The sequence below is a fragment of the Shewanella sp. 0m-6 genome (assembly GCF_052977325.1).
Genome location: NZ_JBRIMD010000015.1, coordinates 1 through 57671 on the forward strand (window position 1 = coordinate 1; position 57671 = coordinate 57671).

Annotated in this window: 47 protein-coding genes, 1 other RNA gene and 1 pseudogene (1 of these 49 running past the window's edge); 19 read left to right on the forward strand and 30 right to left on the reverse strand. The window is 43.6% G+C overall.

The genetic code is table 11. From position 1 onward, the window contains the following. Positions 1-131: 131 nt before the first annotated feature. Positions 132-4013 carry a phosphoribosylformylglycinamidine synthase gene (gene purL, locus ACVBJC_RS12540; RefSeq protein ID WP_447161203.1) on the reverse strand — a complete coding sequence of 1294 codons (3882 nt, stop codon included), beginning with the start codon at positions 4011-4013 and terminating at the stop codon, positions 132-134. Positions 4014-4317: 304 nt separating this feature from the next. Between purL and mltF the strand changes: the two genes are divergently transcribed. Together mltF and ACVBJC_RS12550 are read left to right on the forward strand one after the other, a co-directional pair. Next, on the forward strand, positions 4318-5745 hold the full coding sequence (mltF, locus tag ACVBJC_RS12545) for a membrane-bound lytic murein transglycosylase MltF (RefSeq protein ID WP_447161201.1): 1428 nt from the start codon (positions 4318-4320) through the stop codon (positions 5743-5745). 379 nt (positions 5746-6124) lie between these two features. Next, on the forward strand, positions 6125-6262 hold the full coding sequence (locus ACVBJC_RS12550) for a hypothetical protein (RefSeq protein ID WP_447161200.1): 138 nt from the start codon (positions 6125-6127) through the stop codon (positions 6260-6262). On the opposite strand, the gene tadA is transcribed toward ACVBJC_RS12550, so the two are convergent. The 4 genes from tadA to guaB all read right to left on the reverse strand — a co-directional run bounded on the left by tadA (position 6252) and on the right by guaB (position 12309). Continuing rightward, positions 6252-6773 carry a tRNA adenosine(34) deaminase TadA gene (gene tadA / locus ACVBJC_RS12555; RefSeq protein ID WP_447161199.1) on the reverse strand — a complete coding sequence of 174 codons (522 nt, stop codon included), beginning with the start codon at positions 6771-6773 and terminating at the stop codon, positions 6252-6254. The two genes, ACVBJC_RS12550 and tadA, sit on opposite strands and share 11 nt — an antisense overlap. Positions 6774-7037: 264 nt before the next feature. Next, a complete protein-coding gene (locus ACVBJC_RS12560) occupies positions 7038-8975 on the reverse strand; it encodes an acyltransferase family protein (RefSeq protein ID WP_447161198.1) in 1938 nt (645 codons plus the stop codon). Positions 8976-9137: 162 nt separating this feature from the next. Further along, a complete protein-coding gene (gene guaA / locus ACVBJC_RS12565; RefSeq protein ID WP_447161197.1) occupies positions 9138-10715 on the reverse strand; it encodes a glutamine-hydrolyzing GMP synthase in 1578 nt (525 codons plus the stop codon). Positions 10716-10836: 121 nt separating this feature from the next. Then, the gene (gene guaB, locus ACVBJC_RS12570; protein ID WP_447161196.1) at positions 10837-12309 is read right to left on the reverse strand and encodes an IMP dehydrogenase; all 1473 of its coding nucleotides are present in this window, start codon (positions 12307-12309) and stop codon (positions 10837-10839) included. A gap of 120 nt (positions 12310-12429) precedes the next feature. On the opposite strand from guaB, the gene xseA reads away from it, so the two are divergent. Together xseA and ACVBJC_RS12580 are read left to right on the forward strand one after the other, a co-directional pair. Further along, entirely contained in the window at positions 12430-13767 is a 1338-nt protein-coding gene (gene xseA, locus ACVBJC_RS12575) for an exodeoxyribonuclease VII large subunit (protein WP_447161195.1), read from the forward strand. 561 nt (positions 13768-14328) lie between these two features. Beyond that, positions 14329-15222 carry a hypothetical protein gene (locus tag ACVBJC_RS12580; protein ID WP_447161194.1) on the forward strand — a complete coding sequence of 298 codons (894 nt, stop codon included), beginning with the start codon at positions 14329-14331 and terminating at the stop codon, positions 15220-15222. A 12-nt stretch (positions 15223-15234) separates the two neighbouring features. On the opposite strand, the gene ACVBJC_RS12585 is transcribed toward ACVBJC_RS12580, so the two are convergent. The 9 genes from ACVBJC_RS12585 to ACVBJC_RS12625 all read right to left on the reverse strand — a co-directional run bounded on the left by ACVBJC_RS12585 (position 15235) and on the right by ACVBJC_RS12625 (position 25539). Next, positions 15235-16221: a helix-turn-helix domain-containing protein gene (locus ACVBJC_RS12585; protein WP_447161193.1), complete on the reverse strand. Its 987-nt coding sequence runs from the start codon at positions 16219-16221 to the stop codon at positions 15235-15237. A gap of 432 nt (positions 16222-16653) precedes the next feature. Further along, complete coding sequence (der, locus tag ACVBJC_RS12590) at positions 16654-18126, reverse strand: ribosome biogenesis GTPase Der (protein ID WP_447161192.1); 1473 nt, start codon at positions 18124-18126, stop codon at positions 16654-16656. An 85-nt stretch (positions 18127-18211) separates the two neighbouring features. Next, positions 18212-19399: an outer membrane protein assembly factor BamB gene (bamB, locus tag ACVBJC_RS12595; RefSeq protein WP_447161191.1), complete on the reverse strand. Its 1188-nt coding sequence runs from the start codon at positions 19397-19399 to the stop codon at positions 18212-18214. Positions 19400-19410: 11 nt separating this feature from the next. Continuing rightward, positions 19411-20031, reverse strand: a complete 621-nt coding sequence (locus tag ACVBJC_RS12600) for a YfgM family protein (protein ID WP_447161190.1) — start codon at positions 20029-20031, stop codon at positions 19411-19413. Positions 20032-20045: 14 nt separating this feature from the next. Beyond that, a complete protein-coding gene (gene hisS, locus ACVBJC_RS12605) occupies positions 20046-21320 on the reverse strand; it encodes a histidine--tRNA ligase (RefSeq protein WP_447161189.1) in 1275 nt (424 codons plus the stop codon). 137 nt (positions 21321-21457) lie between these two features. Continuing rightward, positions 21458-22573, reverse strand: coding sequence for a flavodoxin-dependent (E)-4-hydroxy-3-methylbut-2-enyl-diphosphate synthase (gene ispG, locus ACVBJC_RS12610; protein ID WP_447161188.1), 1116 nt, complete (start codon positions 22571-22573; stop codon positions 21458-21460). A gap of 22 nt (positions 22574-22595) precedes the next feature. After that, positions 22596-23597: a RodZ domain-containing protein gene (locus tag ACVBJC_RS12615; protein ID WP_447161187.1), complete on the reverse strand. Its 1002-nt coding sequence runs from the start codon at positions 23595-23597 to the stop codon at positions 22596-22598. Further along, a complete protein-coding gene (gene pilW / locus ACVBJC_RS12620) occupies positions 23597-24385 on the reverse strand; it encodes a type IV pilus biogenesis/stability protein PilW (RefSeq protein ID WP_447161186.1) in 789 nt (262 codons plus the stop codon). Before pilW ends, ACVBJC_RS12615 begins: the two co-directional genes overlap by 1 nt. 32 nt (positions 24386-24417) lie before the next feature. Continuing rightward, positions 24418-25539 (reverse strand): bifunctional tRNA (adenosine(37)-C2)-methyltransferase TrmG/ribosomal RNA large subunit methyltransferase RlmN, encoded by a 1122-nt coding sequence (locus ACVBJC_RS12625; RefSeq protein ID WP_447161185.1) that lies wholly within the window; start codon positions 25537-25539, stop codon positions 24418-24420. Between the two features lie 159 nt (positions 25540-25698). On the opposite strand from ACVBJC_RS12625, the gene ACVBJC_RS12630 reads away from it, so the two are divergent. Both ACVBJC_RS12630 and ACVBJC_RS12635 read left to right on the forward strand, forming a co-directional pair. Further along, a complete protein-coding gene (locus ACVBJC_RS12630; RefSeq protein ID WP_447161184.1) occupies positions 25699-26772 on the forward strand; it encodes a CNNM domain-containing protein in 1074 nt (357 codons plus the stop codon). 199 nt (positions 26773-26971) lie between these two features. Then, positions 26972-28759: a bifunctional metallophosphatase/5'-nucleotidase gene (locus ACVBJC_RS12635; RefSeq protein ID WP_447161183.1), complete on the forward strand. Its 1788-nt coding sequence runs from the start codon at positions 26972-26974 to the stop codon at positions 28757-28759. A 99-nt stretch (positions 28760-28858) separates the two neighbouring features. On the opposite strand, the gene ACVBJC_RS12640 is transcribed toward ACVBJC_RS12635, so the two are convergent. The 3 genes from ACVBJC_RS12640 to ACVBJC_RS12650 all read right to left on the reverse strand — a co-directional run bounded on the left by ACVBJC_RS12640 (position 28859) and on the right by ACVBJC_RS12650 (position 30236). Beyond that, a complete protein-coding gene (locus ACVBJC_RS12640) occupies positions 28859-29359 on the reverse strand; it encodes a GNAT family N-acetyltransferase (protein WP_447161182.1) in 501 nt (166 codons plus the stop codon). Between the two features lie 165 nt (positions 29360-29524). Continuing rightward, entirely contained in the window at positions 29525-29827 is a 303-nt protein-coding gene (locus ACVBJC_RS12645) for an NrfJ (RefSeq protein WP_447161181.1), read from the reverse strand. Positions 29828-30002: 175 nt separating this feature from the next. After that, positions 30003-30236, reverse strand: a complete 234-nt coding sequence (locus tag ACVBJC_RS12650; protein ID WP_447161180.1) for a DUF3820 family protein — start codon at positions 30234-30236, stop codon at positions 30003-30005. A 593-nt stretch (positions 30237-30829) separates the two neighbouring features. On the opposite strand from ACVBJC_RS12650, the gene ACVBJC_RS12655 reads away from it, so the two are divergent. From ACVBJC_RS12655 to ACVBJC_RS12670, 4 genes are all read left to right on the forward strand, one after another. Then, complete coding sequence (locus tag ACVBJC_RS12655; RefSeq protein WP_447161179.1) at positions 30830-31573, forward strand: AAA family ATPase; 744 nt, start codon at positions 30830-30832, stop codon at positions 31571-31573. Further along, complete coding sequence (locus tag ACVBJC_RS12660; RefSeq protein ID WP_447161178.1) at positions 31533-31976, forward strand: CopG family transcriptional regulator; 444 nt, start codon at positions 31533-31535, stop codon at positions 31974-31976. Before ACVBJC_RS12655 ends, ACVBJC_RS12660 begins: the two co-directional genes overlap by 41 nt. Before the next feature lie 215 nt (positions 31977-32191). Next, positions 32192-33016 (forward strand): M90 family metallopeptidase, encoded by an 825-nt coding sequence (locus ACVBJC_RS12665; protein ID WP_447161177.1) that lies wholly within the window; start codon positions 32192-32194, stop codon positions 33014-33016. Positions 33017-33068: 52 nt separating this feature from the next. Then, positions 33069-33554, forward strand: coding sequence for a nuclear transport factor 2 family protein (locus ACVBJC_RS12670; RefSeq protein WP_447161176.1), 486 nt, complete (start codon positions 33069-33071; stop codon positions 33552-33554). 181 nt (positions 33555-33735) lie between these two features. On the opposite strand, the pseudogene ACVBJC_RS12675 reads toward ACVBJC_RS12670, so the two are convergent. The 5 genes and pseudogenes from ACVBJC_RS12675 to ACVBJC_RS12695 form a co-directional block, all read right to left on the reverse strand. After that, positions 33736-35212 (reverse strand): annotated as a pseudogene (locus ACVBJC_RS12675) (HDOD domain-containing protein). A 385-nt stretch (positions 35213-35597) separates the two neighbouring features. Next, entirely contained in the window at positions 35598-37238 is a 1641-nt protein-coding gene (aceB, locus tag ACVBJC_RS12680) for a malate synthase A (protein ID WP_447161175.1), read from the reverse strand. A 1280-nt stretch (positions 37239-38518) separates the two neighbouring features. After that, positions 38519-40015 (reverse strand): diguanylate cyclase, encoded by a 1497-nt coding sequence (locus ACVBJC_RS12685; RefSeq protein WP_447161174.1) that lies wholly within the window; start codon positions 40013-40015, stop codon positions 38519-38521. A gap of 301 nt (positions 40016-40316) precedes the next feature. Further along, entirely contained in the window at positions 40317-40529 is a 213-nt protein-coding gene (locus ACVBJC_RS12690) for a hypothetical protein (protein ID WP_447161173.1), read from the reverse strand. 278 nt (positions 40530-40807) lie between these two features. Further along, complete coding sequence (locus tag ACVBJC_RS12695; RefSeq protein ID WP_447161172.1) at positions 40808-41614, reverse strand: SAM-dependent methyltransferase; 807 nt, start codon at positions 41612-41614, stop codon at positions 40808-40810. A 466-nt stretch (positions 41615-42080) separates the two neighbouring features. Between ACVBJC_RS12695 and ACVBJC_RS12700 the strand changes: the two genes are divergently transcribed. Beyond that, positions 42081-42575 (forward strand): outer membrane protein assembly factor BamE, encoded by a 495-nt coding sequence (locus tag ACVBJC_RS12700; protein WP_447161171.1) that lies wholly within the window; start codon positions 42081-42083, stop codon positions 42573-42575. A 102-nt stretch (positions 42576-42677) separates the two neighbouring features. Here the strand turns inward: ACVBJC_RS12700 and ACVBJC_RS12705 are convergent, their stop codons facing one another. Then, entirely contained in the window at positions 42678-43010 is a 333-nt protein-coding gene (locus ACVBJC_RS12705; protein ID WP_447161170.1) for an RnfH family protein, read from the reverse strand. Then, a complete protein-coding gene (locus ACVBJC_RS12710; protein WP_447161169.1) occupies positions 43007-43438 on the reverse strand; it encodes an SRPBCC family protein in 432 nt (143 codons plus the stop codon). Before ACVBJC_RS12710 ends, ACVBJC_RS12705 begins: the two co-directional genes overlap by 4 nt. Before the next feature lie 193 nt (positions 43439-43631). Here ACVBJC_RS12710 and smpB point away from each other — a divergent pair, with 193 nt between their 5' ends. From smpB to ACVBJC_RS12740, 6 genes are all read left to right on the forward strand, one after another. Beyond that, on the forward strand, positions 43632-44126 hold the full coding sequence (smpB, locus tag ACVBJC_RS12715) for an SsrA-binding protein SmpB (RefSeq protein ID WP_012154535.1): 495 nt from the start codon (positions 43632-43634) through the stop codon (positions 44124-44126). A gap of 110 nt (positions 44127-44236) precedes the next feature. Then, positions 44237-44592: a transfer-messenger RNA gene (gene ssrA / locus ACVBJC_RS12720) on the forward strand. Positions 44593-44757: 165 nt separating this feature from the next. Continuing rightward, a complete protein-coding gene (locus ACVBJC_RS12725) occupies positions 44758-45948 on the forward strand; it encodes an integrase domain-containing protein (RefSeq protein WP_447161168.1) in 1191 nt (396 codons plus the stop codon). A 190-nt stretch (positions 45949-46138) separates the two neighbouring features. Beyond that, positions 46139-47680, forward strand: a complete 1542-nt coding sequence (locus ACVBJC_RS12730) for an N-6 DNA methylase (RefSeq protein ID WP_447161167.1) — start codon at positions 46139-46141, stop codon at positions 47678-47680. Further along, complete coding sequence (locus ACVBJC_RS12735; RefSeq protein ID WP_447161166.1) at positions 47670-48941, forward strand: restriction endonuclease subunit S; 1272 nt, start codon at positions 47670-47672, stop codon at positions 48939-48941. Before ACVBJC_RS12730 ends, ACVBJC_RS12735 begins: the two co-directional genes overlap by 11 nt. A gap of 83 nt (positions 48942-49024) precedes the next feature. After that, positions 49025-52747, forward strand: coding sequence for a type I restriction endonuclease subunit R (locus ACVBJC_RS12740; RefSeq protein ID WP_447161165.1), 3723 nt, complete (start codon positions 49025-49027; stop codon positions 52745-52747). 89 nt (positions 52748-52836) lie between these two features. Here ACVBJC_RS12740 and ACVBJC_RS12745 read toward each other — a convergent pair whose 3' ends face one another. Next, positions 52837-53403: a recombinase family protein gene (locus ACVBJC_RS12745; protein ID WP_447161164.1), complete on the reverse strand. Its 567-nt coding sequence runs from the start codon at positions 53401-53403 to the stop codon at positions 52837-52839. A 179-nt stretch (positions 53404-53582) separates the two neighbouring features. Next, positions 53583-54686 carry a tyrosine-type recombinase/integrase gene (locus tag ACVBJC_RS12750; RefSeq protein ID WP_447161163.1) on the reverse strand — a complete coding sequence of 368 codons (1104 nt, stop codon included), beginning with the start codon at positions 54684-54686 and terminating at the stop codon, positions 53583-53585. A 73-nt stretch (positions 54687-54759) separates the two neighbouring features. Between ACVBJC_RS12750 and ACVBJC_RS12755 the strand changes: the two genes are divergently transcribed. Beyond that, positions 54760-54987: a hypothetical protein gene (locus ACVBJC_RS12755; RefSeq protein WP_447161162.1), complete on the forward strand. Its 228-nt coding sequence runs from the start codon at positions 54760-54762 to the stop codon at positions 54985-54987. Positions 54988-55113: 126 nt separating this feature from the next. Here the strand turns inward: ACVBJC_RS12755 and ACVBJC_RS12760 are convergent, their stop codons facing one another. Further along, on the reverse strand, positions 55114-55578 hold the full coding sequence (locus tag ACVBJC_RS12760) for a hypothetical protein (protein WP_447161161.1): 465 nt from the start codon (positions 55576-55578) through the stop codon (positions 55114-55116). Positions 55579-55810: 232 nt separating this feature from the next. Here ACVBJC_RS12760 and ACVBJC_RS12765 point away from each other — a divergent pair, with 232 nt between their 5' ends. Next, on the forward strand, positions 55811-56062 hold the full coding sequence (locus ACVBJC_RS12765) for an ogr/Delta-like zinc finger family protein (protein WP_447161160.1): 252 nt from the start codon (positions 55811-55813) through the stop codon (positions 56060-56062). Here the strand turns inward: ACVBJC_RS12765 and ACVBJC_RS12770 are convergent. From ACVBJC_RS12770 to ACVBJC_RS12780, 3 genes are all read right to left on the reverse strand, one after another. Next, positions 56019-56198: a hypothetical protein gene (locus tag ACVBJC_RS12770; protein WP_447161159.1), complete on the reverse strand. Its 180-nt coding sequence runs from the start codon at positions 56196-56198 to the stop codon at positions 56019-56021. The genes ACVBJC_RS12765 and ACVBJC_RS12770 overlap by 44 nt on opposite strands. A gap of 197 nt (positions 56199-56395) precedes the next feature. Beyond that, positions 56396-57208 carry a hypothetical protein gene (locus ACVBJC_RS12775; protein ID WP_447161158.1) on the reverse strand — a complete coding sequence of 271 codons (813 nt, stop codon included), beginning with the start codon at positions 57206-57208 and terminating at the stop codon, positions 56396-56398. Positions 57209-57247: 39 nt separating this feature from the next. Continuing rightward, a protein-coding gene (locus ACVBJC_RS12780; protein WP_447161157.1) for a replication endonuclease crosses the window boundary here: on the reverse strand, positions 57248-57671 show its 3' end. 1028 nt of this gene lie beyond the right edge of the window; only the last 424 of its 1452 coding nucleotides appear in the window; its start codon lies beyond the right edge, outside the window; its stop codon occupies positions 57248-57250.

Here is a 57671-nt window from a genome sequence, read left to right on the forward strand (position 1 = left end):
TAAAAACACTCGGATTTTGCCATCTTATAAAGATCGGTCAACCGATCAATAAACTGCTAAATGATCGGCATTACCTAAATATTAGAGGCTTTCTTAGTATCAAATCAGTATTACATCAGCATTGATGCATATTACCCGACTGATTTTCTCACGTTGCGGAACATTCTCATCCAAGGGCTATCTTCGCCCCAAGACTCAGGATGCCATGAGTTAGCAACGGTTCTAAATACGCGCTCGGGATGCGGCATCATAATCGTTACTCGACCGTCAGTTGAGCTCAATGCAGTAATCGCATTTGGTGAGCCATTCGGGTTTTGTGGATACTGAGTTGCAATTTGCCCATTACCATCAACATAACGTAGTGCAATCGTACCCGACGCTTCTGCAGCCGCTAACGCTTCAGGCGATGCAAACTCAGCGCGCCCCTCACCATGTGACACAGCGATAGGCATGCGAGAGCCTTCCATACCTTGGAAGAACAAAGATGGACTCTTTTGCACTTCAACTAGGCTAAAGCGGGCTTCAAAACGCTCAGAGCGGTTACGCACAAAGTGTGGCCACAATTCAGTGCCAGGAATGATGTCTTTTAAGTTAGACAGCATCTGACAACCGTTACATACACCGAGTGAGAAACTGTCATTACGTTCAAAGAACTGGCTAAACTGCTCACGAGCACGCTCGTTAAACAGAATTGACTTAGCCCAGCCTTCCCCCGCGCCCAGTACGTCACCGTAAGAGAAACCGCCACACGCCACTAAGCCCTGGAACTCCTCTAAGCTAATGCGGCCGCTTAAGATGTCACTCATGTGAACGTCTGTCGCCTCGAAACCTGCGCGATCAAATGCCGCAGCCATTTCAATATGTGAGTTAACGCCCTGCTCACGCAAAATAGCCATCTTAGACGCTGCGCCTTTTAGGATAAATGGCGCGGCAACGTCTTCACTTGGGTCAAAACTTAAATCAACAGTTAGACCTAAATCGCTAGCGTCTTGCTTAAGCTCGAACTCTTCTTTAGCACACTCTGGGTTGTCACGTAACGCCTGCATGCGATAAGTGGTTTCAGCCCAAATAGTGCGTAGTGAAGTACGGGTTTCAGTTAGTACTTCACGCATCCCATCAAAGATTGCAATGCTGTCGCTATCGTTAAGCTCTGCAACTTTGTGGCAAGGTACGCCAGCCGCAGCAAACTTTTCAGTGATAATCGCAGCGTCTTGACGACGAACTTGAATAACCGCACCTAGCTCTTCGTTAAACAGACGTTCAACGTCAGTACCTGTTAGTGCACTCAAGTCAACATTTAGACCGGTGTGGCCGGCAAATGCCATCTCAACTAAGGTCGTGTAAAGACCGCCATCACTTCTGTCGTGGTACGCAATAATTGATTTATCGGCAATCATTGGCTGAATGGTTTCGAAGAAGCCTTTTAGGGTGGCAGAGTTATCAAGATCTGGCGCGATATCGCCCAGTTCACTGTAAACCTGAGCTAAACAAGAGCCACCTAAGCGATTCTGGCCAAGACCAAGGTCAAGCAGTAACAGGTCTGTTTCGCCTTTATCGGTGCGAAGCTCTGGCGTGACAGTGTTACGCACATCTTGCACCACACCAAATGCGGTGATAACCAGCGACATAGGAGAGGTCACGGTCTTTTGAACGCCGTTATCTTCCCATGCCGTTTTCATCGACATTGAGTCTTTACCCACTGGGATAGTCAAAGACAAATCAGGGCAAAGCTCTTCACCAATGGCTTTTACTGCTTGGTAAAGACCCGCGTCTTCACCTGGATGACCCGCTGGTGACATCCAGTTTGCAGACAGTTTAATGTGCTTAAACGAGCCAATATCAGTACCAGCAATGTTTAAGATTGATTCAGCAACTGCCATACGCGCTGATGCGCCAAAGTCCAGTAGTGCAAGCGGCGTGCGCTCACCCATAGACATCGCTTCACCTGTGTATGAGTCATAGCTTGATGCAGTAACCGCACAATCAGCCACTGGTACCTGCCAAGGGCCAACCATTTGGTCACGATTAACAAGGCCTGTTACCGTTCTATCACCGATAGTGATAAGGAAGGTTTTCTCGGCAATAGTAGGTAAACGCAGTAAACGGTGCGCCGCTTCTTGAACTTCAATCGCGCTTTGATCAAGCGCGGCAGAGTTAGCTTTAGCACTCACCACATCGCGGCTCATTTTAGGCGCTTTGCCTAATAGCACTTCTAGTGGCAAATCGATTGGGTGGTTTTCAAAGTGCTCATCGCTAAGGACAAGTTCTTTTTCTTCCGTCGCTACGCCAACAACTGCAAATGGAGCGCGCTCACGCTGACAAATTGCGCTGAACAGCTCAATGTTTTCAGGCGCAATTGACATCACGTAACGCTCTTGTGACTCGTTACACCAAATTTCTAATGGGCTCATGCCTGGCTCATCAGAGGGCACTTTACGTAGCTCAAACTTACCGCCACGTTCACCATCATTCACAAGCTCTGGGAATGCATTTGATAGGCCGCCCGCGCCCACATCGTGGATAAACTGAATCGGATTGTCATCACCCATCTGCCAGCAGCGGTCGATAACCTCTTGGCAACGGCGTTCCATCTCTGGGTTTTCACGTTGCACAGAAGCAAAGTCTAAGTCTTCACTCGACTGACCTGAAGTCATTGATGACGCCGCGCCGCCGCCCAAACCGATGTTCATCGCAGGGCCGCCAAGCACTACTAGCTTAGCGCCAACGGTGATCTCACCTTTTTGTACATGCTCTTCACGGATATTACCTAAACCACCCGCCAACATAATGGGCTTGTGGTAACCACGAACTTCAACACCGTTGTGGCTGTTAACTTCCTGCTCGTAAGTGCGGAAGTAACCCACTAGGGCTGGGCGACCAAATTCGTTATTAAACGCTGCGCCACCAAGTGGGCCCTCGGTCATAATATCAAGTGCGGTTACGATACGATCTGGCTTACCGTAATCAGCTTCCCATGGCTGAACAAAACCTGGGATCTTAAGGTTTGAAACACTAAAGCCTGTTAAACCGGCCTTTGGCTTAGAGCCTCGACCTGTCGCGCCTTCATCACGAATTTCACCGCCGCTGCCCGTTGCTGCACCAGGGTATGGGCTAATAGCTGTCGGGTGATTGTGGGTTTCAACTTTCATTAAGATGTGCATCGGCTCTGTGTGGTAGCCATAAACACCATCTTGTTTCGGGAAGAAGCGACCGGCTGTTGAGCCTGTCATTACCGCAGCGTTATCTTTATAAGCCGATAATACGTTTTCTGGGGTCTTCTCGAAGGTATTCTTAATCATCTTGAACAAAGACTTTGGCTGCACTTCACCATCGATTGTCCAATCTGCGTTAAAGATTTTATGACGACAATGCTCTGAGTTTGCTTGAGCAAACATCATTAGCTCGATGTCATTTGGGTTACGACCTAGGCGAGTAAAGTTCTCTACTAGATAGTCAATTTCATCATCGGCTAATGCCAAGCCTAGCTTAGTGTTAGCTTGCTCAAGTGCAACTCGACCTTCGCCAAGCACATCAACGCTGGTGAACTTTGCCGGCTCAGTGCGAGCAAACAATACGCTAGCGCTATCAAAATTTGGCAACATTACTTCAACCATACGGTCGTGTAATAGCGCCGTTAACGCTTTAGTTTGTTCGGTAGATAACTCGTCGGCCACAACATAATAGGCAATACCACGCTCTAGGCGCTTAACCTTATTCAGACCACAATTGTGGGCGATATCTGTTGCTTTTGATGACCAAGGAGAGATGGTACCGGGACGGGGGGTGACAAAGTGGAGATAGCCTTCTGGCGTGTGCGCTTCGATAGCGGGGCCGTAGGTTAAGATTTTTTCAAGCTGTTGACTTTCATTTTCATTTAACTGCTCGTTCAAATCAGCTAAATGGATAAACTCGGCATAGATTTGGCGCACTGGCAGTGCTGCCGATTCACAAGCTTGCATCAGCTTCTGTACTCTAAACGCCGAAAGTGCAGGGGCTCCGCGGATGATCTCCATCACGTCTTTTCACCTTATATATTATAATTGCAGGGTCAGATCTGGCGCTATTATAGGGAAATGTTTGTCACAAATCATCAGCAGTCGCTATAGAAAACAGTGTTTCCTGTACAGGAAAAAGCGCCTCGATTTTATTTGCTATTGAATGCGCTGATTTCCAGCAAAAAAACAATTTAGGTTCATACTGGATCTAACAGCAACAGCAAATATGCCATTTTTTTACGGCAACCAAGAATGTGTTATAATCGACGGCTATTTCTTTATATTCCTTATAATTTAAGTTAAGCGCTAACAAAAATAACCCATGAAAAGACTGTTACTTATTCTATGCTGTATCACCTTACTGGCTGCCTGCCAGAAGGTTGTCGTGGAACAAGAAAAGCCAGTCTTTGTCCCTGAACCGACTGAGTTAAATGTGGGTACCATATATGGTCCACAGATCTTCTTTACCTCTGGCCAGGGCGATTCTGGCTACGATTATGAGATGGCAGAGCGCTTTGCTAAGTATCTTAATCTCGAATTAAAGATGCAGCCCTACGCCACGATTAGTGAGCTATACGCTGCGATGCGAAGTGGTGAAATTGATATCATCGCCGCAGGTCTTGGAGATACCCCAGCAAGGCGAGAACAATTTAGAGTTGGACCACCGCTTTATCGTGTTAATCAGGTCTTGGTCTATCGCCAAGGTACGCCTGTGCCAAAAAACATTAATCATCTTGATGGCAAAATCACAGTGACGACTGACTCGTCTTTTGTCGACACCTTAACAGAGCTGCAAAAATCCAATCCCGATTTAGTCTGGAATCAAGAAAAGGACAAAGATTCTGAAGAGCTACTCATGATGATTGCCGCGGGTGATATTCCCTATACGATTGCCGACTCTACCAGTTTCGATATCAACAGACGTTTTATGCCAGAACTGCGTGAAGGATTAATTCTTAAGCGTAAGCAACCTGTGGTTTGGCTATTACCTGCGAACAATAGTGACAAGCTGATGAGCGAACTCCTTGCGTTTTGGCATAAAGAGAAGCGTGACGGTACCTTAGCTCACCTTGACGAAAAATACTTTGCCCATGTTGAGCGCTTTGATTATGTTGATACTCGTGCTTTTATTCGCGCGATTGATAATAAGTTACCCAAATATCAGGCGACCTTTGAAAAACATGCTGGCGATATAGACTGGCGTAAATTGGCCGCGACTGCCTATCAAGAATCGCACTGGAACCCTAATGCTCGCTCACCCACTGGTGTACGTGGTTTAATGATGCTGACCTTGCCGACAGCAAAACAGGTTGGAATTAAAAACCGACTCGACCCATACCAAAGTATTAAAGGGGGGGCGAAATACCTGACTAGCATGCTCGAGCGCCTGCCAGATTCGATTCCTGAAAGCCAAAGGATGTGGTTTGCTCTCGCCTCTTATAATATTGGCCTTGGCCATGTTGAGGATGCCAGAAAGCTTGCTCAGGCTCAGGGGTTAAACCCGAGCGCATGGAGTGATGTAAAAACCATATTGCCACTGCTACAAAAACGTCAGTACTACAAGCAAACCCGCTACGGTTATGCCCGTGGTAATGAGGCGGTGCATTATGTTGATAGCATTCGTCGTTATTACGACACCTTAGTGTGGATTGATAATCAAAATAGCTTACTTGAGCTCAAGAAAAAGCCCCTCCAAACAGCCGAAACTCAAGAGCCTAAGCTTGACGTTTCACAGCCGCAGCAGCCTTGAGCCAATAGACAGCCTTGAGCGTATAAACAGCCTTGAGCGTATAAACAGCCTTGAGCCAATAAACAGCCCTGAGCGTATAAACAGCCTTGAGCCAATAAACAGTCTTTTACAAATTAACAGCCCTGCTCAGTAAAACTCGTCAGCAAAAGTCAGATATCGGCTTAAACTCAATCAAACACTTCATTTAATCAAAGATTAATAACACTCACGTAGACTTTTACACTACAACTTGATAAACCTAAATTAAGATAAGCTACATTGCTTAATCTCTCTCATTTAGGGAGATTAATAATACAATTAAACAGTGAATAAAAGATTAGCCAGCATCAACAACACCCATTTAAGAAATGTCTACCGCATCAATGTAAGTGAGGCAAATATGAGAAAAAGAACAATTAACAATGTTGCAGCGCGTCGTCGTAGTCAATTGAAAACACGCCACCAAAAAGTACTGAATAGACAAAAGCAGTTTTTTGTTTTTATTAAACCCGCAGAAGATGCGTTTTTTAATCCTTAGCATCAGACTGTAAAGCCTGCTGTTTGGCTAGCGCCTTGGCCACTTTGATCTCTTTTCTACGGCGCCTAAAAAAAGCACTGAGCTGCTCGCTACACTCAGTTTCAAGCACGCCTGATGTAACATCAACCTGATGATTAAACGCGCTATGACGCACAATATCGATAACCGTACCAGCAGCGCCGGTTTTTTCATCTTTAGCACCAAAGACCAATCGACCCACTCTTGAATGCACAATAGCCCCAGCGCACATGGCACAGGGTTCTAAAGTTACGTACAGGGTGGTATCGAGTAAACGGTAGTTCTGCATTATCTGCCCGGCTTGGCGCAAACACTGCATTTCGGCATGGGCGCTAGGATCATGCAAACCGATACTAAAGTTAAAGCCAGCACTGACAACGTCACCGTCTTTAACCAGTACCGCGCCGACTGGTACTTCGCCTCTCTCTTCCGCCTTTATTGCCATATCCATCGCCATCTTCATGAAATGAATATCTTGCTGCTCTTGTGACAATTTACGCCCCTAACCTTTATTTAAAACCTATAAATACCGCTAACCTTACTATTTAAAATCTTAGCTTGATTGCATGAGGCGCGATTATATCAAGCTTTAAACCCTTCGAGTTATCTATCGGTAATTTTCATCACACTCTGGTGCTAGAGACTAGGCTCTAATACTAGGATTTAAATACTAGCTCTAGATACTAGCCTCAAAATATCAGCCTCAAAATATCAGCCTCAAAATATTATGGGTGACATCAATCGCACAAATAAGCCACTAGATACTGCCTAGCCACTTTACCTCATCAACTCGCTCGCCAAAAAACATCGCCCCCGCCACAGTATGATGGCCATAGTCATAGAAGTACTTCTGGTAGTCATCATCAATAGCGTAGCAAGTTTGCTTATGTTTATTACAAACATAATCCATTCGGTCTAACAGAGTCACGCGAGGGTATTTGTCTGCAAGCGTAGTAAGAGTGTGGTTGGCTTCTTGAGTAAACAACTTAACCTCTCGGTGCGAGAACTGCTCAAAGTGCTTTTGATTAATCTTTGAGATATCTAAGCTTGAAATATTATTAGCCCCACGATCTTTTACTAAAAGATGGAACAGAAAGTCGGCATAAGTACGCTGACCAAACTCTTCAAATTCATAGATATTTTTTACTAAAATGGGTTTTTTATTATCTTTTATCAAACGCGTCACTAACGTTTCTATCTGCGGCAAATCCTGCGGTTTATACTGTGAGGCCAACATAATCGTATCGGCTAAGCGATAGTTAGGCGAACTAAAAAAGGACTCATCGATATGACCGATTTCAGTGCCAAAGCGAGCTAATTGAAACTGCGCTAAACTCGCTTCACTGCTCGACAGCACGTTAAATAGATCTTTAGAGTGAGAGTTACCAACAATTAATAATCGTTGCCTATCGTCATCAGCGTCAAACCACTGAGTTCTGTCATAGAGGTTCTTATCCACGCCGTAATCTTGGTTACCACTCAATGCGCGTAAATAGTCCCAACTATTTGCCCCCAACTCTCGGTTATCAGGCTGATAAGATTTAACCATTAGATCCAAATAAGCCTCGTTTGACCTATAGAGATGCTTACTATCCGCAATACCTGCCGCAACCACAAACAACGCAGTCAGTACGCCACCGCTGACAAAAATGAATTTGCGGCTAAAGGCCTGCTTATTTCTAAAAGGGATCTCGACAAAACGCCAGCTCAGATACGACAACACAACAACACCCAGACACAGCGATAGCATCAATTCATGAGAGGGTTCGGTAAAGCTGCGGTACTTTACCAATGCAAACACTGGTTGATGCCATAAATAAGCGCTATAGCTTATCAGGCCGACACCAACAAAAAGCTTGTAGCTTAAAAATCGCTGAACCCAAGTCCCTTGTTGAGCAAATACGATAATTAACACTGTAGCAACGGTGGGAACTAAAGCATAAACGCTGGGAAAAGGGAGCCTTGAATCAAAGGTCAATACGGAAAATAAAATCAGCAGTAACCCAAATAGACTCACAAAATTATTAAGCTTTGGCGACATCCACTGGGGGAGCTCCTGCTGCTGATTTAAGAAAAAAGCCGCGAAAACGCCAATTAATAACTCCCAACCTCGGGTCGGTAACAAGTAAAAATTCGCTGTTGGTGCATTGTAAGCAGCCCACTGGGCTAACGATAAACTCAGCAGGAAAATAATCGCCAAAGCCCCAAGAATAACCCGTTTTCCTCTCCCCCATAGGAACATTAGCAGCAGCGGGAAAAAGATATAGTACTGCTCCTCAACCGCCAAACTCCATGTGTGCAGCAAAGGCTTGAGCTCAGCAGCTGTGTCAAAGTAATCACTTTCTAGCCAAAAAAGGATATTAGATGAAAACGTTGCAACGGCAATAATGCTTTGAAAGAAGTCCTTAAGATCCAGCGGCATTAACCAAAGCCAGGCAAAAGGAATACACACTAAGATCACGAAGAAGAGTACCGGTAGGATCCTTCTCGCCCGGCGTTCATAGAAATTAATAATACTAAATTGATTAGATTCAAGTTCAGTTAAAATAATGCTGGTGATCAAGTAACCACTGATCACAAAAAACACGTCTACCCCAACAAAGCCACCACTCAACGCGCTAAAGCCTGCATGAAACAAAATAACGGGGATCACCGCTAACGCTCTTAATCCATCTACTTCAGCTCTATAGCGCATAGGCAAACTCCTTTTAATACATATAAGTCCCTTTATTATTTATATTAGAAGCGTGACTAACTTTAGACAAATAATGCCCAATAAAAAAGCGCGCTCATATTGCTATGTGCGCGCCTTTCTCATCGGTATTAGTCTTAACGTTTTAGGGTTAGGCCTTAGCCTTTATTCCCATTCAATCGTTGCAGGTGGCTTACCAGAAATATCGTAAACCACACGTGAAATACCGTCGACTTCGTTAATGATGCGGTTAGATACACGACCTAGGAAATCATAAGGTAGATGTGCCCAATGCGCCGTCATAAAGTCGATAGTTTCTACCGCACGAAGCGATACAACCCAATCATACTTACGGCCATCGCCCATTACGCCAACTGAACGCACTGGTAAGAACACAGTAAATGCTTGGCTAACTTTGTTATACAGGTCAGCTTTGTGTAGCTCTTCGATGAAAATCGCATCGGCTAAACGTAGCAAGTCACAGTATTCTTTCTTCACTTCGCCTAGTACGCGCACACCAAGACCAGGTCCTGGGAACGGGTGACGATAAAGCATATTGTATGGCAGGCCTAATTCTAGACCAATCTTACGTACTTCATCTTTAAACAGTTCACGCAGTGGCTCAACCAGACCCATTTCCATATCATCTGGCAAACCGCCAACGTTATGGTGAGACTTAATGCAATGCGCTTTACCCGTTGCGCTACCAGCAGACTCAATCACGTCTGGGTAGATAGTGCCTTGAGCAAGCCATTTAGCATTAACGCATTTCTTAGATTCTTCGTCGAAAATCTCAACAAATACACGGCCAATGATCTTACGCTTAGCTTCAGGTTCCGCTTCGCCAGCCATCGCATCTAAGAAGCGGTTTTCAGCGTCAACGTGAATGATGTTTAAACCAAAGTGGTCACCAAACATCTCCATCACTTGCTCAGCTTCGTTAAGACGTAGTAAGCCGTTATCAACAAACACACACGTTAACTTGTCACCAATCGCGCGGTGTAGCAGCATTGCCACCACAGATGAATCAACACCACCTGATAGACCTAGAATAACTTCGTCATCACCGATCTGTGCTTTTAAGCGCTCAATCGCATCTTCAATGATTGAAGCTGGTTTCCAGTTTGCAGCACAAGCACAAATTTCTAGCGCAAAATGTTCAAGCATGCGCTTACCTTGGCGAGTGTGAGTCACTTCAGGGTGGAATTGAACGCCGTAGAACTGCTTGTCTTCATTGGCCATAGCGGCAAACGGACACGTTTCAGTTTTAGCAACAGCAACAAAACCTTCTGGGATAGCAGACACTTTGTCGCCATGGCTCATCCACACGTCAAGTAGTGGCTTGCCCGTTTCGCTTACTGCGTCTTCAATGGCTTTGAAAAGTAAAGACTCAGTTTGCACTTCTACTTGTGCATAACCAAATTCACCTTCGCCAACGCCTTGAATTACTTTACCACCAAGCTGCTCAGACATGGTTTGCATGCCGTAACAGATCCCTAGAACAGGAACGCCAGCGTTAAACACATATTCTGGAGCGCGTGGTGAGTTCTCAGCGGTAACACTTTCTGGGCCACCGGCTAAGATAATGCCGTTTGGAGCAAATTCACGAATTTGCTCTTCAGAAACATCCCAAGCCCAAAGTTCACAATACACACCGATTTCACGAATACGACGGGCGATTAGCTGAGTGTATTGCGATCCAAAATCTAAAATGAGGATCTTATGCTCATGAATGTTGCTCATGGGGTACCTTATCTCTATTTTTTCATTGTTAACTAACCAAGCAGTGAGTGCTCTGCGGACCTTCTACTTGGCTTAATTTAAAGGCGACATCAACTGTCGCCTTTAATATCTAAAATACGAATTAAGAACGAGTGCTATAGTTAGGCGCTTCTTTGCTGATCGTTACATCGTGAACATGAGACTCGCCCATGCCAGCTGCAGTGATCTTCACAAATTCCGCTTTTTCATTTAGTTCTTTAATTGTTGCACAACCCGTTAGGCCCATACATGAACGTAAACCGCCCATGTGCTGGTGAATGATCTCTTTTAACTTACCTTTGTAAGCTACGCGACCTTCAATACCTTCAGGTACCAGCTTGTCTGCTGCGTTATCACTTTGGAAATAACGGTCAGACGAACCTTGAGTTTGTGTCATGGCGCCTAGTGAGCCCATACCGCGGTATGACTTATAAGCACGGCCGTTATATAACTCAGTTTCGCCCGGTGCTTCATCAGTACCAGCGAACATAGAGCCTGCCATGATGCACGATGCGCCCGCTGCTAATGCTTTCGCTAAGTCACCAGAGAAGCGAATACCGCCATCGGCGATAACCGGAATATCAAGGTGCTTAACAGCAGCTGCGGCGTCAGATACTGCAGTAATTTGCGGTACGCCTACACCAGTTACGATACGTGTCGTACAGATTGACCCTGGACCAATACCCACTTTAACCGCGTTAACACCGGCTTCAACCAGTGCAAGTGCACCTTCAGCTGTCGCTACGTTGCCACCAACGATTTGTAAATCTGGATATTTAGCGCGAGTATCACGAATACGTTGTAAAACGCCTTCAGAATGCCCGTGCGATGAGTCAATAAGCAACACATCAACACCTGCTAGTACAAGTGCATCAACACGCTCTTCGTTACCTGGGCCTGCGCCAACAGCAGCACCAACACGCAGGCGACCTAACTCGTCTTTACATGCATTTGGCTTACGCTCTGCTTTTTGGAAGTCTTTTACAGTGATAAGACCTTTAAGCTTGAAGTTGTCGTCAACAACCAACACTTTCTCAACGCGGTGAGAATGCATTAGCTTTTGAACTTCATCAAGTTTAGTCCCTTCTAGTACGGTGACTAGACGATCTTTAGGTGTCATCACTTGATCAACCGTACGTGACCAGTCAGTGATAAAACGTACGTCACGGCCAGTAATAATACCCACTAATTCGTGTGCATCGTTGACGACTGGGTAGCCAGCGAAACCATTTTTCTCAGTTAGCGCCTTAAGCTCGGCTAACGTCGTTGCAGGGGTCACGGTTACAGGCTGCTGAACGATGCCCGCTTCGTAAATTTTTACTTTGCGAACTTCTTCAGCTTGTTGCTCAATCGTCATGTTTTTATGAATAAAACCTAAGCCACCTTCTTGCGCAATCGCAATCGCTAAACGAGCTTCGGTAACGGTATCCATAGCAGCAGACACGATTGGAGTATTCAACTCAATCTTATTCGTCAGGCGTGTTTTTAACACAGCAGTATTTGGGAGGACGGTAGAGTGTGCTGGAACCAGCAACACATCATCAAAAGTTAACGCTTCTTTTTTCAATCTTAACATGCAACATCTCCCCAAGAGAGTAGGAATTAGAGGTGAAATATTGCGGCGAGATTATACCTTGCATATATGGGTTGGTAAATGGAAAATAGACACTAATTCGCATTTGTGTGTAAAAAAATTATGAAAAGCCCAAAAAACGATGTTTATACCGTCTCTCGCCTCAACGGCGAAGTTAGACAACTTTTAGAGGGGCAGCTTGGCCGAATTTGGCTAAATGCTGAAATTTCAAACTTTGCAGCGCCGGGCTCTGGCCACTGGTATTTAACCCTCAAAGATAATTTTTCACAAATTCGCTGCGCCATGTTTAAAGGCCGTAACCAGGCCGTGACCTTTCGCCCAGCGAACGGCCAACAGGTTTTAGTAAAAGGCAATATCAGTGTGTATGAGCCTCGCGGTGACTACCAACTGCTAATTGAATCTATGCTGCCTGCAGGTGATGGCCTGCTCGCCCAGCAATATGAAGCGTTAAAGATGAAGCTTGCCGCCGAGGGCTTATTTGCCAGCGACACTAAACGCCCACTGCCTGAAAACATTCAAAAAATCGGAGTAATCACCTCGCCTACTGGCGCTGCGATTCGCGATATTTTGCATGTTTTAGCGCGCCGAGACTCATCAATTGAAGTCATCATCTACCCCACTCCTGTACAAGGCACTGACGCCGCAAAAAGTATTTGCGATGCCATTAATCTGGCTAATGCCCGCAGCGAGGTAGACGTTTTACTGGTGACTCGCGGTGGTGGCTCACTCGAGGATTTATGGAGCTTTAATGACGAAGGTTTAGCCCACACTATTTATAACAGTGGTCTTCCGGTGGTATCAGCTGTTGGCCATGAAGTGGATATGACCATCAGTGATTATGTGGCCGATCTGCGCGCGCCAACGCCTTCTGCTGGTGCCGAGCTATTATCAAAAGATGCCGACAACAAAGCGCAAAAACTGTTATCACAGCTTTCACGCCTAAAGCAGGCTTGGCAGCATTACCAGTTAAAAAAGCAAAGCCAGCTACAGTCAACCGAGCACCGCCTGCAAAAGCAAGATCCGCAGCGCCGCCTACAGATGTATGAGCAAAGCTTCGATGAAATGCAGTTACGCTTACAGCAAGCGATGCAAACCAAGTTACATGCTTATACCTTAAAGCAGCAGAACTTAAGTAATCGCTTAGCGAATCAGTCACCACAACATCGACTTGACCTTGAAACCCAGCGTTTAAGTTATCTGAGCGCTAAGTTAAATAACGCCATGATTGATAAGTTAAAGATGAGTGAGCAGCGTCTCGCCCATCGAGCGCAGCAGTTAGACACTGTGAGCCCATTAGCCACATTAAGTCGTGGTTACAGCATAACCTTAACCGGTGAAGGTAAAGTGGTGCAATCACCGAGTGATACTTGTGTGGGGGATACGCTAACTACGCGTCTGCGAGATGGTAGTGTGACTTCAACTGTGGTTGAGGTTAGCTAATAACCTTAGGGTTAAGCTCCGCTTGAAGGATAGCGATTCAAACTTCGTTTGAAAATTAACGTGGTGGCGCTTCGCCCACATCCGAGTAAGGAGGACTGTTCGTCCTTATCAAGAACATCATTGTTCAACGGCCAGCTCGCCGTCCTTGGCTCTCGTTCAAAGAGTCAATATTCATGGACTTCGCCCTTGCATCCACCATGACGCCCCGACGGAGTTACATGCATTAGATACGGGCACTCATCTTCGAAAATCGCTATCGCTTCAGAATCGCCATCTGTGGCACTACTAAAGCTACCTCAGCATCCCTGCCTCGCTCACGCGATTTTCTCTATGAGTTCTGCAACTCCGATGGGGAATTGGTGTTTTCTATATTTGATGCCTAATTTGGTACAACCAGAAGTATGTCCAAAGATAAAACTAGATAATAATTACTGGGTAGAGTTAATTACTTCTTTTTATACCAAGTGAATTAGTCACTAAAGACATTGCGCTAGACGACTGCAAGATTTAGGGTAACCTAGCAACAATGGTAATAAAGTAGCTAAAAAGGAATAGGCAAACATGGATGAAATACTGACAAGAATTGCTGCAATACACCAGCAGCACGCACTGAAATGCTACCTCGCAATAAAATCATTGAAGGCTCAATATGATTGGCCAGCTAATGACTGGTTAAAAATAGAAAAGTTAATAGAGCTAGAAGAACCCGCTTTTAATTTAGCCATTATCCAATCCGATTCCATGCCCTTCAAGCCTATAGAGCAAAGACGTCACTGGGTTTTAGCTCATGCTATCTATCCCTACGCCTACTTCACCATGCAAGACTGGTTTAATCAAAGCGATGCTAGTGAAATTTTTACCTATTATTTCGAACAATGTGCACAGCAAAATGAGTATCTCAGCCACAATATTTCAGTACTGATAGCTTTTAAGCAAGCTTGGAGGTTAATCAACACTGAACAACAAAAGCTTCGATTCATTGAGCGCTTCTGTGAGTTCGTTACAGCCACATTTTACGGCAATAACCACCAATCCTATCCAGTAGCAACTGATTACACTAAACCGAAGAATATTGATGTGCAAACAGTACTAACAAGCGCACTAAAACAACCTGGTTTCTGGGGGCATAACCTTATTGCTTTAGCTTCAATACTACGTATTAAGCAAGAAATACCAAACGCTGTTTTAATACGACTGTTAGCCAATCTAGATGAGCAGTGCCACTGGATATTCGAAGACAGTGCAGACAGGCCATTAATCTATAAGAATAATGATAAACAAGCACTTCACCATACTTTTGAAGCTGCCAGCTTTAAGTTATTAACAGGATCACAAAGTAACTTACACCAAATAACGCTGGCAGAATCAAGCTGCTACTTATTTTATCTAGATGGTGTATCTTTAGAACAGAAGTCGCATCTGATAGATATCATCAACCACTTTACTGCTATGTAAAGATAATCGATATCAATCTGCACTGCGCATGTCATCTTCATCTAGTAACTCCATTAGGCCAACTAAGGCGATAAACAGCACGGCGCCTACAGGCCAAATAATCCAAGTCTCGCCCCAGTTCATCGTCCATAAGCTCCACCCTAAGTAGATGGTAATCAATAATGGCCAGTAGAATGCTGCCAGCTTTTCAGCCTTTTGGGTGCGTTTACTTTTCTCCGTTCTTATACCACTGTCTTTCAAAATATTATTGTAGGCTGTATATCTCGCGCTAACAGCTGACAGTAGGTATATGCCTGTTGTGATCATTAACATCATGACAATGAGCATCATTAGCACTATATCGGTGCCATTAAAGAACAAGCTTACCGTCATCAAAGGCACAAAGCTGAATATAAACAGGAATATGGCTACAGATAATCGTCGATTGTATTTGGGTCTGAATTGTTGCAGCTTTTCATTTATCACGCTGTGAACGCCATAGGCTAATTCAAATGGCTCCTTATCAATAACAGCAAAATCAGACTCATATTGATTGGTCTTTATAAAAAAGCTAACCGCTATCGATACCATAATTAAAATACCGATCACGCCCATCGCCGCTGCACCATCTCCCGTCATTCCCAATCGATTGGTTTCCGCCATGGCTAAAACGAAAAATAGCGGCACAACTGAGCACACACAAAGTGCGACACCTTTAGTCACGACCTCTGACTCCTCAACCTTTCTATCCACATACGCAACTGCTTGCTCAAGGGGAATTTGAGTCAGATGATGTGTCTTATCTTGAGTCTCAATAACCTCATTACCATCCTTTAATAGATAGTCAGTTGAGACCTCAAAGATCTCCGCCAGTTTTATAATACGATTTAAGTCTGGGATGCTATTGGCGCTTTCCCACTTAGACACTGACTGCCTTGAGATATTCATCTTTTCGGCTAACTCTTCCTGTGACCAGCCAAACTGCTTCCTTAATCTGATTATTTTATCTGCTAATATCATTGTTCCGTTCCTTCGTCTGTTGTTTAGCCGTAAGCCTATAAAATCAGATAGTTGCACACTACCAAGTTCAGCTAGCATTTTGTCAACCAGCGGTTGCATCTCAGCAATGATCGAGTTGCGTTTGGTTTTTTAGCATCCAAGCTAGCGATTTTAGTGCTAAGTCGCAAGTTATAGGTAGTCTCACATTTTTGGATGTTAATAGCTTATACACCAGTATCAACTCCATTTAATTTAGCTCAACAGATCCTTATTCACCCGTAACCTTGGCCCGAATCCAGTCTCAGTTTGATTGATCCTAGCTGCAAATACCCGATCCCTCCTATAAAGCAACTCCGTAAAACACCAACCTAAAACACCAAATCCTAGATAACAAAAAAGGAACCCTAGGGTTCCTTTTAAAAGTCTTTCGACTATTTCAAACAAGAAAAAGCGTTAATCCTTATTCTTATCGCGAATATGACCCACCATACGCTTACGGCGACGCTCTTGGCTCACGGTTAGCTTCTTGGTGTTCATGCCCTCAAATGGGTTGCCACCTTCCTGGAAACGTAACTGGATTGGCGTACCAACCACTTTTAATGAACGACGAAAGTAGTTCATCATGTAACGCTTGTAAGAGTCTGGAAGCTTCTTAACCTGGTTACCGTGTACAACCACGATTGGTGGGTTGTAACCACCGGCGTGAGCGTATTTGAGCTTAACGCGGCGACCATTCACCAATGGTGGCTGGTGATCGTCTTGTGACATCTGCATGATGCGAGTCAGCATTGACGTACTGACGCGGCGCGTAGCACTGTCATAAGCTTCTTCGATTGATTCAAACAAGTGACCCACACCTGTACCGTGAAGTGCAGAGATAAAGTGAATACGAGCAAAATCGATAAAACCTAAACGGCGATCAAGTTCTTTCTTCACGTGGTCTTTAACATTCTGATCGATTCCGTCCCACTTGTTGACGGCAATCACTAATGCACGACCTGCGTTTAGAATGAAACCTAATAGACCTAAGTCTTGCTCAGCAATACCTTCACGGGCGTCAATAACCAATAACACGACGTTACTGTCTTCAACCGCTTTTAGGGTTTTAATAACTGAGAATTTCTCAACCGTTTCATGTACTTTTGCACGGCGGCGAACACCTGCAGTGTCAATCAATACGTATTCACGACCTTGACGCTCCATAGGAATGTAAATACTGTCACGCGTGGTGCCAGGCTCGTCATAAACAACAACGCGCTCTTCACCCAAGATACGGTTTGTTAGCGTTGATTTACCCACGTTAGGCTTACCGATAATCGCAAGCTTGATTGGCAGGTCTTGCAGACGTTTCTGCTCTGCTTCAGCTTCTTCTTCGGTGTACTCACGCTCTTCTTCGTCATCATCACCGTCTTCTTGCTTAACGATACCCATCGCTTCAGCATAGGGTGCTAACGAGTACTCAATCATGTTGGTTACGCCACGGCCCTGAGCCGCTGCCATCTGGTAAACTTCACCCAGACCCAATGACCAAAACTCAGCACAAGCAGAATCAGCATCGATACCATCTACTTTGTTGGCAACAACAAAGGTGGTTTTTTCACGGCTACGTAAATGTTGAGCAATCGCTAGATCGGCAGCAGTTAAGCCAGCGCGCGCATCGGTCAAAAACAACACCACATCTGCTTCTTCAATCGCAGCAAGAGATTGCTCGGCCATGCGAGTTTCAATCCCTTCTTCAGTGCCATCAATACCGCCAGTATCGACCACGATGAACTCATAACCTGCAAGATGTGCTCGGCCGTATTTACGATCCCGAGTTAGCCCAGGAAAGTCAGCGACAAGCGCATCTCTGGTACGGGTAAGTCGGTTAAAAAGGGTCGACTTACCAACGTTTGGTCGCCCTACAAGGGCCACAACAGGAATCATTTTATTGCCTCTATTACTCTATTTCTAATAACTAAAAAGCCCCCAGATACACATCCAGGGGCCTTATCATCTCTAACGACTTGGCTTACGGAAGTGTTACTCGAACCACTTTTCCACCACGAGTCTGCACATATAGGTTGTCATTAACCACCAATGGCTGACTGTATAAACCAGAGCTATCAACTTCTACACGTCCAACAATTTGACCGTCAGACCTGTTTAAAAAATGAAGATAACCTTCAAAATCACCGACTACCACATAATCTTTAAACACGACTGGCGCGGTTAAACTACGGTTAGCAAGTTCTGCATTATTCCATAACTCTAGACCATTTCGTCTATCAACAGAATAAATACGGCTGTGATCGTCGACCACAAATAGGCTTGCGCCCGAGTAAGCGAGTTCATGGAAGCTTGAATAGCTACGTGACCAAACCACGCGACCCGTTCGCATTTCCATTGAAACCAAGTTGCCATTATAACTAACCGCATAAAGGTTTTCGCCCACTAATAACGGTTTCATATCTATATCGGCCATACGCGAGAATTCATTGCCTCCCGCTGGCGTATAGATAGCTTGTTCCCAAGCCGCTTGACCATTATTTTTAATGACGACGGCAATTTTACCGTCGGCGGTGCCAACAAAGAATCCACCTGCGTCATATGAAGCAGAGCCTGTACCACGTAGGGTCAAGGTCGGAAGTTGATTCTCATACACCCACTTTTGCGTACCATCATCCACGTCAAACGCTTCTAATGTGCCTGCGCCAGTGTTAACCACAACAACATCTTCGCCAACTGTCGGCGCTGATAATAGTTCGCCACCGGCGATTACATGCCAAACGGCCTCACCAGTCGCTTCATCAAATGCCGCTAGCAGGCCACTTTCTCCGCCCACAAATATCTTGTTACGTGCTGCTGTTACACCACCGGCTAGACGTGCGCCTTTGTTTTTAGCCAAGGCATTATCTCTGAACGCAGAGCTAAAGTCATTTTGCCAAATACGCTCACCGGTAACTTCGTCAAATGCTTCGACTTTACCGTAACGGTCTGCAACAAACAGTTTGTCATAACGAGCCGCCGGACGTAGACGTGAATAATAATCGCCTACCCCTGCACCCACATTCGCACTCCAGCTAACTTCTGGAAACACGCTAGCTTCAATCTCGCTAAGTGGTGAGATCGGCTCTTCTTCTACATCACTAGATGAACAGGCAGACAACATACCTATGCTCATGCCACATGCGAGCAGTGTTTTGCACCAAGACTTCATGGGCAGATTCCTTATGCCTTGTTCAGATTATCAAGCTTCATTTGTAATGTTGGACTTGTCATTGTGCCACCATTCTCTACCGCAGTTTGATAGGCAATCTTTGCCTTTTCTGTATCACCTTGGCGTACTAAGAAATCACCTTTTAGCTCATCTCTTTGAGCCTTTGATGCTGGATCGGTAATTTGATCAAGCGTAGCAATTGCTGTCGCGTATTGACCTTGTTCAGCTTGTACACGCGCTAAACGCAGGGTTGCAATAAGCACAATGCTGTTATCAACATTGGTTGCAATCACAGTCTTTAGCGTCGTTTCTGCTTTTTCTAAATCACCAGCTTCAACGGCAGACTTGGCCACCAATAGCTCAAGCAGAGATTGATAACCTTTTTGACCGTGCGCTTTAGCAAAGTTTTCTGCAGCGACTAACATAGCAGCATCTTCGCTATTTTGAATACTTAACGCTTGGAATGACTCAGACGCTGCTTCAGCTTGAGCCAATTGGTAGTCAGAATAATAGTTCCAACCGAATAGTCCACCTAAACCGACAACGGCGCCTACAACTACTGATGTGCCGTAATCTTTCCAGAACTGTTTGATAGCATCTACTTGTTGCTCTTCTGTGCTATAGATTTCCACTTAGTCTTCCCCTTTTAAATCAGTTCTGCAATATAAGTCGCCAATGCATCACGGGCAACCAATTCTTGTGCTTTATCTTCACGAAGGTGCTTCACTGCAACTTGGTTATTGGCAAGCTCATCTTCACCAATCACTAGCGCTACTGTTGCACCGCTCTTATCGGCTCGCTTCATTTGCTTCTTAAAGTTACCGCCACCACAGTGGCTCATCACTTTAGCATTTGGCAAGCCAGCTCTTAGCTCTTGAGCGATCTTAATCGCTTCAACGCGGCAGTTGTCACCCATTGCTGTCACGTAAACGTCGACGCTTGGACCAATGTCCTTGTCTAGTTCAAGTGTCTCTAGCAGTAAGACGATGCGCTCTAGGCCCATTGCAAAACCAACGGCTGGTGTTGGTTTACCGCCAAGCTGACCCACAAGCCCGTCGTAACGTCCACCGGCTAATACTGTGCCTTGTGAACCTAAGCTTGATGTGACCCACTCAAAAACTGTGCGATTATAATAATCTAAACCGCGCACTAGGCGAGGATTGATTGTGTATTGGATGCCGACAGCCTCTAAGAGTTCACATAAATGTGAAAAATGTGAACGAGTGTCTTCACCAAAGTAATCCATTAACACTGGTGCATCGGCTAAAAGCGCCTGTACATCAGCATTTTTAGAGTCAAGTACACGTAATGGGTTGCTGTACATGCGGCGCTGGCTATCTTCATCCAACACCTCTTTGTGTTGCTCTAAGAAAGCAATCAAAGCATCACGGTAAGCGGCGCGCTCTTCAACATCACCTAAAGTGTTTAGCTCTAAGGTCACATGTTCGGTAATACCGAGTTTTTCCCATAGCTTGGCAGATAGCATCAATACTTCAGCATCAATGTCTGCCGTTGGGATCCCGTATACTTCTACACCAAACTGGTGGAATTGACGGTAACGGCCTTTTTGTGGGCGTTCGTGGCGGAACATTGGGCCCATGTACCAAAGACGCTGCTCTTGGTTGTATAGCAAACCGTGCTCATTACCTGCGCGAACGGTTGAGGCTGTGCCTTCTGGACGCAGCGTTAAGCTGTCACCGTTTCTATCTTCAAAGGTATACATCTCTTTTTCAACGATATCAGTCACTTCACCGATAGAGCGCTTAAAGAGATCTGTACTTTCAACGATAGGAGTACGAATTTCGCTGTAACCGTATGAACCCACTGTTTCACGTAATACGGTTTCAAGTTTTTGCCATAAAGGACTTTGAGTAGGCAGAATGTCATTCATTCCGCGAATCGCTTGGATCTGTTTTGCCACTATTCGACTCGTCAAATTTGCTATATAAAATTAAAAAACGCCTCGCATTATAGGCGTTTCGAGACTAAACGTACAACAGGTGCATTCACCCATAAAAAATCACAAGCCATGATAGCGGGCTTGTGATTAATCTGTACTTACTTATTTAAATCTTGTGCTGGGATACGACCTGCAATTATTGCCGCTTTGGCGCGGATTTTTGCTTCTAGCGAATCAACAATATTATTGTTGTCAAAACGCTCTTTTTGGCGCACACCATCATCAAAATAACCACTCATGCGGTTACCACCAGTTAGACCAATATCTGACACTAGCGCTTCACCCGGTCCATTGACCACACAGCCAATAATCGATACATCCATTGGCGTGACGATGTCTTCAAGTCGTTGCTCAAGCTCATTAACCGTTGAAATCACATCAAACTCTTGGCGAGAGCATGACGGACAAGCAATAAAGTTAATCCCGCGTGAGCGAATACGCAGTGACTTTAGAATATCGAAACCGACTTTGATCTCTTCTACCGGATCGGCTGCCAGTGAAATACGTAGCGTGTCACCGATACCGTCAGCAAGCAACATACCAAGACCAACCGCAGACTTGACTGAACCCGCACGAGCACCACCCGCTTCGGTGATACCAAGGTGCAGTGGCTGAATGATTTGTTTAGCCAACAAACGGTAAGACTCAACCGCTAAAAATACGTCTGAGGCTTTTACACTGACCTTAAACTGATCGAAGTTTAAACGGTCTAGAATATCCACATGGCGCATTGCTGATTCGATCAGGGCTTCTGGTGTTGGCTCTTTATACTTATCCATTAGATCTTTCTCTAATGAACCACCATTGACACCAATTCGAATCGGAATATTTTTATCACGTGCGCATTCAACGACACTGCGAATACGCTCTTCGTTACCGATATTGCCAGGATTGATCCGCAGGCAATCTACACCGTACTCTGCCACTTTAAGCGCGATACGGTAGTCAAAATGGATATCGGCAACCAGAGGAACTGTGGTTTGCTGTTTGATCAGCTTAAACGCTTCAGCTGCGTCCATTGTTGGTACGGAAACGCGAACAATGTCAGCACCGACATTCTCTAACGCTCGAATTTGTGCAACGGTCGCAGCAACATCAGTTGTGCGCGTATTGGTCATTGACTGCACCGCAATAGGCGCGCCATCACCAATAGGAACGTTACCAACATAGATGCGGCTTGATTTGCGTCTGATAATAGGAGATTCGTTATACATCGTCTGTGTGCTCTGTGATCTGTTATTGTCCAGCGTGTGGCAATGTCATTCTCGCCACCTTACCGCCAGGATACTGCTCCAAACTAATCGCTTTGCCATTAAGTTGGATATTGACTACTTGCGGAGCGCCTAACGTTACCGAAAATGGCTCAGCCCCTTTAAGAATAAGTTCGCTGCCCGATTTTTTAAGATCGCTAACCAAAACGTTACCATTGGCATCGGCGACTTTTATCCAGCAGTCACCGGTTAACGTTAGCGTAAGTGTCGAACTTAAGGCGTTATTCTCACTTTCTGTTGACGCTTGAGCGATTGGCTCTGCCAGAGCCGACTCCGTTTCCTGCGTAGCAGATAGTGGAGCGGTTTGTATCTGAGTGTTTGGTATCGATGCTGCTTCTGGCTGGGCACTAGAGTCCGCTGTAGACGCATTTTGTTCAGCGCTTACCGATGAATCTGCGTCCGAGAGTGCTATTTGCTCAATTCCAGTGTCGCTGTCATCGACTAACACGACATCAATAGGGCTAACAAGGTCGACTTCAGCTGAAGCGGCAACCTCTTCAGCAGTTGGCTGAGAATAATCTACTGCAGCATCCATAGAGGACTTTTGAAACCACCACAGTACCATCAGCCCAAGTAACACAAATACAATAATATAGGTGAGTGCCATCAAGCGGCCATCACGAGCCTGGCGTGTCGTCTTGCGAGAAAAGCTCTGCATAGACGGCTTTTCATCACTTTCAAGCTGCTTATCTAAGCATTGCTGTACGATAAAGGGATCGGCTTGCACGGCACGAGCGTAGTTTTTAACATAACCACGGACGTAGGTTGCTGCACCCACCTCTTGTAAATTATCAGCCTCAATCTGTTTCACGATAATAGGCCGCAAATGCAATTGTGATGCGATAGCCTCTATCGACAGCCCCTTATTTTCTCGGGCTGTTTTTAGCAAAACGCCCAGTGTGAGCGTCGGCTCATCCACTAGGCTTTCATTGTCTACATTGGGCTCTTGATTCTGTTCATTTTTCATTAATGCATACTAGCCCGATATTCTTTGGCCTGAATAGACTGCGGAAACTTTGCCAGTAATAAAATACCGAACCGTCTTACCGCACCTTCGTCATTCAAACCTTGTTCAATTTCAATCCCTAGCGCCAGACTGGTTGCAGACTCTGCCGCTACCCTATGGTAACGAGACAACTGCTCTCGAGCCTCAATTAACTGACCCTCTCCTAAATCGATCTCTGTGAGCTCGATAAGGGAAGTGCGCCGTCTAGGATCATACTTAAGTGCCATGGCAAAATAATTTTTCGCTTGGCTAATTTGACCCGCCTTGCGGCTGCAAATACCTAAATTTTCATAGGTCGATGCAGAGCGAGTATACAGAGGTTGGGCAACCGCTTCTAAGAACATTTTCTCTGACTCAGCATATTTACCCTGCTGACACAAAAATGCACCGAAGTTATTGAAAGCGTCGCCTGTTGCATCACTCGTGCGAATCGCTAGCCTGTATGCTTGCTCTGTTTTTTCGAGTTCGCCTACTGACTGATAGTAATAGGCGAAGGCAATATGAACTTCTTCTAAGTCAGGTGCAAAAGCCAACGCACGATCGAGGTTGGCTTTGGCTTGCTCACTATTGCCTTTTTGTAGATAGGTTAAGCCAAGTTGTATACGCTGACGAGCAGCGGAAACCTTATCGACTTTTCGTTCAGAGACAGGGATATCAGTCCCTGCATAGGTATCTTGGGTAATACACCCCGTTGTCATCATAGATGACAATATTAATACCAGTGGTAACACCACCTTACTCTGATTCATTGTTACGCCCATCTACCAGTAGATACAAAGAGTTAGTTCATTGTGACTGAAATCTGGCTCTCTTGCATGCGTTTTTTTGCTAAACGCTTTGTTCTATCACGAATATCACCTGCTAGCTGACCGCATGCGGCATCGATATCATCACCACGGGTCTTGCGCACAATTACTGTCAGCCCGTACTCCATCAACACTTTAGAGAATCTGTCGATGCGAGAGTTAGATGAACGACCATAGGGTGAACCTGGATATGGGTTAAACGGAATTAAGTTAACCTTACAAGGCGTGTCCTTCATCAACTTAGCTAATTCATGCGCTTGATCTGTGCTGTCATTGATATGATCTAGCATCACATACTCAACGGTCACGCGGCCGCGGTTAGCATTTGATTTAGCAATATAACGGCGAATTCCCGCTAAGAACTCTTCCAGTGGATATTTTTTGTTTACAGGAACTAACACATCACGAAGCTCATCATTCGGTGCGTGGATACTCACTGCCAATGCGACGTCTAACGCATCACCCAGTTTATCCAGTGCAGGAACAACCCCTGACGTTGATAACGTTACACGGCGCTTAGATAGGCTGAAACCAAAATCATCAAGCATGATATCCATTGCTGGGATCACGTTCTTAAGATTAAGTAATGGCTCACCCATTCCCATCATTACGACGTTAGTAATAGGACGTTCACCGGTATCTTTAACAAAACCGATAAAGTCGGCCACACGCCAAATTTGGCCAACGATTTCTGACACGGTCAGGTTACGGTTAAAGCCTTGCTGCGCGGTTGAGCAGAAAGTACATTCAAGTGCACAACCAACTTGTGACGATACGCACAAAGTTGCACGATCATCTTCAGGGATATAAACCGTTTCAACTTCTTGGCCATCACCAACATTAATTGCAAACTTAATCGTACCGTCTGCTGATTTTTGATAGCTTGAAATCTCTGGTGCCACAATCTCACACTTGGCGGCAAGCTTTGCTCGCAACACCTTGTTAATGTTTGTCATTTCTTCGAAGTCACTGACGCCAAAATGATAAATCCATTTCATCAATTGATCAGCACGGAATGGCTTTTCACCCATTTCGGTAAATAGCGCTCTTAATGCTTTACGATCAAGATCCAATAAATTGATCTTCTTTTCACTCATTTTGTCTAACCTCAAAAAACCTAAAACCTGCTTGCGGGCGGCGAATTATACAGATCTTAACAAATATTAGCCAGCAGGCTATCACCAAAGTTAAAAACCTATGCTAGAATCCGCCCAGACTACTTTTGGTCTGCCATTTGGAGGTGTAATTTCACCTTTATGATAACCCTTATCATTATAATATTTGTCGCGATTACCGTCTCTTTTCTTTGTAGTGTGTTTGAAGCTGTATTGCTTTCTGTCACGCCGAGTTACATAGCCACACTAACTAAAACCAACCCTGGTGCAGCTAGTCGGTTACGTAAACAAAAAGAGAACGTTGAATCTCCTCTTGTTTCCATCCTTACGCTAAACACTATCGCACACACCGTTGGTGCTGCTGTTGCTGGTGCGCAAGCTGCTAAGGTATTTGGCGATGAGATGCTTGGCGTATTTTCTGGTGTTCTTACCTTCTTAATTCTCTTCTTCTCAGAGATCATCCCTAAAACCTTAGGTGCAAACTACTGGCGCTCATTAGCTCCTACTGTATCTATAGCATTAGTTTGGATGGAGCGTAGTACTTTGCCTCTAATCTGGATGTCTAATCAGGTAACTAAGCTGATGGGCAAAGGCGACGAAGGTCAATATATTCGTCAAGAGATGAGTGCAATGGCTGAAATTGGTCGTGCATCAGGAGAACTTGATGAGCAAGAGTCTAAAATTTTGACTCAAATGCTATCGGTTAAAGAGATGCCAGTAACCGCTATCATGACGCCAAGAACGGTAATGTTTAGACTACCGACCGACTTGAGCCAAGATGAGTTTGCCAAGCGATTTACGGCAAAGCCTTTTACTCGAATTCCTGTGTATGAACATGAGCCTGATAATATTATCGGCTATGTTAATCGAAACGACATCTTGCTGGCTGAGCGCTCAACTCCAAAAGAGTCTATCGCTGTGCTTAAGAAGAACTTATTAGTGATCCCCGAGACGGCTAAAATTCTGCCTCTTTTTGAGCTAATGATTAAGCGCAATGCCAAGATTGCAATGGTTGTTGATGAATACGGTTCTAACGAAGGTATTGTAACCTTAGAAGATATCGTTGAATCGCTACTTGGGCTTGAGATTGTTGATTCGAATGATCCTGTGGCAGACATGCAGCAATTTGCTCGTAAATTGTGGAGCCGCCGCATGAAAGATAAGGGTATCGTTTTATCCGATGATGGCGATTTCGAACAAGAACAAAAAAAATAGCTAAACTTAGCTAATTGAATGATAAAAAGGGAGTTTAGCTCCCTTTTTTAATGTCTCAATTTCGGCAGGGGATCATAAGCGTCCTCACCCAACTCCAATATCAACTTCTGACTTCTTCGCTTGCTACGCGGCGAAAGAATCTCCTTGTCATTATTTATACTCATCATGCTATAATCCTCGTTTGGTCCAGAGGAATAAGATGACAACGTCCCTATCTATATCAGTAGCTACAGCGACTACACCAAAGCTGTACCAATTAAAGCTTGCTCACATCAATGATACACACTCTCATTTCGATGCAAACCGTATTCAATTTACGATTTATGAGCAACAAAAAGAGCTGACGCTTTATAGCCATACTGGTGGCTACGCCCGTATCGCCCATCAGCTCAAGCAAGCCAAGTTAGCCGCTAAAGACAATCAACAGAGCTTTCTATTTTTACACGGTGGCGACAGCTTTCAAGGCACACTTTATTTCAATGAGTTTAAGGGTAAAGCTAACTCAGATTTATTGAATATGCTGCAACCTGACGCCATGGTGCTTGGCAATCATGAAATCGATGCGGGGAATGAACCCGTACTCGACTTTCTCAATGATATCGACTTCCCGCTATTGGCTGGCAATATGGACCTTAGCCAAGAGTGTCAGCAAAAAACTGCGTGTCTTGCAAACCACCCAAACCTACTCGACTTAGATCCGCTCACTCAAGCGGCTAAAGTGCTACTAAAGCCATTGCAAGATAAGCAAGTCGCGATTATTGGTATCACCTTAGATCAGATGACCGAAATTGCGCGTCCCGATGATGATACCCACTTTGTAAGCGCTATCGAAACGACTCGTCGCAGCGTGGCTCAACTAAAAGCCAGTGGTATTGACCACATTATCGTTTTAAGCCATTTAGGGCTCGACCAAGATAGAGTGTTAGCCGCAGAGGTCGACGGCATTAGCATTATTGTTGGTGGCCACTCACATACGCTGCAAGGCGACTTTACTGCTGTTGGCTTATCTAATATGCCTTATGGCGAACGCGTCAATGATACCGCGATAGTGCATGCAGGTAAGTATGCTGAAACCATTGGCATTGCCGACATAACCTTCGATGCCAATGGTAAAGTTGTCAGTCTACTTGGCGGTAATTACTTCATGCTAGATCGGCAGTTTATTCTGCAAGCATCTACAGATGTCAGCCCACAAGATTACTTGAACGTACGACAAACATTAGCATCACACCCTCTGATATTATGGGACGATGAATGTAGCCAGGTTCAAGCTCGAATTTTGAAAAAGTATCGTCCTAGCCTTGATGCATTGAGTAATAAAATTCTGGGTTTTGTTCCTAGAAACTTAATCCATACTCGCTTACCCAGTAAGGCCCTGCCACATGGCAGTGAAATCGCACCTTGGGTCAGTCGTAGCATGTATCAAGAAACCCGAGAGCTGAATATCAATGTCGACTTTGCACTGCACAATGCTGGCGGAGTCCGTCAATCGCTTGATAAGGGGGATGTGAGTCTAGCCGAAGTCGTTGGCCGGATCCTTCCATTTGATATCCCGCTGGTCACTTACGAGATCCAAGGCCGATACGTATTTGAAATGCTAGAGTCCGCGATTAATGCTGCAACCAATAACAGTGTGATAGGCACTGGTGCAGGCAGTTTTCCTTACACCTATGGCCTAAAATACTTTTATGATGGCAGACAGCGATTAGGGCAACGCATTATTAAGCTTGAAGTGTTGAAAATGAAAGATGCCCAGCCATTATGGCTACCTCTTGATCCTGAATCTTATTACACTGGCGTTTCATCTTCCTATACTGCATCGGGTAAAGAGGGCTACCATCCAATATTAAAAGCTAATTGGCAAAAGGATATCGAAGGGTTAAGTCTACCAGAGGCGTTTATTCGCTTTATTAGTAAAGCGCAGTGTTTAAATGAAGCGCTTGAACCTCAGGTTCACTACACGAGCCATAATCTCGTACCGGTGTAACCGACCATTACTAGACTGCGGTATGAATTGAGTGGGCAAGGGCTGAACTTTCGGCTTTGCCCAACAAAAACTGATTAATTAGAAAGTTAACTTCATAGCCTAAGTCAATTTTTTAAGCATGTAATAACCCATAATGACCACGCCACGTTTTTCTTGATAGCTGCGGTGTCTCACTTTAAAACCCATTGACTCAAATAGCGGCCTCGACAGTTTAGAAGCATCAACCGATAACTCATCAAACTCACGTTGACTTGCCCATTGCGCTAACTCTGTATATAGCTGCCTCGCGATACCGCGCCCTTGATAGTCTGGATGCACATAAAGGCTATCGATGTAACCACGGCTGTTAAAGTGAGTTTCTAGGTTGATAAAACCACAACACAGAGCATGCCCCGACGCTTGGTTTTGCTCATCAACCATTAGCCAGGTCTTAGATCGCGACAGGCGCTTGTGCCAGTGATAACTCGAACGCGGCGCAAACGACCAAGCCATCCTTTCTTGTGCGGTGTAAACAGCATCGCTTATCTGATTGATAACGGTATGCACCAGCATAGACACATCGGCAGCATAGTCTTTTTGATAAGGGATAAGTTTTAGCATTAGGTCTTTTCTGAGAGTTTCGCGAGTAATTCGTGAGGGCTATTGTGCGGTAGTTTGACACAAAATAAAATGGCGTAGACTCAGTCTACGCCATTGGAATTTAAAACGGCAAAATAATCTATCTCAATCCGAGCCTTATTAGCTCAAAGGATAAAAGAGTAATCATTATTTTTTATCGATACGGCCAACAAACAACAGCTCATCGAAAGTACGGTTTAGCGTTTTACTGCTAAAATCGTTCATCCACATTTGCTCTTGAACAACAACGGTGTCGCCCTTTTTAACTTCAATCTGTGGACCCGCAGCCCAAAAAGTTTTGTCAGCTTCTTTAATCTGTACGTAGGTATAACCGCCGCCATTCATGGTGTCCACGACAGTTCCCTCATGCATAACACCTTGTGCCCATGCGCTTGAGATACCGAGTGCTAACGTTGCTGCCGCTGCCAATTTAACGAGTTTAGCTATCATCGGAAATTTCCTTTAAATAAGTTATCAATTCATCATTATTAAAGCATGCAATAGGTTATAAATCTCTAATTAGTCACAACTATAGAGATTGAATACTCAACTATTAGATCCAACTCTCATTACAAAGTATTTTATCCCTACCACGGAACTTTTTTAATTACAGTATATTTATCACTCAACGAGAACCCTTGCGTTTAGCTTCATCTAATATGGGTTGCAGCATACCTTCAAGCCCATTTAGTTTTACTTCATACATTAGCGCGAGTTGCTGGCCTAACTTCCCTTCAGGAAAGCCCTTAGAGTGAAACCACACTAAGTAAGGCTCTGGCAGTTCGAGTAAGCGTCTGCCAGCATATTTACCAAAAGGCATCTTTTGAGTAATGGCTTCAAGCAGAAGTTTTTCATCCATCACCGTTCTCCTCAACTCAACGTATTATTAAATCAAAGTATTATTAAATCAAAACTTGTTATAACGCCACATTCTATCAAAATTTATGGCAAATACAGCCCTAATAAAGACGACAACTGGAACCCTGGGTAAATTTACCACAAAACAGATCGACACTTTGTTATACCCTTTCGCGATACAAAGGATTACCCATATAACCAACCGGAATAACAAAACCGTTTAATGAGCCGTTTACACTGAAAAATAGCTCGATACTTATGCACTCAAACTGACTAAACACCATCCAAAACGAGCTAAGCAACTAATTAAATTAACAAATAACCACTTACGGTAACACTTTTAACCCTGCGCCAAAAAACCAACGAAACCAACAATAACGTCAAAAAAACACCGGCGGCCAATTTCTATAAAAAACGTCAAAAAATCATACTGTTGACGAAGCAAATAGATCAACCTAGATTAAGCTTACGGTGACAGAAAGATGAGATGGATTACAGTCATTAACAAATCCGCCTCACCAGTACGCAAACTGTTACTGACCTTCATTCTCAAAATAATAACAACACATTAACCGCGTACAAGAGGAAAACAATATGATCATACTCGTCGGTGGCGAAAAAGGTGGTAGTGGTAAAAGTTGCCTAGCCCAGAATGTCGCTGTATTTCTAACAGCAGAATGCCAAGCCTCAGTAATTATGGTTGATTGCGACCCTCAGCGTACGACATCAGATTGGATCCATGCTCGCAATAACAACCCCGACTTACCCAGCATCAACTGTGTGCAGCTTTACGGAAAAATTCGTAATGATCTTCTTAGCTTAGAGCAACATTATGATTATGTAATAGTCGATTGTGGTGGTCAGGACAATTTAGCATTGCGTGCAACAATGTCGGTTGCTTCGCACGTACTGATGCCCCTTCGCCCTAAACGCCGAGATCTGAAAACGGTCAGCCACATGGATGATATTGTCGCAACGTGTATGATGATAAACCCCAAGATGCGCGCCACATTTGTTATCACTCAATGCCCAAGCTTGCCTAACCAAGCCAATCGAATCTTTGAAGCTAAAGAAGTATGTAAGACATATGACATTAATGTGTTAGATGCGATTACCTATAGCCGAAATATCTATGACGACAGCGAAGAGTCAGGTCTATCCGTGCTCGAAATTGAACCTAAAGGCAAAGCCGCAGGTGAAATTAGAGGTATTGCCTGTGAAATGCTGCAAGTCAATAATGCAACAGAAATTCGCAACCGCCTTGCTGAAAAACACATGATCAAGATGAGAGGTAATTATGGGTCTGGCAGATCTCAAGAAAAACTCTACGCCGTCTAGTTCAACCCATAGGCAGATCCAAACGAGGCAGCTAGCACTCGATGATCTAATTGATGACTTTATTAACGATGCGAGTCGTTACGCTTCTGGCCAAGAAGTACTTGCCACCAACTCAAGTCAAGTCATAGAGTTAGAACGAAAGAAGCCACGATTTCAGCCTGAGTTCAGAAGCAATTTAGTCACTAGTCAGCAAGCCGAAGCCGTTTTAACTGTAAAGAAGGGAAATAGCCCCGTAAGAAAGGCAACCTTCACTTTAACTGAGTCAGCCATTGCTCACTTAGCGACGCTGGCCGATGATTGCGATGTAGCAAAGTCAAAGTTAATTCGCTTCTTAATTGAACATCATTTTAACTTAAGCCCAGAGCAAAGAAAGCAAAAGGAAAAAAGCATTATCGTTGAATAATGCCAATCAGTATAACTCCCTTCCCTTAGCTGGCAGTAGACCGACAATTCTGAAGTATTGCGCTGCCAGCATTTTTCAATCCAAAAAATTCTTACCTTCAATCTCAAGTCTAAAATCATCGAATAAAACGAATCAGTAACACTGCTTGGTTGAATCTTACTCGTTATGGCCATATATCATCAGTAAGCAAACAAACCTCAATAGAAAGGAATTCTATGTTAGCGATTTTTCTTATCTTACTTATCAGTGGTAGTGCAATTGTATGGATTGCTAGTGCGCCATGGCGCGCTCGTCAAAGACGCAAGCGGATTAACCAACAGCCCTTTCCCCATGAGTGGCGTGAGATCTTAAAACGGCGTACTCCGTTCTTCAGAGTCTTACCCACGGATCTGCAACTACAACTTAAAAAACACATTCAGGTCTTTATCGCTGAAAAGCATTTTGTCGGATGCGACGGTCTGAAAATCAACGATGACATTCGCGTCACTGTGGCCGCACAAGCTTGCTTACTATTACTCAATAGAAAAACTGACTTTTATCCGAGGTTAAAAGAGATCCTGATTTATCCTTCGGCGTTTATTGTCGAAAACCAGCAACAACACGGTGCAGGAGTCGTTTCTGCCCAGAAACGCGTCTTAGCGGGTGAATCATGGCAACATGGTCGAGTGGTATTATCTTGGCAAACAACTAAGCACGACGCTGCGGTGCCTGATGATGGCAGTAATGTGGTGTTCCATGAGTTTGCCCATCAGTTAGATCAAGAAGATGGCCGCGCAAATGGCGCTCCTGTGTTAAAAAATATTGCAGACTACGCTTCTTGGTCTAAAGTGCTAATGCAAGAGTATCAAACCTTAGTCGATGCCTCTGTACACGGTGAACTTTCATTATTTAGCTACTATGGCGCAACGAATCCTGCAGAGTTTTTTGCCGTTGTAACGGAAGTGTTTTTCGAACAACCCCATGAGTTTATCAATCAGCATCCTGCACTGTATCAAGAGCTGAGTTCCTTTTATCAACTTGATCCCGTCAATTGGAATTAAAACCGTTATAGAGTGAAGGTCAGTAACACTCTACATAATCACAAGGATAGATATGTTCAATCTCAGTGCCTCGAAAACAATAGGTATTTTATTGTTACTCTCAAGTTCCATTTCAAGCAATGCACTCGCCATTGACACAGCACAAAGCGATAAGCAACAAGCAACCATGGTTTTAGATGCCTTAAACCAATACTCTGCGACCGCCGATTGGGATAATTACTTTGCCCTTTATGATGATAAAGGCATCTTTATCGGTACAGATGTCAATGAACATTGGGATAAGGCCGAGTTTGAACAATATGCCAGGCCAACAAAAGGCTGGCGTTACGATTTAACCAGTAGAAAGATGACCCAGCACGGTGATGTCATCTGGTTTGACGAAATATTATCTAACCCCTCTTACGGCGTGAGTCGTGGAACCGGAACCTTAATCAAGACAACCAAAGGTTGGAAAATAGCTCAGTATCACTTAAGTTTCCCTATCCCTAACGCCATAGCAAAATCGATTACTCAACAGATAAAGACCGCAAAAAAATAGCAACAGATGACAAACCGAACACCAGCTAAAACAGAAAAAGCGCTGCAAAGCAGCGCTTTTATCAACTTGAAACCCTAATCCATAATTTGGATTATAAGCCTTTCATATCAACGACTTAAAAACATGCGCTCCCTGTAAGAGCTCCCATATGAGTTATTTCATCTCTATTACTTAATCCCCGTTATTTAATCGAGGCAGAGAAACAGACATTCGCCATATCAACCAAATGGCTAAAACTTGTAAAATCATCTTGGGATAAACGCCGACCAGAACTGTCTCTGTCTGCATAGACCAGACCTATCGCTGTATGGTCCATTATAAGAGGAGCGAGCATAAATCCCGTTGCTGCCGTTATCGCTGAAATGTCACCATCCATAAATAAACGCCATTTAGGCGATCTTGGATTATCAATATACAGTGCCTTCTTTAAAGAAATACAATCTTGAAATACGCTTTTTGTACTGTTCAAAGCAATCGTAAATGAGGCTTTCATTTGTTCACTGCCTTCACCATAAACCATTCTAGGCACTAAATTTTTTCGGTTAGGTGTTAACAACAACACACAGCAGCGATCAACACCCACTCCGGTTAAGATCCCTTTTAATGCGATGGAAAGTACTTGATTGAAATCTTGTTTATTTAACGCGCACTGAGTCAATTCACGCAAACACTGCAACTGTCTGTTTGCATCAGCCGCATAAATAACAACTGTTGGCTCAGTATGTTCTAATTCTCCAGATAAGTAAGTTGGATCAGGTTAAGTGCTCAACCAAAATCCGCGCGCCATAAGCATCAGCCATGCTTTTGGTCGCCTTATGACAGCGTATGATCCGCCCTTTAAGCTCATCAAGCTCTAGACCTAACATATCAGCAGTTTGCTTTAATCGATTCGATAGCTCAGCCATCGATGGCTGACTCTGACACAATATTTCGCTTAGCTTATTAGCAAGAAAAATACTGCGGATTTCTGGAGTTCGCTCATCGGGCTGACTCAGTGATTTTATCAGTAAACGACCTAAGCCCCAGCTCCGTGCAAGCCCTAAAGATAATTGCTCAAAAGTAGCGCCGAGCACTTCACGCGTGGCTTTATTCATCTCTTGCATAGAATCACAATGGTTAAGCTTATTATCAAGCACTAAGGTTTCTGCGCAGCCCGTACTCCAAAAAGCACTTTCTCCTAAGTGATAAAGCAAAGAGGCAATAAAAACCTCCTCTTGCAGCTCTTCATCATAGTCTTTGAGTAACATTTTGGTTAACATTGCAGCTTGAAATGCTTGTGCCATTAGCTTCAGCATTCTGTTGTAAACGCCCTCAGTAAGCCCTTCAGCCTCTAACAAACTACTGAGTAATTTAGCAGTAATACAGATGTTCTTTATCGTATCAAAACCCAGTACCACAGCGGCACGACTAACAGTGGTAACCTGGCTAATCCCTTTACTGTAGGTCACGCTATTTGCTACTCGCAAAATTCTGGAGGTCAATGCATTATCATGCATAACACTTTTACCCAGAATCGACAAAGAAGACACATCGTCTTTTGCTAGTTTTTCGAGAGTTTTCACCGTAGAGCAAAGCGCAGGCATCTCTTGGTCACTAATACGATTAGTCCAATATTCAACGCCATTAAATCGACTATTTTCTCTATGAGTTGCTTTCAAGTTACTCTCATCTTATGACGACTAGCCATCAACCATGCAAGTGATGCATTGTTCTGATTTCGCCCCTGAAACTCTACATTATCCACTGCGACTATGCGCAATACCTAATGCACAATCACTACGCTTAACACAACAGCTATAAAGCTATTGCTACATTCTATACGTTAATCACTAACAATAAACCTTTACAGTTCATTAACCAACAACACTATTACAAAACGATACTGATTTTAAATAAAAAAAACGACTCCGAAGAGTCGCCAATCACAAGCAGAACACCAGCGAAAAGTGTGGTGTTAATAATTTAAAAACCCGCACTGCACGTAGGAATACAGTGCGGGGGACACAAGCTACAAAATGTAGCCAAACCTTTAGCGCATAAAATTTAAGCCGTCAGTAATTGGTAACCCGGTTCGGTAAGAAAATCGACAAGTTCATCTGAAGTCGTGATGGTTTCGAGCAATACAGCGGCTTGAGTATAACTTCCCTGAGTAAAGCGCTCTGGGCCAACCTCTTCTTTGACATGAGCTAACTCCTCTACCAACATTGTTTGGAATAAACCTTTGGTAACAATAACGCCAGAGCTAAGCGGCTGCTGATGCTTTATCCATTGCCAAATGGAGGTACGAGAAACCTCTGCCGTGGCAGCGTCCTCCATTAACCCATAGATAGGAACGCAGCCATTACCGTTAATCCAGGATTCTATGTATTGTAGTGCGATACGGATGTTAAGACGCATACCCGCTTCAGTCCGCTCCCCCGTTGCAGGCATAAGTAATTCACGGGCATGGATTGGCGCATCGACATCGCGTGTAATATGGAGCTGATTGACGTGATCTTCGCCTATATATTCATTAAAAATAGCCATTGCAGTATCTGCAAGTCCTGGATGTGCAACCCAAGTACCGTCATGACCATTACGTGCCTCAAGTTGCTTATCTTGCTTCACTTTTGCTAATACTTGTTGATTTAATTCAGTATCCTTGGCAGGAATATAGGCCGCCATACCGCCCATAGCTAACGCTCCACGTTTATGGCAGGTCTTTATCAACAAACGCGAATAAGCACTTAGGAATGGCTTGTCCATGGTGACCGACTGTCTATCTGGTAGTATACGATCACTATGATTATTTAAGGTTTTAATGTAGCTAAAGATATAATCCCAACGACCACAATTTAATGCGACGATATTTGAACGAAGTTCATATAGGATCTCATCCATTTCAAATACAGCAGGCAAGGTTTCAATTAAACAGGTGCACTTAATCGTGCCTGGCTGAAGGCAAAAGCGCTCTTCAACAAATGTAAACACGTTAGCCCACCATCTAGCCTCCAGATGACTTTCAAGTTTAGGAATATAAAAGTAAGGCCCACTGCCCTTTCTTAATAAAGCACGATAGTTATTGTAAAAATAGATACAAAAATCGAACAGCGCAGCAGGAATGGCGCTCCCCGCAAACTGCACGTGCTTTTCTTGCATATGTAAACCGCGTACTCGACAAATAAGCACGGCGGGATCTTCATTTAATGAGTAATGTTTACCCGTCTCAGCTGCGGTATAACTAATATCCCCGTTAACCGCATCACGCAGGTTTATTTGTCCTTGCACCACTTTTTCCCAGCTTGGAGCAAGTGAGTCTTCAAAGTCAGCCATGAATACTTTAGCGTTTGCATTAAGTGCATTAATGACCAATTTTCTTTCAACAGGGCCGGTAATCTCAACCCGCCGATCTTGTAAGTCGGCAGGAATGCCTCTGATCTGCCAATGTCCTTGACGGATCGCTCGAGTCTGCTCTAAAAAATCTGGCAGCTCGCCTAGATCGATATGCTTTTGCTTGTGCTTTCTGCGAGCAAGCAGTTCAGGGACCTCTGGTGCAAATTGCTTACATAAGGCTTTAAGTAAACACAGCGAGCCCTCTGTTAACACTGTTTCTTGCCCTGCGACAGTTCTACCGTTAATCAACAACTCCTGAGTCGACGATGTCGTTTCTGATTTCGTTTGTGCTGCTGTAAGTTGCTCTGTCATCTTTCATCTCCTAAAACTGTACTCATATTTCTGTAGCAACATCTAAACGCATTTTTAATCGCATTTTGCTTCCCGCCTCGCAGCTTCTGCTAAAGCCTGTCAGTCCAGAGCATTCAGTTCGAGGCTGTCACTCCATGGCAGTCAGTTCAGAGCAGTCAGTCCAGTCCGGCCCTGTCAGTCAAACTAAGCAGCATGCAATGCTTTAAATGCTTAAGCATATGTTGATTTACCACAAAACCTACTGACTAAGCGTACAAGTTGCAAGCTGACACCCGGTCACACAAGTCCTTTACTCAAGCCTACAGCCCATAATTAAAAGACTCAAAGACGCACACCGCAAACCGATTAAATACTTTCAAAGCAATTAGTTATGAATATTTTAAAATCAATTCCATGATAAACTGAACAAGTTGTAAGACAAATTGACCAAGGCAACAAACTAAAAGTAAATCCGTTACAAAGTTTCACTGCGTAACACTATTTTTACACTCAAACATCAATACCTGCAGACTGCAGATTTAAGCTGGCGTTTACTCTCACACAGCGATACACAAATGCAAACCTTTTTAAAACAATGACATATAAGCAGATAACCACCACCACAATTTAAACAACCGTTTAAATCTAACGTTAACGTTTACGGAAGCTGACTGGGCTGCAGCTAACGCAAATTATGACTCGATAAATATTGACTAACATTGAGAAAAACATTGGTTTAAATGCAAAAAAGTTCATTACGTGGCAAAAAACTAAGTTAATTCGTGACGTTAAGCCACGAACTAAGCACTAAATCAAAGCACTAAATCAAAGTACTTGGACTAAGTACTCATGGGGGATTAATTACTCATGGAGCTATGTTGTCGTTATATGGTTAATTTAAATAAGCACGATAAGATTAAATTCTCGACGTTGAGCTAAACGCGACGCAGCAGTTGCCGAGACAGAGACAGAGAAAACAAGCTGAAATAGAAACCCAATAGCTAAGCTCAATAACTAAACTCAATGCGAGTAACAAAGCCAGTAACTAAGCTCAATACTGAAGCGATACACTTAAGTCATGTTGATCTTAGATTAATCGTTGTGAGTTGAAGTGAAACCAAAGAAATAAAGTATGTTACACCCTTGCTGCCTAACATAAGCTAACGTAAGCTAAGAGTTAATTAACGGTAGAGTAGAGCTAAATGTAGAGTTAAACCTAGAGGAAGAGTCTTTGACTCTCCCTCTCCGTAAAAAGAAGCAACTTAGTTTATACCAGCCTATAAGCCAATCATAAATTCAGATTAGCTAAATACAAGAGGGTTATTAGCTTCATCCGTCAGCGCCTCACTTTCAAGTTCAGCAGTATATAATGTCACCCTATTACGACCAGAGTGCTTAGATGCATAAAGGGCTATATCTGCACGTTTTAATAGAGGATCTAAGCTGAGATCTTCAACAGTATTACCCGCAACACCAAAACTGGCGCTAATGTTAAATGCATGCCCAGAGTATTTAGTATCAATCGCGGCAATAGCCTCTTTACAGCGCTCTGCTATCCCCAATGCGACAGTTTCATTTGAGTAAGGTAAAAATAGCGCAAACTCTTCTCCGCCCATGCGAGTAAAAATATCACTGTCACGGATAAGGGGTTTTACCGCAGACACCACATGTTTTAAGGTCCAGTCTCCTGTCCCGTGGCCGTAACTATCGTTAATATTTTTAAACAGATCTAAGTCAAATACCACTACGGAAAACTCTGTCTGGCGCACACTGACCTGCACGAACTCATTCTCAGCGAAGTCTTGACCCGCTCCGCGATTATAAACACCAGTCAGCCTGTCGGTTAATGCCAGTTTACGATAACGCATTTTCTGTCTGTGGCTATAAATAACGAATAGCGACAAGAAGAAAATACTGCCAATCAACATAGTTACAATCATTAAATTATTGGTTCGATCTGACTGATCTAACTCTTTCTGAGTTTGCAGCAATTCACGCTCTTGATTAAGTAACGCTATCTCACGCGCCAGCTCTCGGTGTTTAAACTTCGCCATCTGATAAGCATTAGCCTTGGCTTTAGTGTCATCGAGCATTAAATTGGTGTAGTGTTGATGGGATTCTAGATAGTCATAAGCAAGCTTATATTGCTTTGACGCAACGTAGCGTTGCGATAATACTCTTGCGGCAATCGCTTTATATTCAATATGGCTAGGGTCATCACTTAGACTCATCACCTTATTAGCAAACTCTTCCGCCTGGGAGGCATCACCTAAGCTCAAATAGGTTTGACTCAGTAACGCATTTACATGATTGATTTCAGTTTGAAAATTAAACTCTTGATAACCTTTTAATACTGGCTCTAGCAGATATTTAGCCCTGTTATAATCCTCGCTCTGGAGAGCGACTAAAGCTAAGCCCTTTTGTGACATCAAACCAATAAGTGGGAACTTTTTTTCTTCACAATAAATTTGACTACTGAGAAATCCCTGTTGCGCTTCGCCTGACCTATTTTCTTTTAAATCAACAACAGCGAGCATCAGCAATGAAAAACAATGTTGACGGACATCATTGATTTTAGCACTTAGTTCAGCAGATTTAGCTGCGAACTCTCTCATATCTTGGTAGGCGTTTAATACCAAGGCTAAGTTAGCCAAGCGAACATAGCTGCTGAGCTTAATTTCAATATCATCGTATTTATCAATACGTTGTAAACTGTCCTCCATCAACGTTAATGCTTCAGAATACTGCTTTAAAGCGATGTAATTAGCTGATAATGATTGATGAATTTTACTTTGCAATGCATCTCGAGGGGCTAGCTTCTCAGCATTTTTTAAACTAACTACAGATGCATTATAATTTCCCTGATACGTTAGAAAGACAGCTTGATAGATGTAAACATTAATTTTTTGCTCTCTCGATAAATTGTTCCACTCTCCTATTAATTGAGCAATAAGCTTTTCGGACTTCTGCGATGGAGCACTTATGTTCTTCTCTAACTCCTCAAGAACTTGCTCATAGTCTAAACCCTCTCCATAACTCATATTAGGAAAAAACAGAATTAGTACAGAAAATAAGACTATGAATAATCTCATTTTATAATTACTTTTTATCTACATAAACAAGCAAAAATGATTGAATACCTTTACTGCCAGATAATCCCTTAAGCTTATTTTCATCACCTGAGATCACAGCCTGAATTTCATCATCAGCTAGGCCATTGGCCTTCATCACACCTTGAGGATCTTGCTTATACTCCTCCAGTAACTTAGCGTCTGAACCTAGCTTCTCGAAAAAATTGTTAAACTTAGACATGATTATTCCCTTAAATTAAATGAATATTATTGGTTTATTTTTTTGTTTAGTTACTTTCTTCGCACTTTTTACTTCAGTGACTTTTTTACTTAAGTGACTGTTTACTTCAGTGCTTATTTACCTAGCTACTTAGCTATTTAGCAGCCGAGTTATTTCAGGTTGATACCTAACGGCTCGTTTTACAGCTGCTAGCTTGTAATTGCTGTTTACGACATTAAGCATCTTAAGATGCTTAATCGTCTCAGTCTCAAAACTGCAAGCTCATCACCACAGGGGCATTAACCTAAGTCTTCGGCGGTGATCCCAAGCTTGGCCAATACCTCATGATTAAACTCTAGCTCTCTCGAGGGTGGAATAAGCAAGGTCGTGATAGATGAAAGACGCGCAAACGGCAGTTCTTTCAAGGCTATCTTGTCGATTCTAGGAGTCTGAGTGGGTAAGTTAGGGGCCTCATATAGCACGATTTCATGCTCTAGAGGGTACCACTCGTTAAGTTGCTCTACTAACACCTGTAACCTGTCTGATGAAGTATGAAACTCAGTTAAGGTATGCTCGCCAGCGATGCCAATTTGCCATAGCAGTAAGTGCGTTGTCGGATCTGGCGTATGCTTGTAAAACATAAATTGGCTGGCTTCGAAACTTTGATGACCCGAGGCGCCAGGATCAATACCCACATCGGCCCATAAACAGGCCTCGGCCGAAATACCCGGCTCCATTTGCGCTGGATAACCCTCTTCTCTTGCCTGAGTAATCGCAAAATGCGATACACAAGCGAAAACGCCCGGATGACCATATAGCGCACAAACAACTCTTTTGCCTAAGCGCACCTGCTCTAAAATGGCTGCCACCATCTGTTCATAAGTATCTCGGCGGTTTTTAACTTCACCTTCTTGAGCGTAATAAGGCTGAAGACTCCGCACGTCTTGGTTGAGAGACTCAAGCCAATGCTGTGCAAATCCGTCTGGCACCAGAGAAAACACCACATCAGCATGCTCTATGTAGCTTTTACTCAGTACGCTAATTTGTCCGGCCAAGTTCAAACCCGTGCCGACACAAACCAAAGTTCCTTTTTCTTTTGCTGTCATTTACTCAATTGCCTGTTATTACGATTATTATTGTTGTTTTGCTGCAAAAAACTAAGCTGCGCAAATAGATTACAAAACCATGTTAATTTAGCATAACAACTGCGTAACTTAAACATAAAATAGGTCAATGCATTTAATCGACAATAAAATGGTTTTACCTTTCTAGTTAAACCATTTTTCAACCGCGATATAAAGTGAATAATTTGATAGTATCCAATTGAATTTCATACTGTAAGAGTCATCCTGGCATTACAATAGCAATAGCGTCATTTTTAACAAATTAGTGCGATAGATGAACTATTTGCCGTTTGTCGACTCAATATACCCACAATGCTGAGATTAATGTTAAATCCTTTAATTAAAGTAAAGAATTCCGCCCCAAGCACGCCTTGCAGTAATACTCCTTGTCATAAGGGTGACTGCTTGGGTATTATGACCGACAGATTTTGATGAAGTAGCGCATTCAATGACAATTAAAAAGAAAAGTCTTACCCTTTTGGGCGCTGCTGCGCTCTCGTTATCACTTAGTGCTTGTAGTGTTTTTGACTGGTTGATCTATAAACCTGATATCCCTCAGGGTAACTATATGGAAAAGCAGCAAGTTGAAAAGTTACGAATCGATATGACTAAAGAGCAGGTTGAATACGTGCTTGGTCGTCCCGTTTTACGAGACAGTTTCTCAGATGATACTTGGTATTATGTCTACCACTATAAGAGTGGCCGTGACGCCAGCATTATCCATAAAGAACTCATCCTTAACTTTAATGGCGATAAGCTAACTGAAGTGAAAGGTGATTATGAGCTTAGCCCTGACTTTGGTGTCCCACTTGAAGAAAGTAAGTTACCAGAGATCAACACCCCAGAAGGTGATCCTTTGATCCCAGAGCAGCGCCCTCAAGCTAAACCTCTGATCGAAGAGGAACAAACACAACCTGAGACACTCTCAGAAAAGTTTGAATAATTAGTCCTGGCATCAATACAAAAATGGCGACTCCCGTTTGGGCGTCGCCATTTTCATATCCGTCATTAATAGCCGTTATTCATTAAAGCAATTTCAGGGGCATTAAAGCTTACTACCCGTAATCTTATTAATTCGGCCATCTTCTTTCGCTTTTTCTGCACGTTTACGACGCACATCCTTAGGATCGGCAATTAATGGCCGGTAAATCTCAACGCGTTGACCGGGTTGTAGCACTTCATCATGCTTAACTAAGCGACTAAAAATCCCCAATTTTACCGTTTCAAGATCAATATCAGGAAAGTAACGCTGCATATCACTTAACTTGACCGCATCGATACAGGTCGTTCCGGCTGGAACCTGAACCTTAATCAGCTTTTGCTGCTTGGGTAGCGCATAAATAACTTCAACCAAAAATGATGTTTGTTCAGTACTCATTTGTATATCACCTTCGCGCGGCTCGTAAATGCAGTTACCATGGATCCCATCAACTCTTTAAAAACCTTGCCAAAGGCCATATCGACAATTGGGCTAGAGAATTCAAACTGCAACTCGAAGTTTACCTTGCAGGCATCTTCAGTAAGCTCAGTAAACGTCCACTCACCAACGAGTTCTTTAAAAGGACCGTTTTCTAATTGTAATTGAATACTTTTACCAGCAACAACTTGATTGCGAGTAGTGAAGGTTTTACTGATCCCCGCTTTTGCCACATCAACCGACGCCAGCATCGTTTTGCCGTCAAACTCTATCACCTTACCACCGACACATCCGGGCAAGAACTCTTTATATGACTCAACATCATTGACTAAGTCATACATCTGCATCGCGCTGAAGCGAACTAATACACTGCGTGAAATTTGCGGCATTGAAGATTGCTACTCAGTAATTAAAAACCAAAGGTCGATTTTAACATGAACACAAAAAAACGCATCTTTGATACTCAAGAGTGATATTAAGCGACTAAAAAGCAAACAAACTCACCGCTGATAACAACAAAACATCGAATAAATCCACTTGCCCAATTCCATATTTGCTAAGCCTGAGTATAATGTGTCTCCTATGGCTAAGAAAAACGCAAAAAATTCAAAGAACAGTTCAGCTTCAATCGCACGTAATAAACGCGCAACCTTCGACTATAAGTTTGAAGAGAAGCTAGAAGCAGGCCTATCCCTCATGGGATGGGAAGTTAAGTCTATTCGTATGGGCAAGGTCAACTTGTCCGAAAGCTACGTCTTTTTAAGAGAAGGCGAGGCTTACCTTTTTGGTTGCACCATCGCACCACTTAATACCGCCTCTTCTCATGTAGTGTGTGATCCTTTGCGCTCACGTAAGCTACTACTTAAACGTAAAGAGCTTGATAAGCTGCAAGGGCTAGTTGACCGTAAAGGTTACTCAATTGTTCCAATCTCTATGTATTGGCAGAAAGGCGCTTGGGTTAAAATTGAGATTGGCCTAGGTAAAGGTAAGAAAGAACACGACAAGCGCGACGATACTAAAGATCGCGAATGGCAAATTGAAAAGGCTCGTACCATAAAGAAGGCGGTACAGCAGTAATTTCAACAACGTACCTAATGAATAACGTACGTATAACGAACAATCGGTTGTAAATGCGATTTTTATGCTTGGTAAAACAAGCTAGGTCGCGTTACAATCACATTGTACTTGGGGGCGATTCTGGATTCGACAAGATTCTCGAAACCCTGGGAGCATGCCGAGGGGCGGTTGGCCTCGTAAAAAGCCGCACCGTTATAGTTGCAAACGACTCTAACTACTCTCTAGCAGCTTAGGCTAGCTAGCCATCTTGCTCACGTTTATCAAATGGGCAGAGTAATAAGATGGTCACCTTTACATTTGATAGCGAGGGAACCACGTTCAGGGGTGAACCGCGAAACAGTACTGAACTCGCCAATTACAATCCTGTCTTTCGGAGTGTACTTGGTTAACCAAAAGAGAGACTAAGCATGTAGCGCCTTGGATGTAGGCTTTTTGGACGCGGGTTCGAGCCCCGCCGCCTCCACCAAATATAGAAACGAAGACGTCTTACGACGTCTTTTTTTCTGCCCGCAAAACACTAAAATCAATAACTTAGCGTCTATTAACGTCTATTGCCATTTCATAGCAGCTTGAGATTTATGTAACACCTAATGTAACATCGGAGCCAAATCTCGATTCGGGTGTTACAATCATGGCCAATACCACTAAGCAGCTCACCGCAACACAAGTTGCAAATGCAAAGCCTAAAGAGAAAGAGTACAACCTCGCTGACGGCAGAGGGTTATCACTCAGAGTCAAAGCCAGTGGTTCAAAGTTTTGGTTACTGAACTACACTCGGCCTGTAACTCAAAAGCGAGCCAACCTAGGTTTAGGTACCTACCCTGATGTACCACTAGCAGAAGCAAGAAAGCGAAGAGAAGCAGCCCGTGAACTTCTTGCTCAAGGCATTGACCCTCAACACCACCAGCAGCAACAGAAAGCTGCCGTAAAAACCGATGCTGAAAACACTCTAAAGTCAGTAACTGATACTTGGTTTGAAATTAAAAAGCAGAAGGTCTCTGAAAATCACGGTCAAAAGCTCTATCGACGGCTTGAGTTGTACCTCTTCCCTGCCCTAGGCGACAAACCAATCAGCGCCTTAACTGCCCCACAAGTCATTCAAGTACTCAAGCCTGCAGAAGCTAAAGGCAATATTGAAACCTGTAAGCGTGTGATCAGTTGGCTAAATGAAGTAATGACCTTTGCAGTCAACACTGGCCTGATACATTCAAACCCGCTTATTGGCATCGCGGCGGCCTTTGGCGTCCCAGAGAAGCGACAAATGCCTACTCTCAAGCCTGCAGAGCTACCAGAGTTTATCGAGGCACTCACCTACTCCAATATAAAAATAACAACACGCTGTTTAATTGAGATCCAACTACACACCATGACCCGCCCAGCGGAAGCCGCAAAAGCGAAATGGACTGAAATTGATTTTGAAAAGCAACTATGGACGATTCCAGCTGAGCGAATGAAGATGAAGCGTGAGCATATTATTCCTCTTACTCCGCAAGTCCTATCGCTACTAAAGCGCATGCAAAAGCTCAGTGGTGACTTGGAATACATATTCCCAGCAGATAGAAACAAAAATACCCACACCAACACAGAAACGGCCAACATGGCTATCAAGCGAATGGGCTACAAAGGCCGCTTAGTGGCCCATGGCCTGCGTGCGTTAGCCAGCACAACCCTAAACGAACAAGGCTTTGATGCTGAGCTCATAGAGGTATCACTGGCTCATGTTGACAAGAACACCGTTAGAGCGGCCTATAACCGCGCAGACTATATTGAGCGGCGCAGAGAGCTTATGTGCTGGTGGAGCGATCATATTTGCGGGCAATAAGAATCAAGCCCGCAGGATCATACCGGATCAATGATCTAGAAAATTACCTAAATGGTTATTTGAGTCGAGTAGAGCACATTTCTATTAGGGCCATTAGTCCCATCATTAGCTTTGATTCATCACATAAACTAACTTATCAATGTGATATATTCACCAATATATTATTACCAGTTCATGATGAGAACGAAAAATGGTTAGAAATGTTGGCGATAAGGCTTTTTTTGAAACGCTATGGGAATCAGCCGTGGCATTGCGTGGTGCGTTACAACCTTCCGAATACAAACACCCTGTACTGGCACTTCTTTTCTTTAAGTACGTAAGTGACTCTTTTGGCGAGTTCCGCAGCGATGCTCAAGAATGGATTAAAGACGAAGACCACGAGTTCTTCGAAATGGATATCGACGATCCAGATTTGTATGAAGCAGCAAACATCTTTTGGGTTCCAGAAGTGGCTCGTTGGGAATATCTTGTAGCCAATGCAAAACAGCCAAACTTTGCGAAAATTTTGGATGATGCTTCCAAGGCAATCGAAGATAACAACCCTGATCTAAAAGGCATGCTTTACCGTGGATTTGGCCTACTTAAAATCCCATCAAGCAAGCTGGGTGAGCTGGTTGACCTGCTTGGTACTCTGAGCTTCAACAACAAAGAGCATCGTTCTGCTGATGTTCTAGGTATGGCGTATGAATTCTTCCTGGGTAAATTTGCTCTTGCAGAAGGTTCAGATGCAGGTGCCTTCTTCACTTGTGAGTCTATCGTAAAAACTCTTGTTGAAATCATTGCTCCGACGCGAGGTATTCTATACGAGCCAGCGATTGGTTCTGGCGGTATCGTGGCGTGGTCTGAAAAGTTCATGGAAAGCCATGGCGGTGAGCGTGGCGATATCAGTGTGTACGGCCAAGAATACACATACACCACATGGAAGATGGCGGCCATGAACCTGCTTATCCGTGGTATCGATTTCGATTTGGGGGCTGAGAATGCCGATACACTTCTGAACGATTTACATAAAGATGTTCGTGCAGACTACATCCTGGCGAACCCGCCGTTCAACCAAGAGAAATGGGGTGCAAGTAAAGTAGCAAATGATGTTCGCTGGAAGTGGGGAACACCAACAGATCGCAACGCTAACTATGCTTGGATCCAGCACATGCTTTACCACCTAAATGATACTGGTCGTGCAGGTGTGGTCATGGCGAATGGTGCCATGACATCGACAGCGAATACTGAAGGTGACATTCGTAAAGCCATCATTGAAGATGATCTAGTTGAGTGTATGGTTGCTCTACCGCCGAAGCTATTCATTAACACTCAGATCCCTTCATGTCTGTTTATCTTCAACAGGAACAAGAAGCGTGAGGGTGAAACTCTCTTCATCGATGCTCGTCATCTAGGCCGTCTAGAGTCTCGTGCTCAGTTGGTGTTTGACCAACATCATGTCGATGAAATTGCCCAGACTTACCACGCTTGGGCGAAAACAGACTTCTCTGTGAAGGCATACGAAGATATCCCTGGTTTCTGCAAATCGGCCAAGTTTGAAGACATTCAAAAGGCAGGCTTTGTTCTTTCTCCTGGACGCTACGTTGGTGCTGCGGAAGTCGAAGAAGATGAAGCTTCATATCAGGAAGATATGGCTATCCTAACTGAACAGTTGTCAGAACAGATTACTAAGTCGGTTACTCTTGATGAGCAAATCAAGGCTTCGCTTGCGGAGGTTGGATATGATCTCTAAGCAAATGAAGCTAGGCGATATTGCTGAGATAACAATGGGCCAATCCCCAAAAGGCGACTCCTGCAATAACGATGGGCAAGGTATGCCATTGCTGAATGGCCCTACGGAATTTGGTGGCGTACATCCATATCCGACTCAGTTTACAGTTGACCCAAAGCGCAAGGCTAAAGTTGGCGATATTCTTTTCTGTGTTCGAGGATCGACCACTGGAAGAATGAACTATGCCGATCAAGAATATGCAATTGGTCGTGGGATTGGATCTATACGTGGAAAGAATGGATATTCAACGTCATTCGTTAGAGCTGTTATAGATTCCAACTTAAATGGATTGCTAAAAATCGCAACAGGCACAACGTTTCCCAACCTTGGTAAAGACGCCTTAAATGACTATGTTGTTAACGTAGTTGATAGTGATAAATCTGTATTCGTAGGGAGCCTTGCCCAACAAATTGAAGAAAAGGTAGCTAACAATTCAAATATGAACCAGACCTTAGAAAAGCTCGCGCAGCGCATCTTTAAGTCTTGGTTTATCGATTTTGATCCAGTGAAGGCGAACAAGGAAGGTCTGCCTTTCGATGGTTTGTCGCCTGAAATCCAAGCTTTGTTCCCAAGTGAATTTGAAGATTCTGAGCTGGGGATGATTCCGAAGGGGTGGAGTGCTGGCAAGTTCGAGGACTTAGCAGTATCAATTGCTACTGGAGGAACACCAAAACGCTCTGAAACTAGCTACTGGAACGAAGGTATAGTTCCTTGGCTGTCTTCGGGTGAAGTAAAAAGTGGTATCGCAACAAGCACCAAAGAATGTATCACAGAGCTAGGACTTTCAAAAAGTGCAGCCAAGCTTTGGGGGAAAAACACTGTGGTGATAGCTATGTATGGTGCTACTGCTGGAGAAGTTTGCCTATTGGGGCTAGCTATGACGACTAATCAAGCTTGTTGTGGCTTAACACCTCATGAACATTCAAGAAGCTACTTATTTTTAGCGGCTAGAAATGAAAAGGCCAAGCTTGTTTCAAAAGCTTCTGGAGCTGCGCAACAAAACTTAAATAAAGGTCTCATCGCATCTCATCCTTATGTTATTCCGAGTGATGATATCTTGGTAAATTTTGAAAAGGTTGTTATCCCATTGCTCGAAAAGTGGATGGACAACGAATTTCAAAACAGAACCTTAAGTTCTCTTCGAGATCGATTGCTGCCAAAGCTAATCTCTGGTCAAATTTCTGTAGGTGAAGCAACACAGGATCTTGCAGAAGCGGTATAACTGGAAGTCCGAGCCCAAAATGTAGGGCTCGGACTGGCTTAATCATATTCATAACAAAAACAATAAATAAGAATGGATATTAAATGAAAATAACGGAAGAAATGCTAGAAGACCATTGCATGGTCTGGTTTGGAAGCCTAGGCTACCAAACGTTAAACGGAAGTGAGCTAGAACCTAAAGGTAGTGTGCCAGAACGAGAATCGCTCTCTGACGTAGTTCTTAAACCTCGGCTCCGCAAAGCCCTATTAAAGATCAACTCACACTTGCCAGAAGAATGTATCGATACAGCCATTGGTATCTTACTCAATACAGTACCGTCTGTTGAACGTGCTAACCACACATTCCATCGTCAAATCATCGACGGTATTCAAGTTGAGTATGAAGATGAACGTGGGCACCCTGTAGGGGATAAGGTCAGACTGGTTGACTTCACTAATGAGCGCAATAATTGGTTGGCCGTAAGGCAATTTTCAATCAATGGTGTCACTAATGGTGAGATCGATAATCGAAGACCAGATATCGTCGTATTTCTAAATGGTTTACCCATTTCACTTCTTGAACTCAAAAATCCTACCGATACCAAAGCCGATGTATCGCGAGCGTACAATCAAGTTCAGACCTACAAACAAGTAATCAAAGAGCTATTTGTGTTTAACGAATCCCTAATCATCTCTGATGGGACTGAAGCCTACATTGGCTCACTAACGGCCAATAGAGACCGATTCAGTCCTTGGAGAACGATTGACGGATCTCGTGATGATACTGTCGATACTTTGGCTCTTGAGGTTATGGTTCGTGGATTCTTCAACCAAGAGCTTCTGCTTGATTATCTTCAGTACTATGTCTCATTCGAAATCGATAACGAGAAGGTCATTAAGAAGATTGCTGGTTATCACCAATTCCATGGTGTACGTGCTGCGGTTGAAAGTACGATTCGAGCGACTCGCCATGATGGCGACCAACGTTGCGGTGTTTACTGGCACACTCAAGGCTCTGGTAAATCACTCTCGATGACATTTTACAGCGCTAAGCTGATGGCATCGCCATCCATGAATAACCCAACGATAGTTGTCGTGACTGACCGTAATGACCTCGATGAGCAGCTATTCGAGACCTTTGCTGAAAACGCAGAGTTACTTGGCGATACTCCTGTTCAAGCCAAAGACCGAGATGAACTAAGAGCTCTATTAAATAACCGTCCATCTGGCGGCATCATTTTCACAACGATGCAGAAGTTTGCTCCACCTAAGGGAGAAACTCGCTGTAAACCACTCACAGACCGCTATAACATTGTTGTTGCAGCAGATGAAGCCCACCGTTCACAGTATGGCTTGAAGGCTCGTGTAGACTCAAAAACTAGTGAAATGAAGTATGGCTACGCTCAGCATCTTCGGGACTCGTTACCAAATGCAGGTTTTATTGGCTTTACAGGTACGCCAATTGAAATGGAAGACAAGGATACTCGCGTAGTCTTTGGTGATGATGTCTCTGTTTACGATATTGAGCAAGCCCAAAAAGACGGTGCAACTAAACCACTTTATTATGAGAGTCGTCTAATCAAGCTTGATATGAGCAAGAATACAAATGCAGAAGACGTAGACTCTAAAGTTGATGAATTAGTTGCCGAATATGATGAGGACGATCAAGCTAAGACTAAAACTCGCAATGCTGCATTAGAGGCTCTAGTTTGTGCAGAAGACCGTGTAGACCGCCTAGTTCGCGATTTACTAAAGCATTTTACTGCTCGCGAAGAGACATCACTTTCAAAAGCTATGATGGTCTGCATCAGTCGTGAAGCATGTGTTCAGGTCTACGATAAAATCGCCGAACTGAAACCTGATTGGGCAAACGACGACCCAGAAAAAGGCTGTATAAAGGTCATCATGACAGGCACATCTGATGATCCAGCCAAGTACCAAAAGCACATCCATAAAAAGCCTATTCAAAAGAAGATCGCTAAGCGAGTTAAAGATCCTGATGATGAGCTAAAGCTGGTTATTGTTTGCGATATGTGGCTGACAGGTTTTGATGCACCTTGTTTGAATACCATGTATATCGATAAGCCGCTTAAAGGCCATAATTTGATGCAGGCTATCGCTCGTGTTAACCGTGTATTCCGCGATAAAGAAGGTGGCTTGATTGTCGATTACTTAGGTATCGCACCTGAACTTCGCAATGCAATTGCTAACTACACTGCAAGCGGTAACGGCTCTCCAACAATTGACTTGGCTGAAGCTTTAGCTGTGACCATGACCAAGCTAGATGTCTGCCGTGGAATCATGCATGGCTTCGACTATAGCGATTATCGAACCAATACACTTGGCCTACTTGCAGGTGCCATGAACCACATTCTTAACCTAGAGGATGGGAAGAGACGGTTCGATAAAGCGGCCCTGTCACTATCTAAGGCATTTAGTCTGTGTAGCAGTATGGATGAGGCCAAAGATATCAAAGAAGAAATAGCCTTCTTTGAGACGCTACGCGCAGCCATTAAGAAATCCACTACCTCAAAGCAGCGTATGTCTGATGAGAATGTTCAAACAGCATTGAGACAGGTTGTGTCTGAAGCTATCGTTTCTGGCAAAATTGTAGATGTCTTTCAGTCCGCAGGGTTGAACAAGCCAAATATTAGCATCCTCGATGATGAGTTCCTTGCTGAAGTCGAAAAAAGTGAGCACAAAAACCTATCAGTAGAGATGCTCAAAAAGCTCATTCAAGATGAGATAAAAACGCGCACAGTTAAGAACGCTGTCGCTTACAAGACGTTCTCTGAAATGCTACGTAACTCGCTTGATAAATACCGTAACCGTTCGGTTGAGACCAGCGTTGTTATTGAAGAACTGATTAAGCTGGCTAAAGAGTTACGAGAGTCAGCGGATCGCGGTGAAGTGCTAGGTTTAACTAAAGAAGAATTAGCATTTTTCGATGCTCTAAGTGCTAATGATTCAGCTCGTGAAGCCATGAAGCAAGAGGACATCTTGACCATTGCTCGTAAGCTTACAGAAGAAATTCGCAAAAGCGCCCAACCCGACTGGACAAGGCGTAAGAACCTACGAGCTAAGATGCGACTCAAAATCAAGCAGATACTCAAACGTACTGGCTATCCACCAGACGAGCAAGCCGATGCGGTTGAACTTGTATTAGAGCAAGCTGAATTGATGGATGTTGACTATGTTGTAACAAATAAAAGTCTCCCAATTCCAATAAGAGTATTTGGACAGCCTATTTTTTTCTCTGATGAGCTCAACGATATAAAAGGTCTTCATCATTTGGCTTCAATCAATGTCAAAGTCGATATGCCATATGTAGACAACCCTGCAGGCCTAAGTGCTACTGGGCATTTCGTGGCATTAAAAAATCGAGGGATTGTAAGTCCCGAGATTATTGAAGAGTATATCGCAATCAAAAAACTAGGCCAAAGCCATATGTCCGAGTTCGGTCTAAATGAGTATTCTGATTCAGGCTCTGGTTTAATTTGGTCAATAAAGCAAGCTAAAAAAGGTTCTGTCGATTTTCAACTACTATTTAGTATGTACTTAGATGGCAAGAACTATGTAGACTTTGTAAGTCACATACTTCAGTTTGGTGGCTTGACTCTTTCTGCGCTATTGCTATTCAAGACGTCCCTTCTTATGAAAATTAAGAATAAAGACTATCAAGAGCCGGCTAACACTACGACTGAAGCCCCCAAAAATATCAAAGACTCCATTGAAGAACTTGAGAATCAGAGTGAGCCTGAAGTTAAAATCCTACTCCAATACAATTTCAAAGAGGAATTAAACAATCACCACAGAAACAAGCACTAATTGTAACTTTATTTTCTTGTTTCTGGCATGAACAGGTCATTTAGGTTGATGTACAGCTGAATGACCTGTTTCATACAAAGTATGTGTACTTACTTATTCCAATGTCTTTTCACTGTCGCAATCCCCAAACCTAATGTTTCTGCGGCTTTAGATTGAGATAAGCCCTCGGCTTTTTTTGCTTGAACTGACTGAGTGGTGCCATGGGCTTCTGGTCTCCCCAGCTTTTTTCCTTGAGCTTTAGCTCGTTCAAGTCCTTCTTTTGTTCGCTCTCTAATCCGGTTTCTCTCGAACTCAGCAAAGGCCGAAAACATTTGCAGCATCAGCTTACCCTCAGCGCTTGAAAGATCTGCCACGGGGAGATCAAGGCAAGCAACCTTAATGCCTTTATCTGTAAGCAGGTTAATTGTGTTTTGTACGTCTATGTTATCTCGGCCTAAACGGTCTAGCTTTAAGACCACCAGCATATCGCCACGTTCCATCTGGTGATTGATGAGCATCTTGAACTTTTCCCGCTTCATCGCTTCAACGGAACCAGAGACCGTTTCACTGATAGTACGAGCATCATTCACTTCATAGCCTTTTTGTCGGATAGCAAGAATTTGATTCTCGGTTGTTTGCTCTGTTGTAGAAACACGACAATAGGAAAAGATACGCATTGGTTACTCACTTTATGGAAGGTATCAAATATAGGGGTATCATATAATTAAAGTATCATATAATTAAAGTATCATAAAGACTACACCCTAATTTTATGATACCGATATTAAATAGACAAAGCTGGTATCAATATACGAATGTTTATTGATACCAGCTAATTAGATAAATTTAAAAGTTTTTATTTTCTCGCATTCATTTCTTGAAACATCATAAATTGCTTAAATTGCTCTTCGATATCTGAAGAGGTGTTTTTAGCTGGCTTTGCTAATTTACGTAATAGTTCAGCTTGCTTGTAATCAGGCACATCACCATAACTATAAAAACTGGTCAACACGCTTTCATGCCCTAAGTTTTGGCTCCATGCTTTAAACTCTTCTGGTGTTCGGCAAAGATTCTCACCCAGTCTTACCAAAGTATTACGGAAGCTGTGAGGATTAAAATAAGGCAAACCAACAGCTTCAAATGCATTTTTAAAGCCCTTTCGGATTGGAGTTGCATTACTCCAAGTCTCCTTAAGCAAACCAACAGCTGTGAATTGTTGATCATCGTTGTGTGCCAGCTTAGTCTTGGGAAACAACGGATCATTAGGTTTATACCCAAGCTCGCCAGTCAAACACGCAATCCACTCTGCCAATATTTTTGATGGCAGCTCTCCAACAGGGAAAAAATAAGTGACAAACGTTTTACTAAACTTGGTCTTAACCTCCCTAGCATCTTGATAGAAACTTTGTTCAGTAAGATCAACGTGCTTGATCTTAACCGAAGCTACCGCTCCATCTCTTGCACCAGTAAGAAGAACAAAAGCAAGTAACGCTCTATCACGCATTTCCAATACCGTTTCGCAAGGCATCGCTTCTAAGGTCTTTATTATTTGTTCGACCGTTGCTACGTTTCTCTTACGTTTGGCATTTGCAATACGGGTATCTTTTTCAGAAAGATTGAAATACTCAATATCGCTAGAGTTAATCTTTGCACGATAGCCTTTTTGCGTTACCAAAAATTGGAAAAAACCTTTCAAGTGTCGCATGGTGGTAAGCACCGTTGCCTTACTTAATTTATCTCCTGTAACCACAGATTTGTTAGCAAGCAGATACCTCTTAAAAGCAATTGCATGCTTAGCCTTAAACTTCTTAAAGTCTATGAAATTTGTAGCCTCGTCAAATCGATTAATCGATCTCAGTACACCATCAATCGTTGAGTCATCTAGCTGTTTTGCCTCCCTCAAATACTTAGCGTATTCATAAAGAATTCGGGCGTTTTTCGTGCTATTTTTTTTCATCATTAAATACCATACCTAAAGGATAATTTAAGGGCTTTTGACCTCTCAGGATTACTTTGAATCGAAAGATGAGTTTATGAACGTGAAGAACGTCTCTTCACAAGACGTGCTTAACGCTCACCGCTTTCCACCTGGCTTAGCCGGTATTATCCCCTCTAATACTGCAGGCCTTGGGGATCCGTCTAAGTATGATGAGGTTTACTTTAAGAATGAGACTAAGCCACTGATCAGAAAATTAGTCGATGCGGTGGCGCAAGATAGTGAAGTGGGCGGGCGCTTGGAGTTGGTGTTTGATTTGGGGTGAAGGGTGTAGTGTAGGTGTATAGTTACACTGCATAATGCACTAGCTTACGTGAATGGCAGGCCTTTTCGGCAGCCGAATTAAGCTCGCCTATTGACTTGCAGCAAGCTCATATGTGTTAAGAGCCATTCACGGAGCTTTTTCTAATATGTACTCAACAACATCTATGCCAACACTTTGATTTGCATAAAATATGGACTTCCCATGCATTAAAAATGTATTGTTTTTATCTGGAAAGTAAAAACACATTGCGCCTCCCGTATGACAGCTATTTTTTTTATTGTCGTAGTATAGGACTAAGGAGTCATTTAACATTTTTCCTTCGTAAACATAACGACGATCCTCATCAGGGGTGCCATTATCTCGTGATAAAGTAACGTGAGCCTCGCCTCTCACGTTTGTTCTCCATTGAGATAACTCCAGAGTAGAGACAATCTTATCCTTATCCCCCCCTTTATATTTAACATTCCATTTCCCTTTAATTTTTACCGCATTTAACCCTTGATCTTTGCACCAAGGTAATAAACATTTTACTAGAAATGCTTGGATTGCCCATACAGACAACCCGGTAAGTACCCCATAAACAAATTCCATTTTCCCTCCATTAGAATGATTATTAACGTCTAATAACATATACCAGTCAAGCAAGGTAACCTTACAAGCTCTAGACGCTTATAACACCATCCACTTCAAGTACCAAAAATTGACATAACTTTAGTCTGAAAAACGTACTACTGCTGAATAAATAACTTGCAGACCAAACCACTGTTCAAAAACACAGCACTATGGCGTAAACTAAGCAGATTAAATCAATTGGGAGATTGTGATGCGAGTACTTTGTCCAGGCTGTGGTTCTGTTGCTATTATCGGTAAAACAAATCGGCTGAGTCTGGCCCATGCCGATCTGTATTGTTCATGCTCTAACCCTGAGTGCGGCCACACCTTTGTAGCAAACCTAAGTTTTAGCCATACTCTGAGTCCAAGCGCTCAAGCAGCGAGTGCTATTGTGTCGGAACTTGCTCGAGCCCTCTCCCCTACTCAGCGTCAACAGCTGCAGCAGGAACTAAACCTTCTGTGATGTATTGCTGTTCATAAATAGCCAATACATCTGCGACAATCGCATTACATACATCCTTTTTAGCCTCTGTATCTAAGTTAGAAAATAGGCCATTTAGCATGTCTACTTTCTGGTACAACATAGATTCAATAGTCATTTTTTGTATTTCCATAATTGGCACACCAACTGTGGTGCCTAATCTATTATTCATATATATAAAATCGCGCAACCACCTGCTGCGCTATTTGAAAAAGCGTCACAAACACACTTTGAAAAACGCGCAACTAGGAGTTTTCATTGAAAACTCCTTTGAATAAAACTTGATAGGAATAGACCACTATCAGCTATCAGCTATCAGAAATAATCAAACTCGCTATCCTCTTCATCAAGCAAGCGTTCGAACTGCAACTGGCCATTGCTCACCCACCAAATTCGTCCCGAATCCGTAAATACCCTTAAACCTTTGGCAAGCTGCTCAAGCGAATAAGGATCGACTACACCATGAGAAGCAAGATAACGGCGCGACTCCTCTGAAAATCCAGCGGTTTGCTGCGCCAAAACGGCATCTGTACAGTTATTCCCACAAGTCCGAGTATCGCCGCTGCCGCGACTCTTAGAGCAAGAGCAACTGCCAACGGCAACAGCTTTAGGCTGCTTCCACTTCGGCATAGGGAGTTTGTCTTCTTTGTTCTCAATACTGGTGTTAGTTTTAAAAATGGCGGCTCGCTCGGCTTTGAGCTTCTTATAACTACCCTTCTCGTTTTCATCCATGGTTCTAAGCGTCCACTTTTCACCACGGGTAATGAGCGACCTAACTTTGGTATTAACACCATCAATAGTGGCCAACGCACAAAGCCCAAGCACGCGCTTGGTCATTTCACCAAATTCGTTGCCGCACTCGGTTTCTTCATATTCAAGTTTGATAGGGTTAACCGCCAAAGCCTGTTCAAAGGCTTTCCAGTTTGAGCTTTCAGCTGCTGCCCTGGCATGTTCTATTTCAGCAGGTTGTGGGCACTCTTTTAAGCGCCGAAGTTCACGCCATACCTGTACCGATGAAGAGCCGAAGAATTGAAACTGACGTAAACGATAACGGCTAGCCCATGCCGCCGCATTTGCTGCACCGTCATTAGCAGACAGGCCAGATTCAAAATCTAACTCTCCCTGCATGTGTTCACCCTTGATGTTTTTCGACAAGTACTTAACGATCTAGCCCACTGCCGAACCTTTAGTTTTATCTATAGGTTCAATCTCTAACCGGTGTTCTGCGGCGCCCTCTTCATCTCCATCCACCTCAAAGGCATACTTTTCGAGTAAGTCTTTTAGTACATCGCTATGATCAGGATGAACAAAGATCAGCATATGCCAATGCGGTGTACCGTCTTTATGAGGCTCGCTAACACGTAGCCCCTGAATCTTGATTTTGCGATATGACAAAGCAGAGCGGATTTTGCTCCATTGGCCTGACAGGTAGGCTTGAGTGAACTGGGCGTTTTCACAGTTCCACTTATCTGAATTAAAGTGATATTTACTCGGGGCTGTTAAGGTGACCATAAAGCCAACTTTGCCGCTTTCTTCAGCCACTTCTTCTAAGCCACGCGCTCTAACGATTAGTTCGACAAACCGATTTGAT

Excerpts from the sequence above, each read along its gene's own strand:
- ACVBJC_RS12585 (WP_447161193.1), bottom strand. The coding sequence starts at position 16,221 with ATGATATTAGCAGATAAAATAATCAGATTAAGGAAGCAGTTTGGCTGG.
- ACVBJC_RS12775 (WP_447161158.1), bottom strand. The coding sequence starts at position 57,208 with ATGCAGGGAGAGTTAGATTTTGAATCTGGCCTGTCTGCTAATGACGGT.
- bamB (WP_447161191.1), bottom strand. The coding sequence starts at position 19,399 with ATGAAGTCTTGGTGCAAAACACTGCTCGCATGTGGCATGAGCATAGGT.
- ACVBJC_RS12635 (WP_447161183.1), top strand. The coding sequence starts at position 26,972 with ATGACAACGTCCCTATCTATATCAGTAGCTACAGCGACTACACCAAAG.
- xseA (WP_447161195.1), top strand. The coding sequence starts at position 12,430 with ATGAAAAGCCCAAAAAACGATGTTTATACCGTCTCTCGCCTCAACGGC.
- mltF (WP_447161201.1), top strand. The coding sequence starts at position 4,318 with ATGAAAAGACTGTTACTTATTCTATGCTGTATCACCTTACTGGCTGCC.
- ACVBJC_RS12630 (WP_447161184.1), top strand. The coding sequence starts at position 25,699 with ATGATAACCCTTATCATTATAATATTTGTCGCGATTACCGTCTCTTTT.
- aceB (WP_447161175.1), bottom strand. The coding sequence starts at position 37,238 with ATGACAGAGCAACTTACAGCAGCACAAACGAAATCAGAAACGACATCG.
- ispG (WP_447161188.1), bottom strand. The coding sequence starts at position 22,573 with ATGTATAACGAATCTCCTATTATCAGACGCAAATCAAGCCGCATCTAT.
- guaB (WP_447161196.1), bottom strand. The coding sequence starts at position 12,309 with ATGTTAAGATTGAAAAAAGAAGCGTTAACTTTTGATGATGTGTTGCTG.
- ACVBJC_RS12760 (WP_447161161.1), bottom strand. The coding sequence starts at position 55,578 with ATGGAATTTGTTTATGGGGTACTTACCGGGTTGTCTGTATGGGCAATC.
- ACVBJC_RS12725 (WP_447161168.1), top strand. The coding sequence starts at position 44,758 with ATGGCCAATACCACTAAGCAGCTCACCGCAACACAAGTTGCAAATGCA.
- ACVBJC_RS12645 (WP_447161181.1), bottom strand. The coding sequence starts at position 29,827 with ATGATAGCTAAACTCGTTAAATTGGCAGCGGCAGCAACGTTAGCACTC.
- der (WP_447161192.1), bottom strand. The coding sequence starts at position 18,126 with ATGATTCCTGTTGTGGCCCTTGTAGGGCGACCAAACGTTGGTAAGTCG.
- ACVBJC_RS12650 (WP_447161180.1), bottom strand. The coding sequence starts at position 30,236 with ATGGATGAAAAACTTCTGCTTGAAGCCATTACTCAAAAGATGCCTTTT.
- ACVBJC_RS12670 (WP_447161176.1), top strand. The coding sequence starts at position 33,069 with ATGTTCAATCTCAGTGCCTCGAAAACAATAGGTATTTTATTGTTACTC.
- ACVBJC_RS12700 (WP_447161171.1), top strand. The coding sequence starts at position 42,081 with ATGACAATTAAAAAGAAAAGTCTTACCCTTTTGGGCGCTGCTGCGCTC.
- ACVBJC_RS12705 (WP_447161170.1), bottom strand. The coding sequence starts at position 43,010 with ATGAGTACTGAACAAACATCATTTTTGGTTGAAGTTATTTATGCGCTA.
- pilW (WP_447161186.1), bottom strand. The coding sequence starts at position 24,385 with ATGAATCAGAGTAAGGTGGTGTTACCACTGGTATTAATATTGTCATCT.
- ACVBJC_RS12750 (WP_447161163.1), bottom strand. The coding sequence starts at position 54,686 with ATGATGAAAAAAAATAGCACGAAAAACGCCCGAATTCTTTATGAATAC.
- smpB (WP_012154535.1), top strand. The coding sequence starts at position 43,632 with ATGGCTAAGAAAAACGCAAAAAATTCAAAGAACAGTTCAGCTTCAATC.
- ACVBJC_RS12695 (WP_447161172.1), bottom strand. The coding sequence starts at position 41,614 with ATGACAGCAAAAGAAAAAGGAACTTTGGTTTGTGTCGGCACGGGTTTG.
- guaA (WP_447161197.1), bottom strand. The coding sequence starts at position 10,715 with ATGAGCAACATTCATGAGCATAAGATCCTCATTTTAGATTTTGGATCG.
- ACVBJC_RS12755 (WP_447161162.1), top strand. The coding sequence starts at position 54,760 with ATGAACGTGAAGAACGTCTCTTCACAAGACGTGCTTAACGCTCACCGC.
- ACVBJC_RS12615 (WP_447161187.1), bottom strand. The coding sequence starts at position 23,597 with ATGAAAAATGAACAGAATCAAGAGCCCAATGTAGACAATGAAAGCCTA.
- purL (WP_447161203.1), bottom strand. The coding sequence starts at position 4,013 with ATGGAGATCATCCGCGGAGCCCCTGCACTTTCGGCGTTTAGAGTACAG.
- ACVBJC_RS12770 (WP_447161159.1), bottom strand. The coding sequence starts at position 56,198 with ATGACTATTGAATCTATGTTGTACCAGAAAGTAGACATGCTAAATGGC.
- ACVBJC_RS12640 (WP_447161182.1), bottom strand. The coding sequence starts at position 29,359 with ATGCTAAAACTTATCCCTTATCAAAAAGACTATGCTGCCGATGTGTCT.
- ACVBJC_RS12550 (WP_447161200.1), top strand. The coding sequence starts at position 6,125 with ATGAGAAAAAGAACAATTAACAATGTTGCAGCGCGTCGTCGTAGTCAA.
- ACVBJC_RS12560 (WP_447161198.1), bottom strand. The coding sequence starts at position 8,975 with ATGCGCTATAGAGCTGAAGTAGATGGATTAAGAGCGTTAGCGGTGATC.
- ACVBJC_RS12745 (WP_447161164.1), bottom strand. The coding sequence starts at position 53,403 with ATGCGTATCTTTTCCTATTGTCGTGTTTCTACAACAGAGCAAACAACC.
- ACVBJC_RS12580 (WP_447161194.1), top strand. The coding sequence starts at position 14,329 with ATGGATGAAATACTGACAAGAATTGCTGCAATACACCAGCAGCACGCA.
- ACVBJC_RS12625 (WP_447161185.1), bottom strand. The coding sequence starts at position 25,539 with ATGAGTGAAAAGAAGATCAATTTATTGGATCTTGATCGTAAAGCATTA.
- ACVBJC_RS12660 (WP_447161178.1), top strand. The coding sequence starts at position 31,533 with ATGGGTCTGGCAGATCTCAAGAAAAACTCTACGCCGTCTAGTTCAACC.
- ACVBJC_RS12735 (WP_447161166.1), top strand. The coding sequence starts at position 47,670 with ATGATCTCTAAGCAAATGAAGCTAGGCGATATTGCTGAGATAACAATG.
- ACVBJC_RS12765 (WP_447161160.1), top strand. The coding sequence starts at position 55,811 with ATGCGAGTACTTTGTCCAGGCTGTGGTTCTGTTGCTATTATCGGTAAA.
- ACVBJC_RS12655 (WP_447161179.1), top strand. The coding sequence starts at position 30,830 with ATGATCATACTCGTCGGTGGCGAAAAAGGTGGTAGTGGTAAAAGTTGC.
- ACVBJC_RS12665 (WP_447161177.1), top strand. The coding sequence starts at position 32,192 with ATGTTAGCGATTTTTCTTATCTTACTTATCAGTGGTAGTGCAATTGTA.
- ACVBJC_RS12740 (WP_447161165.1), top strand. The coding sequence starts at position 49,025 with ATGAAAATAACGGAAGAAATGCTAGAAGACCATTGCATGGTCTGGTTT.
- ACVBJC_RS12690 (WP_447161173.1), bottom strand. The coding sequence starts at position 40,529 with ATGTCTAAGTTTAACAATTTTTTCGAGAAGCTAGGTTCAGACGCTAAG.
- ACVBJC_RS12710 (WP_447161169.1), bottom strand. The coding sequence starts at position 43,438 with ATGCCGCAAATTTCACGCAGTGTATTAGTTCGCTTCAGCGCGATGCAG.
- ACVBJC_RS12730 (WP_447161167.1), top strand. The coding sequence starts at position 46,139 with ATGGTTAGAAATGTTGGCGATAAGGCTTTTTTTGAAACGCTATGGGAA.